Raw genomic sequence first — 57,671 nt, forward strand, 5'->3', positions numbered from 1 at the left:
CCCCTCCCCCACCCCGGGGGCTGGCCAGTTTGGGGGCGTCACCGGCCGCCGTACTGCCCTCATCCCAGCCAACGCCGGGCCACCCTGGCGCCCTCCTCCATGTCCGTCACATAGGTCAGGCGCCCCGCCTCCTTGCGCACCCCGGCCCGGCGCAGCTTGACGATCAGCCGGGCCTTCATACCCACGAAAATGAGCGCGATCCCCTTCTGACGCAGGTCGGCAATCAGGCTCTGCAGGGCTACCAGGGCAGTGCCGTCCATGCTGGGGACATCCTGCATGTCCAGCATGACCACCTTCACGCCGGGGTCCACCACTCGCAGGGAAGACATGGCCTTCTCCGCAGCGCCGAAGAACAGGGGGCCGTTGACGTCATAAAGGGCCACCGCCGCCGGCAGCGAGCGGGTATCCGGATGACGGTCCGTCTGCACCCGGTCGGAGTGGGTGAGCAGGGACATGCGGTGAATGAACAGGGCAGCCGCCAGCCCCATGCCCACGGCCACCGCCAGCACCATGTCGAACAGCACCGTCAGGCCGAAGCAGATCAGCAGGATGGCCACGTCGGGACCGGGGGCGGAGCGGACCGTGCGGACAAACAAATGTGCCTCGCCCATGTTCCAGGCCACCACGAACAGCAACGCGGCCAGGGCCGCCATGGGGACATGGCCCAGCACCCCGGCCAGGCCCACCACCGCAATCAGCACCACCAGGGCATGGACCACGGCGGCAATGGGGGATCGAGCCCCGCTGCGGATGTTGGTGGCGGTCCGGGCGATGGCGCCGGTGGCGGTGATGCCGCCGAAGAAGGGCGCCACCAGGTTGCCCAGCCCCTGACCGATCAGTTCCGAGTTGGGATCATGGCGAGTCCGGCTCAGCCCATCCGCCACCACGGCACAGAGCAGGGATTCGATCGCCCCCAGCATGGCAATGGCAAAGGCCGGCCCCAGCAGCGCCCGGATCAGGTCGAAGTTCAGCTGCAGGGGCTGCCCGTCGGGACCGGGGAGATGCCACGGCAAGGCAAAAGCGGGGGGAATGGACGGAATCCCCTGCCCCGACTCTCCCCGATATTCCCAGGTGAAACGGGAGGCAATGGTATCCACGGCCCCGCCGCCCAACCAGTGATTGAGGGCCCATGTGGCCAGGGCCGCCGCCACCAGTGCCACCAGGGGGGCGGGCACGGGGACCTTGAGACGGCCCCAGAAGATAAGGATCAGCAGGGTGAAGATGCCCACCCCCAGTTCCATCGGGTTGATGCTGGGAAAGGCGGAGACGATGTTCCCCAGGTTGGCCAGATAGTGCCCCCCCAGATGGGCCACGGTCAGCCCCAGGAAATCCGGCAACTGCAGGGTGGCGATCACCACGGCGATGCCGGCGGTAAACCCCAGCACCACGGGATAGGGCACAAACTGGATCAGGCCGCCCATTCGGGTCAACCCCAGTGCGATCAGGATCAGGCCGGCCATGACGGTGGCCACCAGCAACCCGCCCAGACCATACTGCTGCACCACCGGGATCAGGATCACCACGAAGGCCGCCGTGGGTCCGGAGACATTGAAGCGGGAACCCCCGGTCAGGGCGATGATGGCCCCCGCCACGATGGCCGTGTACAGACCATGCTGGGGCGGCACCCCCACGGCGATGGCCAGCGCCATGGCCAGAGGCACCGCGACAATGCCGATGGTCAGACCCGCCATCACATCCTTGCGCAGATCGGCCAGGCCGTAGCCTTCCTTCCAGGCTGCCCTCAGCCCCATGAACAGACCGGGCATGCGGCCGGACCAGGGGGAATTGTGCATGAATGACACTCCTCAAGGTGCTGATGCTTTGAAAGCCGAAGGGAATGGCGGGCAATTGCCTGGGGCAGACCGTGGCCTGTGCCTGCTGCAGGTAACGGGAGGCGCGGCAGATATTGCCAGAGGGAATGATGATATCACTTTTACGGGAAATACAGAGGTGCGCGCGCAGCGGCCTTGCCCTGGCGGGCAGGAAGCGGTGAACATCCCCAGGACTGACTTCAAGGATCATGGAGCAAGGCATGGCACAGACATCCCGTTTTCCCGGCAACGACCGGCCCCTGGCTCGCTGGCTGGTGGCGCTGCTGTCCCTGGCGGCCATCCTGACCGCCCTCTGGCAGCTTCACGCCGGTACCCAGGGACTTGAAATACGCCAGACACAGGTGGATGGCGTGCCCATGACCATGTACCTGCCGGTTCATGACGCCCCCGCCCCGGTGGCGGTCATCGCCCACGGCTTTGCCGGTTCGCGGCAGATGATGCAGCCCCTGGCCATCACCCTGGCCCGCAACGGGTACATCGCCCTGACCTTCGACTTCCCTGGCCACGGCGCCAATACCCGGCCCTTCGTCGCCAACCTGCTGGACGAGGACAAGCGTCGCGGCCTGCTGGGTGGGGCACTGGACGCCGCGGTGGCCACGGGCCTGGCCCTGCCCCGGTCGGACGGGCGCCTGGCGCTGCTGGGACACTCCATGGCCGGGGACATCATGCTCATGCACATGCATGAACATCCGGATCAGGTCCAGACCGCCGTACTACTCTCCCCCTATATCTCGGGCGCCTTCCCCATGGAGGCGATGAATAACCTGCTGTTCGTGTTCGGCAGCCTGGAACCGGCCAGCCTCCATGAAGCCGCTCTGGTGGCCTTTGCCCCGTTGACGGATACCCCCGAGACGGGTGTCACCTACGGCAACACGGCAGACGGCTCGGCCCGGCGCCTGGCCCTGGCCGGCGGGGTGGAGCACATCGGCGTGCTCTACGCAGAGGACATGCTGCGGGAGTCCCTGGCGTGGCTGAATGGCAGTATCAGGCCGGCGGGCGAAAGCCACGACGAAAGTTATCTGGACCGACGCGGCCCCTGGCTGGGTCTGCTGTTCCTGGGCACCATCGCCCTGGCCTGGCCCCTTTCCCGCCTGCTGCCCCGGGTGGCGGTCCTGCCGGTGGGCCTGGGGCTGCCCCGGCGGCAGTTGCTGAAGACCCTCTGGATACCCGCCCTGCTCACGCCTCTGCTGCTCTGGGCCGTCCCCGTGGGGATACTGCCTCTGCTGCTGGTGGACTACCTGGCCCTGCATTTTGCCGTCTACGGCCTGCTCTGCTGGGCCATGCTGGGATGGTCGACCCGTCGCGGTCAGGCCCCCGTGGCGGCACTGTCAGCCATCCGCTGGCAGGCCCTGGGTCCCGCCATACTCCTGGCGGCCGGCTACCTGACCCTGGCCATCGGCATTCCCATTCACCTTCACGTCACCGGCTACTTGCCCGGGCCGGAACGGGCCCTGATCCTGCCGCTGGTGTTCCTGGGCATGCTCTTGTTCTTCTCCGCCGATGAATGGATGACCCGGGGTGCCCAACCCGCCCGTGGGGCCTATGCCCTGACCAAGGTCTTCCTGTTCCTGTCCCTGATCCTGGCCGTAGCCCTGCGACTGGAGACCCTGTTCTTCCTGATCATCATCCTGCCGGCGATCCTGGTGTGCCTCACCATCTACGGTCTGCTCAGCAGCTGGATATACCGCGCCACGGGGCATCCCTGGGTGGGCGCGACGGCGGTGGCCCTGGCCCTGGCCTGGGGCATGAGCGTGACCTTCCCCCTGGTGGGGGCATAAGATGGGGCGGACCACACCTCATTGCCGTCTGGCAAGGCATAAGAGATGGTGCGGGCCACCCTCATTGCCGTCATTCCCGCGAAGGCGGGAATCCAGGGTTGTCGGTCTGTGACTGGATTCCCGCCTTCGCGGGAATGACGTTTAGAAACCCGGGAGTGGCGTTTAGAAACCCGGAAATGACGTGCAGAAACGCCGGAATGACGTGCAGAAATGTCGGAATGACGTGCAGAAATGTCGGAATGACGTGCAGAAACGCCCGAATGGCTTGTACTAAAGCGGGAATGGCCTGTTCAGAATATCCTTGAAGGGGGATTCAAGCCGTGGCCGTACTGGTGCAAGACAAAACATGAGGAAACCTGAATGACCAAAAGAATCGTCACCCTGACCCTGAACCCGGCCGTGGATGCGTCCTGCACCACCGACAAGGTCAGGCCGGTCCACAAGATCCGCACCACCAACGAGCGCATGGACCCGGGCGGTGGCGGTATCAACGTGGCCCGGGTCGTCAACGAGCTGGGCGGCCAGAGCTTTGCCGTCTATCTGGCCGGCGGACGTTCCGGCGATGTGCTCGATGAACTGGTAGCCAATGCCGGGGTCATGGCCCATCGCGTCCATACCCGGGAGACTACCCGGGTCAGCAATGTGGTTTACGAGCAAAGTTCGGGGCAGGAATTCCGCTTCACCCCGGAAGGCCCCACGGTGCAACCGGCCGAATGGAAAGCCGCCCTGGATTTCATCGAACTGCTGGATTTTGACTACGTGATCGCCAGCGGCAGCATCCCCCGGGGGGCACCGGAAGACGTCTATGCCCGCCTGTCGGTGATGACCAAGCGGCGCGGTGCCCGCATGGTCCTGGATACCTCCGGGCCCGCTCTGGCGGGCGCGCTGGAAGAAGGGGTCTACCTGGCCAAGCCAAGCCGGGGTGAGTTTGCCGCGCTGATGGGGCGGGACCTGGATGATCCCAAGGACCTGGAAGACGCGGCCCGGGAGATCGTGGCCGACGGAGGCGTCGAGATCCTGACGGTCACACTGGGCCACGATGGTGCCCTGCTGGCCACCCGGGACGGCATCACCTGGCTCAAGACCCCGGAAGTGAACGCCAAGAGCGCCGTCGGCGCCGGGGACAGTTTCGTGGCGGGCATGACCTTTGGCGTCTCCACCGGTGAAAGCATCTCCCGGTCCTTCGCCCTGGGCGTGGCGGCGGGTACCGCCACCGTACTGACCTCCGGCACCGAACTGTGTCACAAGTCCGACGTCATGCACTTCTGGGAGATGCTGGCCCAGCAGGTCTAGAGGCATGGCCCCCTGTCTGAGTGCCGGGTCAATCCAGCGCCGCCACCCCATCCACCAGGGTGTCCAGCGCCGCCGGGTCGGGCAATGCCAGATAATCCGCCAGCTGTTCGCTGTAGACACCCCACTCCGCATAAGTCATCAGGGAGGCATCCACCGCCGTGGCAAAGCGCAGGGCCAGTTTGAGAATGACGACCAGATCCGGCACATCCTCATGGAGAGAGCCCAGATGCGCGACCTGATCCACGGCATACTGTTGATCGATGGCATGGACCACCGCCTGGGGTATATGCCAGCGCTGGGTGATCAGCGCCCCCACCCTGGGATGATGAATGCCGAACAGTCGGGTCTCTTCAGGGAGTAGCGTTGACCAGCCCTTGGCCGGCGCCGCCTTGACGAGGGGAACATAGTCATCACCCGCCAGACTGCACAGGGCTGGAATACCCACCATGTGGAAGAGACCCAGGAGATGGGCCTCATCCACCAGATCCGGGCGTTTGATGACCCTGGCCGCCCGGGCGGCGGATTCCGCCACATGGACACCCCGACGCCAGAATGCCTCCATGCCGGGATACTGGGCCATGGCATTGCGCAGCGCGACGGTACGGACAATGGCATAGATGCGGTTGAAGCCCAGCAGCATCACCGCCTGCGGTATGGAACTGATCTCCCGGGCACGACGAAACAGCGGAGAATTGACGATCTGCAGCACCCCACCGGCAATACTGGCATCACCGGCGATATGCCTGGCGATCCGACCCAGATCAGGATCCTCCTTTCTGGACTCCGCCACCACCACCCGCAAAACTTCCGGCTGAGGGGGTATGACCAGCCTGTCGACGATGTCGTGTTCTTCAACCTGCATTGATCATTATCCTTTGACAGGCACAAGATACTTCCTGACCTGAAAGATACGGCATGACATTTGCGTCAATAAAACATGACCTGATGCCGATAAACCGCTGCTCATTCAGACGATCGTTCTGCATTCTCCATCTCCGGAGGGTAATCTATTGACGGCCGATTGCGTAGCCGAGGCCGGAAAACGCCACGATGTCATCACAGCTCCCGTGGCCAATAGCGGATCCGGTCGCACATCTCCCCGTCCAGCGAGCAACTCGGGAACCTGATGAACAGCACCAGGCAAGAAGACTCACATGGCCTGATCCGTGACCAAAGGATCATCACCAACTGCGCCCTGGAAGTCATCGAAGGCATTCGAATTCAGCGCGGCAAACCCCTGCAACCCAGGGACCGCATGGCCCTGAAACTGCTGACTCCACGCAATGCCGCCCTGATGATGAAAGGAAACCGCCGGCATCTGGGGTGCCGGCAGGTGAGCTTCGAGATCCTCACCGACGACGTGGGCCTGGGCGCCTACCGCCTCATCCCCGTGGGCGTTCACGTGCTCAATCCGGAACGGGGCTGGTGGAATGATGACTACGGCGTCCGCCGATTCCTGTGGAACCTGTACCTGGGTGAGGACCCCATCGAGGGCATGCAACGCATCCTGGAGCGCCTTTTCAAGGTATCCCCCCAGGGCCTGCGCTCCCTCTCCGGCAGCCTGGACATGCAGCAGGCAGAACACGATATCCAGGCCACGGTACGCCCTGACCTGAGTCTTTACATCCGTCGCCACAAGGGCAGCGTGGAGACCTCCCTGCGGCGCCTCAACCAGGCCCAGGCCCTCTACCGGGTCAAGGATCTGGGGATCGACGCCGCCGGACAGGGGCGCATGGCCCTGGTCTTTGGCAGCAACCAGCGCTACGCGGTGAGTTTTGCGGTGGAGAGGGCTTGATACCGGCGCCCCTCAAGGGGCATCATCCCCGTCAAAGCGGTCCATGACACCGGCGTGTCATGGACCGCGTGCATCATTCACTGCAACACGATCCTGTCTCGGGCTGCGGCCCGATCCGCTTTCCTCCCACATCTTTCCCAGTTTGATTCGAGGCCTATGAGCAAAGTCCTGATTATCGGCGCCGGCGGCGTTGGCGGAGTTGTCACCCACAAGTGCGCGCAGCATCCGGAGGTCTTCACGGAGATCTGTCTGGCCAGCCGCAACGAGGAAAAGTGTCGTGCCATCGCGGCCCAATTGGACCGACCCATCCAGACCGCCCAGGTGGACGCGGACGACGTGGAGGCCCTGGTGGCCCTGATCGAGTCCTTCAAACCTGACGTCCTCATCCACGTGGCCCTGCCCTACCAGGACCTGACCATCATGGAGGCCTGCCTGCGCACCGGCACCCCCTACCTGGATACCGCCAACTACGAACACCCGGATGAGGCCAAGTTCGAGTACAAGGAACAGTGGGCGTTCCAGGACCGCTATGCCAAGGCCAACCTCATGGCCACTCTGGGTTGCGGCTTCGATCCGGGCATGACCAACATCTACTGCGCCTGGGGCCAGAAGAACCTGTTCGACGAGATCCACCGCATCGACATCCTGGATGCCAACGGCGGCGACCACGGCTACCCGTTCGCCACCAACTTCAATCCGGAGATCAACATCCGCGAGATCACCGCCAACGGCCGCTACTGGGAGGAAGGCGAGTGGAAGGAAACCGCACCTCTGGCGGAGAAGCGCAGCTTCGATTTCGACGGCATCGGTCCCAAAGACATCTACCTGCTCTATCACGAGGAGCTTGAATCCCTGTGCCGCAACATCAAGGGCCTCAAGCGCATCCGCTTCTGGATGACCTTCTCCGAGAAGTACATCACCCATCTCAAGGTGCTGGAGAACGTGGGCATGACGTCCATCGAGCCCATCCGGTTCGAGGGCAAGGAAATCATCCCCCTGCAGTTCCTCAAGGCCATCCTGCCCGACCCGGCGTCCCTGGGGCCGCGCACCAAGGGCAAGACCAACATCGGCGTGATCCTGGACGGCATCAAGGACGGCAAGCGGCGCAAGGTCTACATCTACAACATCTGCGACCACGAGGCCTGCTACCGGGAAGTACAGTCCCAGGCCATCTCCTATACCACCGGCGTACCCGCCGTCACCGGCGCCATGCTCATGGTGCAGGGCATCTGGCAGGGTGCCGGCGTGTTCAACGTGGAGCAGCTGGACCCGAATCCGTTCATGGAACGCATCGGCGACATGGGCCTGCCCTGGCAGATGGTGGAACTGGATCCCGACAGCGATCCCCTGGCCTGATCGCCCATGGACAAGACGCGCTATCCCTGCTTTGACGTCAACGCCTGTCCGTCACCCGCCTTCGTGGTGGACGACGCCCTGCTGCGCAAGAACCTGGCCCTGCTCAAGCAGGTCCAGGCCGACAGCGGCTGTCGCATCCTGCTGGCCCTGAAGGGCTTTGCCATGTGGGACACCTTCCCCATGGTGCGGGAATACCTGGTAGGCACCACCGCCAGCGGTCAGGACGAGGCCCGCCTGGGGGCGGAGAAGTTCGGCGGGGAGGTGCACGTGTACTCCCCTGCCTTCACCGAGGAGGAGATGAAAGTGGTGGTGCAATATGCCGACCACATCAGCTTCAACTCCCCCGCCCAGTGGCAGCGTTTTCGCGAGCAGGTGGCCGGGGCCTCCCGGCACATCTCCTGCGGCATCCGGGTGAATCCGGAGTATTCCGAAGGCAAGGTGGCCCTGTATGACCCCTGCGCCCCCGGATCGCGCCTGGGGACCCGGGCGGTGGATCTGGCCGGCGTGGACCTGACGGGCCTGGAGGGCCTGCACTTCCACACCCTGTGCGAACAGAACAGCGATGCCCTGGAGCACACCCTGGAGGCCTTCGAGGCCCGGTTCGGGCAGTACATCCCGGGCCGGCAGTGGATCAACTTCGGCGGTGGACACCACATCACCCGGGACGACTATGACGTAGAGCGGCTGATCCGCCTGATCCGGGATTTCCGTGCCCGCCATCCGGGGGTGACGGTCTACCTGGAGCCGGGCGAAGCGATCGCCCTGCGCACCGGCTACCTGGTGTGCACGGTGCTGGACATCGTGCAGAACGGCGGTCCCATCGCCATCCTGGACACCTCCGCCACCGCCCATATGCCGGACGTGCTGGAGATGCCCTACCGGCCGGAGATCATCGATGCCGGAATGCCCGGGGAGAAGACCTTCACCTACCGCCTGGGCGGCTCCACCTGTCTGGCCGGGGACATCATCGGGGAGTATTCCTTCGACCAGCCCCTGGAGATCGGACAGCGGCTGGTGTTCACCGACATGGCCCACTACACCATGGTCAAGACCACCACCTTCAACGGCATCCGCCTGCCGTCCATCTGCCGGGTGAACGAGGAAACTCGGGAAGTGAGGACGGTGAAGACCTTCGGTTACGAGGCATACATGCAGCGTCTGAGCTGACGGCCTCACCGAGCCACAGGGACGAAAAAAGGCGGGATAATATCCCGCCTTTTTTCGTCCCGCTTTTTTAGTGCATCAGGCGGCGGGCGGCTGCTCGTAGGTGCCTTCCAGGCGATCTTCCAGCTCTTCGCCGGCGCGACGCAGGGCCTCCAGGGTTTCCTCATCGGGCTGCCAGTAGTTGCGCTCCGAGGCCTCCAGCAGGCGGTTGGCCATCTTGGCCGAGGCGGTCGGGTTGAGCGAGGCCAGACGCTCACGCATCTCCGGATCCAGCATGAAGGTCTCGGACAGCTGCTGATAGACCCAGGGCTGCACCTGACCGGTGGTGGCGGACCAGCCCATGGTGTTGGTGATATGCACCTCGATCTGGCGCACCCCCTCGTAGCCATGCTTGAGGGCGCCTTCATACCATTTGGGGTTGAGCATCCGGGTACGGGTCTCCAGGGAAACCTGCTCCGACAGGGTGCGGACGGTCCCGTCACCCCTGGTCTGATCACCGATGTATACCGGAGTATCCTGACCACCACGGGCCTGACGGACCGCCCGGCTGATGCCGCCCAGGGTATCGAAGTAGTTGTCCACCGTAGTGATGCCCAGCTCCACCGAATCCAGATTCTGATAGGTGAGCTGCACGTCCGCCAGCATGCTCTTGAGCAGGGCGTCCTGCTTCACGGGACGCCCGGACAGGCCATAGGCAAAGCCCTTGCGCTGGGTGTAGGTATCGGCCAGTTCGTCCTCGTCGTTCCAGCGGCCGTTCTCCACCAGGTTGTTGACGTTGGAACCATAGGCGCCGTCGGCATTGCCGTAGACCCGCAGGGCGGCCGTCTCCAGGTCGCAGCCATGCTCCTTCTGGTAGGCCAGGGCATGGGCACGGACGAAGTTCTGATCCAGCGGCTCATCGGCACTGGCGGCCAGGAAGGTGGCTTCGGCCAGCAGTTTGATCTGCAGCGGCAGCAGGTCACGGAAGATGCCCGACAGGGTGATCACCACATCGACGCGGGGACGACCCAGCTCCTCCAGGGGAATCAGGCTGGCGCCGGCCAGACGGCCATAGTTGTCGAACCGGGGCTTGGCCCCCACCAAGGCCAGGGCCTGGCCGATCTGGCTGCCTTCGGTCTTGAGGTTGTCGCTGCCCCACAGGACCAGGGCGATGGACTCCGGCAGCGGGTTGCCGTCTTCCACATGACGGGCCAGCAGGCGTTCCGCCTGGCGGGCGCCGTCCTTGAGGGCATAGGCGCTGGGGATGCGGAAGGGGTCAAAGCCGTGCAGGTTGCGGCCCGTAGGCAGCACCTCGGGGGTGCGCATCACGTCACCGCCCGGGGCCGGACGCAGGTAGCGTCCATCCAGGGCCTTGAGGATGCCCTCCAACTCCGTTTCCCGAGACAACAGATGATCCGCGTTGGCCAACTCCCGCAGGCGCTCCAGGGTCGTCTCATCCACCTGGGCACCGGTCTCCTTCACCGCCTTGTCGGCTGAACCGGTACGGACCAGGGCCTCAATCAGGGCACGCTCCGGCCGACTCTCGTCGGTGGCCTCGGCCATGGAGAGGAGCATGTCCACCCGCTCTTCTTCCGACAGGGCCTGCCCTACCACGTGCAGACCATGGGGGATCAGGGTGTACTCCAGCTCCAGGATCTGTTCGTTGAGCTTGTGGATCTGCGCGTCCGCATCCCCGGCATCGGAGACATCCCACAGGGGCTCGGCCTTGCACAGTTCCAGTTCGGCGGCCTGGGACTGGACCAGGGCCGCCAATTCCTCCCGCTCATGGGCCTGATCCGGCTCCAGGCCGCGCCAGCGCTCCAGGGAACTCTTCAGGTCCAGCAAACCACGATACAGGCCTGCATGGGCCACCGGCGGGGTCAGGTAGCTGATCAGGGTGGCACCGGCACGGCGCTTGGCGATGGCCCCTTCGGAAGGGTTGTTGGAGGCGTACAGATACAGGTTGGGCAGGTCGCCGATGAGGCGATCAGGCCAGCAGGTGCCGGACATGCCCACCTGCTTGCCGGGCATGAACTCCAGGGCGCCGTGGGTACCGAAATGCAGCACCGCATGGGCCTTGAAGTCCTCCCGCAGGTAGCGATAGAAGGCGGAGAAGGCGTGGGTGGGGGCAAAACCATGCTCGAACAGCAGGCGCATGGGGTCGCCCTCGTAACCGAAGGAGGGCTGCACCGCCACCAGCACGTTGCCGAACTGCCTGCCCTGAACCAGAATGGAGCTGCCGTTGCTGAGCAGCTTGCCCGGCGCGGCACCCCACTGGGATTCAATCTGCTGGAGCCAGCGTTCCCGGCGTACGTGTTCTTCGGCGGGAATCAGGGTATGGACATTGGCATCGGAGCCGTACTGCTCCCGGTTGCCGTTGATCACCGCCTCGCGCAGGGCATCGGTGCTTTCCGGCAGATCCACCTGGTACCCTTCCGCCTGCATGGCCTTGAGGGTGTTGTAGAGGGATTCAAACACCGCCAGGTAGGCGGCCGTGCCGGTGTTGCCCGCATTGGGCGGGAAGTTGAACAGGACGATGGCCACCTTGCGCTGAGCGCGCTCGGAGCGGCGCAGCGCCACCAGCTTGCGCACCCGGGCCACCAGCATGGCGGTACGCTCCTTGCAGGTGGACATGTCCTGGGGGTTCTCGATCTGGGTGAAAGTACAGGGGGTGTCGCAACCCTGACAGACCGCCCCCTCGCCGCCGGGGCGGCCACCATAGACCATGGGCACGGTACTGCCGTCCAGTTCGGGAATGGCCACCATGATGGTGCTCTCCACCGGCAGCAGACCCCGGTCGGAATTGCCCCACTGGTCCAGGGTCTGGAATTCCACCGGATGGGCGGCCACATAGGGCACATCCAGCTTGGCCAGGATCTCCTCGGCGGCGCGGGCATCGTTGTAGGCGGGACCACCCACCAGGGAGAAGCCGGTCAGGGACACCACGGCATCCACCGTGGGACGGCCGTCCTTCATGAAGAACTTCTCGATGGCGGGACGGGAGTCCAGGCCGGAGGCAAAGGCCGGCACCACCTGCATGCCTTCCTCTTCCAGGCTGCGGATGACCGGGTCATAGTGGCCGGCGTTACCTGCCAGGACATAGGAACGCAGTACCAGCACCCCGACCCGGCCCTTGGCGTTCTTGTCGGACCAGCGGACCGGCAGATCCTGCAGACGGTCGGAGATGCGCGGCTTCATGTCCGGGTGATAGATACCCGTCTCGGGATATTCCAGCGGGAGGGAGGATGGTACCTTGCCCTTGAGAGCACGCCGGGGACCGGAGGCATAGCGATCAATGAGGAAGCGAATCATGTTGCTCATGTTCTCTTCCGAACCGCCCAGCCAGTACTGCAGGGTGAGGAAATAGGCGCGGACATCCTGAGCGGTGCCCGGAATGAAGCGCAGAAGCTGGGGAATGCGCCGCAGCATCTTCATCTGCTGGGCGCCGGCGGCACCGCCGGATTCCTTGTCCTTGCTGCCGCGCAGGCGCTTGAGCAGGGTCATGGGGCCGCTGCTGGGCTTGGACATGTCGAAACTGCCCATGTGGGTCAGCTTGGTGACATCGGCGGCGGACATGGCACAGACCAGGGCATCGCAGTTATCGCGACGGGCTTCCAGAGCCGGTACGATGGGCTTGTACTGATCCTCCAGAAACAGCATGGTGGCGATGATGATGTCCGCCGTCTCGATATCCGCCCGGCAGGCATCCAGGGCCTCCTGATTACCCTGCCACTCGGACGCGGCGTGCAGGCTCAGCGTCAGGCCCGGCAGGTCTTTCTGAAGCTTGATCCGGGCCCGATCCGTGGCGCTGGCCAGATGGGTGTCCATGGTCACGATGACAACCCGGACGGGAGTATGATCAACTGTGGACTTGGGCTTTGTTGCCATGATGCTCTTGGTGCCTGTTGATAAATTGGGCCGGGTGAGGCGATGGGGCGGATTCACCCTGGAATGCGTGTCAAATTAGATCGCCCTGCCCCGGGTGTCAACCAAGCTAGACAACAACCCGGGGTATAGTTGAGCTTTATCGTGTTGTCGGTTCAAGTGGAGACCTGTCTTGAAAGGAATTACCCGTACCTTCCTCACCGGCCTGGCGGCCATTCTGCCGTTGCTGGTCACCGTCGTGCTGCTGCTGTGGCTGAGCAACACCCTGGAAAACCTGCTGGGCGCGGTACTGCAGTGGGTCCTGCCCGATATGCTTTACTTCCCGGGCCTGGGGCTTATCACCGGTATCGGCCTGATCTTCGCCCTGGGGCTGCTGATGCGGGCCTATATCGTGCAGGGGGTCTTCAGTTGGGTGGAAGGCTGGATGCAGCGCATCCCGGTGGTGAAGACCATTCACGGCACGGTGCGGGACGTGACCCGGCTGTTTTCCGGCGACATCCGGAATCGTTTTGGTGAAGCGGTACTGGTCACCCTGCCGGGAATGGACGGCAAACTGGTGGGATTCGTCACCCGGGAGGATTTCTCGGGACTGCCCGACAACCTGGGCGGCGAAGGCATTATCGCCGTCTATCTGCCCATGAGCTACCAGATCGGCGGTTATACCCTGATGCTGCCGCGGAACCGGGTGGAGCCACTGAACCTGTCCCTGGAAGACGCCATGCGCTATACCCTCACCGCCGGCGTATCCGCCCACCAGAACGACGACTGATCCCGAGAGCCGGGCTTCCTGGAAGCAGGCCTCGTGGGAGCGGACCTGCCCGCGAACAGCGCCGCCCCCCCCTGCCATGCCCTGTCATTCGCCGGCAGGCCGGCTCCTACACACTCCCAATGCCGGAGCTATCTCAAGGTGCCCTGGAACCCCTCTTGGAACACCCTCAGGGCGGCCACCCCCAGGCCCTCGGTCAGACGGGTGAACAGGTCCTGACGCCGGGTGAAGTCCACGATCCGCTCTTCACCGATCACCTCACGGGCGACATAACCGGCACTGCCCAGACCGTCGATCAGCCCCAGCTCCACACCCTCCTCCCCGGTCCAGATCAGACCGCTGAACAGACGGGGGTCATCCGCCAGGCGATCCCCTCGGCCGGTCTTCACGGCTTCCACAAACTGCGCATGGATGCGATCCAACATGGCCTGGACATGGACCTTCTCATCCGTCTGCACGGGCATGAAGGGATCCAGCAGGCCCTTGTTGCCACCCGCCGTCATGAGTCGACGCTCGATGCCGAGGCGATCGATGGCGTCTACGAAGCCGAAACTGTCCATACGCACACCGATGGAACCGATGATGCTGGCCCTGTCGGCATAGATGCGATCGGCGGAAACGGCCACGTAGTAGCCACCGGAAGCCCCCACATCGGAGATCACCGCATAGAGCGGGATATCAGGATGCTGCTCGCGCAGATGCCGGATGGCATCATTGATATAGCCCGCCTGCACGGGACTGCCGCCCGGGCTGTTGATGCGCAGGATGACCGCCACGGTATTGCGGTTCTCAAAGGCAGCCCGCAGGCCTCCCACCACCAGATCGGCACTGGCGGCGCCTCCTTCGGCGATGATCCCCTGCACATCCACCACGGCGGTGTGCCGGGCCTTGCGATCCGCATCCCGTCCGGGCAGGGCATCCATGACCGCGAGCAGGATGAAGAAGAGATAGGCAAAGCCCAGCAGTTTAAAGAAGATGCTCCAGCGACGGGCAGCGCGACGCTCCTTGACGCCCGCCAGGGCAATCTCTCGCAGGGCCTCGCGCTCCCAGTGTTCCGGGGCGGGCCGGCGCTGATCGTCATCGGGATCAATTGAAGGGTTCATCAGTCGGAGTGTCCTTGGTTGCACATGATGTTTTGGACAGCAGGCCCTGGGGATGTTCCGAGCAAGTCACCCCGATGAGGACCAGGCATGGCGCCGGCACCCCAGCCAGTCAGGCAGCTGCGCCACCCCATCCAGCAGGCCCTTGGGGGCATGGGGCTGCAACTCCCGGGCAGAGTGAACCCCGGAGGTCACACCCAGAGCGTCAGTACCGGCGTTGCGGGCCATCAGCAGATCATGGGTGCTGTCACCGATCATCAGTGTCTGTTCCGGCATGATGCCCAGCTCATCCATGATCGTCTGCAGCATCTGGGGATGAGGCTTGGACAGGGTTTCATCCGCGCAACGGGTCGTCAGAAAACGGGGGCCCAACCCCGTCTCATCCAGCACCCGATCCAGGCCTACCCGGGACTTGCCGGTGGCTACCGCGCACCAGTACCCCTGATCAAGCAGATCATCAAGCAACTCCGGCACCCCGGCAAACAGGGGCGCGGGGGTATCGTCGATGAACAGGAAACGCTCCCGGTAGGCTTGGGTAAAGGCCTGAAAGAGCGCTTCATCCGCGTCGGGATAGAGCTGCAGGATGGCCTCCCGCATGCCAAGACCGATCACGTCACGCAGACGCTGCGCCGGCAACGGCGTGGCGCCCAGGACCTCAATGGTCGACTGCATGCAGGCCACGATGCGCGCCACCGAATCCATCAGGGTGCCATCCCAGTCGAAGACCAGTAATTGATAGGGATTTTCAGTTGTCACGGGGGAAAGACCTCAATCCAGCGGGGTAAGCTGCGCCAGCACCTGACTCAATTCCGGTTCCAGCGGGGCTTCGATGGCATAGGTGCGGCCGCTGACGGGCAGCGTGAAGTTCAGGGCGCGGGCATGCAGGAACTGGCGCCTGAGCCCCGACTTCTTCATCCGACGGTTGAACTCGAAATCACCATAGTGTCGATCCCCGGCCACCGGATGCCCCTCATGGGCCGCGTGCACACGGATCTGATGGGTTCGGCCCGTGCCGATACGGACATCCATCAGCGTGGCCTCCGTAAAACGTCGGCCGGGTATGAACAGGCTGTCCGCATCACGGCCATCTTCGTCATCCACCTGCACCAGTCGGATACCGCCACGGCGGACATTGCGGGCCAGACCGGCATTCACCCGACGCTCACCACCCGACCACTGCCCCGTCAACAGGGCCAGATAGGTCTTGTCGATCCCGCCGCTGCGCAAAAGTTCATGAAAGGCCAACAGGGCCGGGCGATTGCGGGCCAGTACCAGACAGCCACTGGTCTCTCGATCCAGACGATGGGCCAGTTCCAGAAAGGGTTCGCCCCGGCCCATCTTCCGCAGGGCCTCGATGACCCCTACGGCCACGCCGCTGCCGCCATGCACCGGCAAACCGGCCGGCTTGTTGATCACCAGCAGATCATCGTCTTCCAGCAGCACCGAGCGATCGAGCAGATCCGCCAGCCCCTGGGGTAACGGTCGGTCATCCTGTCGCGGCTCACTGCGGCTGACCGGAGGAATCCGCACCATATCCCCGGTCACGACCCGATAATCGGGCTTGGCGCGTCCCTTGTTGACACGCACCTCGCCTTTGCGCAGCAGTCGGTAGACCCGGGTACGGGGCACACCCTTGAGGTGGCGCAGGAGGAAATTGTCCAGACGCTGCCCGGCATCGGACGCACTGACCTGGACGTGGACTACCGCCGAAGGGCTGGATTTGGGGGTTTCGGACATCGCGAAATAATAACAGGTCACTCAAAGGTTTGATGGAATTTTGCCGGATTGCTATCATGGCTCGTCGCGCTGGGTTGACTCGGCAGATATCGGAGCGGCCCCGCAGCCCCGCGGTCCCCGCGAATCCTCCCGAATCGCCCACCTCCCGCGACCGACAGAACACCAAACGGGGAATACCTGCCTGTATTGAGGGCATGTGTCGTTCCCCGTCATGGATATGCACGCTCTAGAACAATAGATCCCTTGAGTATTCTGAGCGGTTTTTTGGACAACTTTGCCCCCACGCCCCTGTGCCTTGCACATGCGGGCGTTGTGCTCCCATGGCTGTTCGCATGCGCCCTGATGACCGGCGGCGTGCGCCTTCTCCATGCAGCACCGCCGACGCCGTGTGAACGCCGGGGCGTGGCCGGGCCCTGCACCCGAGATACACTTCATGAAACGAATCCTAGTCAATGCCACGCAGCCGGAAGAGCTGCGTGTGGCCATGGTGGACGGCCAAAAACTCTACGATCTGGACATCGAACTCCCCTCCCGCGAGCAGAAAAAGGCCAACGTCTACAAGGGTGTCATCACCCGTGTTGAGCCCAGCCTTGAAGCTGCCTTCGTCAACTATGGTGCGGAACGCCACGGTTTCCTGCCGTTCAAGGAGATTTCGCGCAGCTACCTGAACCAGCCGGACAACCCCGAAGCCTCCCCCAGGACCGCCCTCAAGGAAGGCATGGAACTCATCGTCCAGGTGGAAAAGGAAGAACGGGGCAACAAGGGGGCCGCCCTGACCACCTTCGTCAGCCTGGCCGGACGCTACCTGGTACTCATGCCCAACAACCCCAGGGCCGGGGGCGTGTCCCGCCGCATCGAGGGCGAGGAACGCAGCGAAATCCGTGAGTCCCTGGCACAGCTGGATGTCCCCCAGGGCATGGGACTGATCGCCCGTACCGCCGGTGTCGGCCGTAGCGTCGAAGAACTGCAGTGGGACCTGGAGTACCTCAAGACCCTGTGGAATTCCATCGCCGAGGCCGCGGAAAGCCGCAAGGGCCCCTTCTTGGTCTACCAGGAAAGCAACGTGATCATCCGCACCCTGCGGGATCACATGCGCAATGACATTGCCGAGGTCATCATCGATGATCCCAAGGTGTTTTCCCAGGCCCGGGACTTCGTCCAGCAGGTGATGCCCAACAATCTGCGCAAGCTCAAGCTCTACGAAGACCATGTCCCCCTGTTCAACCGCTACCAGATCGAAAGCCAGATCGAAGCCGCCTTCCAGCGCGAGGTCACCCTGCCCTCCGGTGGCGCCATCGTCATCGACCATACCGAGGCACTGATCTCCATCGACGTCAACTCCGCCCGTGCCACCAAGGGCAGCGACATCGAGGAAACCGCGCTCAACACCAACCTGGAAGCGGCCGAGGAGATTACCCGTCAGCTGCGGCTGCGGGATCTGGGTGGTCTGATCGTCATCGACTTCATCGACATGGCCCCCAACAAGAACCAGCGCGAAGTGGAAAACCGCTTGCGTTCGGCCCTGGAGATGGACCGGGCCAGGGTCCAGGTGGGACGCATCTCCCGCTTCGGCCTGCTGGAGATGTCCCGCCAGCGCCTGCGTCCCTCCCTGGGAGAATCCAGTCAGATCGTCTGCCCTCGCTGCAATGGCCATGGCCATATCCGTAGCGTGGAATCACTTTCCCTGTCCGTGCTCCGATTGGTGGAAGAAGAGGCCATGAAGGAGAAGACCGGGTGCGTGCTGGCTCACCTGCCGGTGGATGTGGCCACCTTCCTGCTGAACGAAAAGCGGGATGTGATCTCCACCATCGAAAACCGCTACACCGTGGACATCACCCTGGTGCCCAGCCCCAGCATGCTGACGCCCCATTTCACGGTGAGGCGCATGCGCGGTGAGGAAGTGACCGAGGAACTCGAAGGCAAGAGCAGTTACCAGATCCTGACCGAAGATGAACCCGAACTGGTAAACCAGACACGCAAGAGCCGCTTGGAAAAGGCCTTGGTGCAGACCATTGCACCAGCGGCACCGGCACCGATGGACATGCAGCCTCGGGCTCAGGCGCCCATCCCTCAGGCTCGGCGCAGCGTCTCCCCGGTGTCCCTGCCCGGCCTGTTCAGCCGTATCTGGAGCAGCCTGTTCTCCAACGATGAACGCCCGGCAGCACCCCAGACCGCCCCCCGGACGCCCCAACGCAGCCAGGGCCGGCCCGGTCGCAGCGCAGAAGCCAATGAAAACCAGAGTCGCAGCGAGCGTGGAGACAGCGGCACGCCTCCTGCGCGGCGTGAACGCCCGGCCCAGGACGGCGATTCGGACACGAGCAGAGGGCGCTCCCGTCGCAACACTCGCACCCGACGGGGTCGGGATACCGGCAACGATGAGCGATCACGCAGCGCCGGCGGTCATCGCCCGGAACCCTCCAGACGTACCGAAGAGACCGACGGCAACAAACCCGCGGAATCCAGGACAGCCGAAACACCGGCAAAGTCGCCTGTCGATGAGCCCCGCCAGGAAACACCTCAGCCCCCAGCCCAGGAACACCGGGACAAGGGGGAAGGTAACGGCGGCACCCGCAGCCGGGGGCGTCGTGGGGGGCGCCGCCGGCGTCGCAGCTCCGGCTCGGGTGATGAGCATCGTAACTCGGACAACGGTCGTCAGGACGACGCTCAATCCACCGTGGAAGCATCGACGGAAACCCGCAAAGAACATCCAAGCACCGCGGAGCAGAGTACCGAGCAGGGTGAAGACAACCGTCCCCGGGATCGGCGACCACGCCAAGCGACTCAGGATGCCCCAACCGACGGCGCAACTTCCGCAGCGGTGAGCGCAAGCGCCCCACCCGCCCGGGAACCCGACCAGTCCAGCCAGGATGAAAGCGGCGCATCCAAAGCGAAAAGGGAGCAGCAACCCAGTCAGGAATCTCAGGCGGCACCGCTTCCCAGCCAGCCGCTGCCTCCGCCGGCCGCAGCCAAGCCGCCGGCCATCCCTGCGGAACCCCGGGCAGCCGGGCAGCCGATTGCCCCCGAGACCAAGGTGGAAGCAGCCCGGCCGGCGCCCAAATCCGAGCCGACCAGAGAGGCATCACAGCCGCCTCAGGACAGGGAATCACCGACACAGGAAAAGGGCTTGCAGGCAACGCCTTCGGCCAAGCCTGACCAGAGCGCCAAGTCGGCAGTGGAAGAAACCCGGGAACCCCGACGCTCGGGCTCCGTCAAGGCCCAGAGACCGGCCAGTGCTCGTCGCAGCGAAGGCCGCCGCACTACTGCCGGCACCAGCAAGGAAGAAGTCGTCAGGGCGGTGAAAGAAAACGCCGGACCGGCAGCTGCCGGTCCGGAAACATCTGCTGTCGCTGAAAAGCCCGCCATGACCGACAAACCGACACCGGCCACACCGGCAAACAGCGACCAGGAGGCTCCGACGACGGACGGCAGCAAGGGATCGGAAACGGCAGATCGCTGACGGCGACGCCGGATCCGCAACCCGGTGGCCGGGGGAGTTACCCCCGGCCCCTCAAGGGAAGATCATGGGCCTGACAGAGGTGTAGCAACAATCCTCTCGAAGCGTCTTCCACCATATCCATGACCCGTTCAAAGCCGGTAGAGCCGCCATAATAAGGGTCCGGCACCTCCAACTCGGACCACTGGGTCCCGAAGTCCATGAACAGTGACAGCCGCACGCCGGGACGTGCCTCTCCCATCAGGCGTACGTTCTCCAGATTGTCCCTGTCCATCACCAATACGTAATCAAACCGTTCCAGATCCGCTCTCTCGATACGTCGGGCCCGCTGTCCGGACAGATCTATCCCCCGGCCCTGAGCCGTGCGCCGCGCCCGCTCATCCGGCGGCTCGCCCACATGATAGGCATGGGTCCCCGCTGAATCCACGTGAATCAGATCGGCCAGACCCGCCTGCACCACATGGTGCTCGAAGACACCCTGAGCCATGGGGGAGCGACAGATATTCCCCATGCAAACGAACAGGACACTCAATTTCATGTCGAAATCTCCGTCAGCAGGCTCAAGTTGCCTGAGCCGCTGAAACCATCTATTGAACATCTATCCCCACTCACTCTCACACCGCGCGTTGCCAGTGGGCACCGACGCAGGCTATCGTTAGACCATCCATGGATACTTCCGCTCCCCAGACGATCCGTCTCCAGCCTGCCGACCTGCAGGCCAAGGTCCTTGGGAATCTCCTGCAGCGCCTCCAGGCCGGACAGATCGTCCAGGCCAGGGTCCTGACCGACAGCCTCCGGGCAGGGGACGCCGTGCAGTTGCGACTGGCGGGCGAAACGCTGGAGCTGCGCCTGCCACTGGCCGTACGCACCGGGGATAGCCTGCGGATGCAGGTCACGGCCGTCAACCCCAGGCTGGAACTGGCCCTGCTGCGGGAAGCACCGGCACCGCAACCGTCTACGCCGCAATCTCCGCTGCAGTCCACGCGACAGTCTCCATTGCCGCACACGCCGCAGGCAATCCTGTCGACCTTTCTCCGGCAATGGGCGCCCCAGCAGTCGGGACAGGCGCCCCTGCTGGCAAGCCTGCATGCACTGAACCAGCCGGGGCAAGCCGGTGCCGCGGGGCTTCCCGAGCCGCTGGCCCAGGCCTTGCAGCGCCTGTGGCAGGCCCTGCCCACCCCCTCACAGATTGGCACTCCGGAAGGCCTGCGCCAGGCGATGTTGGGTTCGGGCCTGTTCTATGAGGCACGGCTTGCCCACCCCGCACCCTCGGCGCGCACGGATCTCCCCCAGGACCTGAAGGCACGCCTGCTGTCCCTGGCCGAACAACTGCGCGCCCTCCCCCTGCAACCGCGCACCCAGCTGCCCCGCGGCGGTCCGGCGACGGCGGAGCTGCCACCGCCCTTGCCCAACACCTCACCGACGGCCCAGCCCCGCGCGCCGGCGACCGCCAGCGCCGCACTCCTGCCGGCCTCTCTGCTGCTGGACACACTGCGCCAACAGGTGGAGCGATCCCTGGCCAGACTGGTGATCCATCAGCTTTCGTCCACGGAGAAACCGGACGAGGTTTCCCAACCGCGATGGCTGCTGGAACTGGCCCTGCGCGCCGAACAGGGTATCGACATCATCCACATGCGCCTGGAGCGGGATGCCCGCCAAGGTCAGGGAGATGACGAACAGGCGCATACCTGGAAGGCCGATCTGGCCATGGATCTGCCGGAACTGGGGCCGGTGCATGTCCGGATCGTAGTCCGCGGGCAGGATGTCAGTACCCACTTTCGGGTTGACTCGGAGGAGACTCGCCAGCGCCTTGAAGATGCCCTACCCCAGCTGAAGGGTAACCTGGAATCCCGGAATCTTCAGGTCCACAGCCTGAACTGCCGAACCGGGACACCACCGGATATCCCCCCCACTGCCGCCGATGGGCCCTGGATCGACAGTCACGCCTGATGAAGAAACCCATCGAACACAAGCCGGGCAGACGCCAGGCCGTTGCACTGCATTACAGCGGCACCGGCGCCCCGCGCCTGACAGCCAAGGGTGAAGGAGAACTGGCGGAACGGATGCTGGAGATTGCCAGGGCTCATGATGTACCCGTCCACCGGGATGCTGCCCTGAGCATGACCCTCTCTCGGGTACCCCTGGGGGAGGAGATCCCGGAAAATCTCTATATAGCGGTGGCGGAAGTCCTCGCCTTCATCTACCTGCTCAGCGGCAGAACGCCCGCTGATGCCGGCAAGGGTCAGGACACGGAGTGATCCCGGTGCATGGCCAGCAGCAGTTCCGCCTCCCCGGAAGACAGTCCGCAGCCGGCCACCAGGTCATCCCGAGTAGCCCCCTGCCTGACCATGCGCATGGCTTGCCGGTAAGGCCCCTCATCCACATCACGCATGAGCACCTGCTCCTGCTGCTCCGCCAAACGGCGCAGCTGCTGATCCACCGTCTTGCGGTAAGCCTCGAACTGCTGTTCCTCGTTGTGCAACGCGCTCAGCGCGCCCCGCAGGGCCAGCACGGATGTTTCCTGAAGACTCAGGCGCTTGCGCAAGGCATCCAGCTGGCGTTTAAGCCAAAAACAGGCCGCGGCGCTTGCCAGTGCAATCAGCAAGGCCAGGGTCAGGACGATGTAAGAAATCATGCGTATTCGTCTATGTGATTGGGGTCATCATCCCGGTCGGACCTTCTCGGCGGCACGGACGGCTTATCGACATCCTCGCGTTCGGCATCCGAGTCGTCTTCCGGTGACTTGCGACGGGCCGGAGAACGGGGAAACCGTCCCCGTTCATCCCCCTCCTCGGGCACCGGGCGTCCGGGAACCAGTGGATGGGCGGGAGGAATCGGAAGATCCGCAGCCATGATTTACCTCCGAAGATCGTCCCCTTTGTTAAAGGGTAGCCACCTCAGCCCACTCATCATCGGTGAGCAGCTTGTTAAGGTCAACCACGATGGTCAGCTCACCATCACGACTGGCCACCCCCTGAATGTACTTGGAGCTTTCATCATTGCCGACGTTCGGGGCAGGCTCCACATCACGGGCCGCCAGCTCGATGACCTCGGCCACACTGTCCACCATGATACCCACCACCTGCCCCCCCACCTCGATGATGACGATCCTGGAGGCATCATCCGAGTCCTTGTCCATAAGCCCCATGCGCCGACGGGCATCAATGACCGTCACCACATTGCCCCGCAGGTTGATGATGCCCAGCACGTAGTGGGGGGCTCCGGGGACCGGCGCAATCTCCGTCACCCGCAGCACCTCCTGCACCTGCATGACGTTGATGGCATAGGTCTCCTCCGCAAGACGGAATGTGACGTATTGAGTGGCAGATGCCGCCTGGGATTCTTTTGCCATGAACTGAAACCTCTTTTCGGGCCGGATGCATCATGTCATGCCGGCGATGATCTTAATATTGGAATTCAAGACGCAGAGGATACCCTCAGCCCCAAGTCCCCTTTTCCAGACTCCGGGCCAGATAGTCCGCATCCAGTATGGCGCACAGATGTTTGATCACCGTGCCGGACAGCCAGGGTCGCTTGCCGCTGGGCGAGCGCCAGCGTACCAGCTCGGGGGACAGGGTCAGGGTTTCCTCCACCCGGTCACAGACCAACCCCCATCGCCCCTCGTCAATGAGGATCAAATTGCCGGGAGGCGGTCTGTTCGCCAGACGATCCGGCGGCAATACGTGGGGGCTGATATCCACCACTTTCACCTTGCGGCCATGATGCTCCGTCAGTCCCAGAAACAGGGAACTGTGGCCGGGCATGGGGGTGATCTCCCTGGGCATGGTCATGATGCCGGTCAGTTTCACCAGTGGAATCGCCAACGTCACACCGCCCAGCCGGAACAGCAGACACTGAAAGGGCTTTTGCGCCCATGCCGGAGGGCAATCCTGCGCAGGCGCCGGAGGTGCGGGAGGTGCCGCGATCGGCACGGGTTTGATCGGGGTGACAATGGCCCGCACGGGCGCAGGTTTCACGGGCGCAGGCGGCGGTGCAGACCCTGACGGCAGCGGGGTGACTTCAGCGATTTCCTGCAGCAAGTCATCCAGATAGGCGGTCAGGGCCTGGGGCTCATCCACCACCGTAACCCGGGGCTTGGAATCCTCCGGCCTGTCATCCCGGTGATTCATGATGCGGCCCTGCGGCGAAAGTCATGCTGTCCCAACAAGGAATCCAGCAGGCGTGCATAAGCCTCGGTCCCGCGGGCATCCGGCAGCATGATGGGCAGAGGCATGCCGGCGATGGCCGCCTCCCTGAATTTGGTATCCACCGTGATCACCCCCTGCCAGAGACAGTCACTGTAATTGTCACGCAACTCCCATAGGGCCTGGGTAGATGCGCGGGTACGGCGGTCAAACAGGGTGGGTACCACCACGTACTCCAATGCATCCTTGCGCGAGCGCTGGATCATTTTCAATGTCTGCAGCATGCGGTCAAGCCCGCGAATGGCCAGGTATTCCGTCTGCACGGGGATGAGCAGCTTGCTACAGGCAGCCAGTGCATTCACCATCAACACCCCCAGCATGGGAGGGCAGTCCAGCAGGACGTATTCAAACCGCCCCTGCAGCCCCTGAATCGCCCGTTTGATGACCAGGCCCATCCCCTCCCGGGTTCCCAACTGACGATCCAGCGTGGCCTGGGCCGTCGATGCGGGCAGGATGTACAAGTGATCGAAGCGGGTGGCGCGTACCGCCCCGCTTGCCTGGATCGGCCTGCCTTCCGCAGCCTGATGAAACAGGCTGTAGACGCCGCCGGTGGCCCCTTCCGGATCGCCGCCGAAATAGGCGGTCAGTGAACCGTGGGGATCCAGGTCCACCAGCAGGGTCTCATGCCCCCTGGCCGCCAGCAGCCCGCCCAGGGACACCGTGGTGGTGGTCTTACCCACGCCCCCCTTCTGATTGGCGACAGCCCATATCACGGTCATGGCTGATCCTCCATATTCCGTCGTCCCTGGTTTAACAGTATCTGGATATCCTCGCGCAGCATCTCCGGCGGCGCACCTTCACCGGTACCGGGACGACGGCCGGCCAACACCACGATGTTGACGCGACGATTCTGCAGGCGCCCCTCCGGCGTCACATTGTCGGCCTTGGGGCGATATTCACCGAACCCGATGGCCGCCATCTGCTCCGGATCCACCCCGTTGCGGGCAAAGAGGTTGACGACGGTGGCGGCCCGCCCGGAGGAAAGCTCCCAGTTGGAAGGATAGACCGGCGTACTGATGGGTATATTGTCGGTATGGCCTTCCACATGGATCCGTGCGGGGAACTGGGCCAGGATCGCGGCCAGCCTCTCCAGCACGGGCACCGCTTGCGCTGCCAGCTCGGCACTGCCGCTGGAAAACAGGATACTGGTGTTGATCTGCACCTCGATCCACAACCGATCCCGCCCCACCTCAATCAGCCCCGCCTCGATCAATGGGGCCATGGCCACCTCGATCTGGTCCGCCATGGCATTGATACCCTCGATGGCCACCGACAGCCCCTCCAGATCCATGTCCACCAGGATCTCCTCCAGGCTGCGCGTCATCCGTTCCATTTCCATGGGAGAGGTAATGGGCGGAGGCTCCACCGCGGAGGGGCGAGGCGACCTGGTCAGATCACCGACCTGAATGGGCTCGATGGTTCTGGGGGTTGCCCTGAAGGCCTCCACCAGGGATTCCGAAAGAATCCGGTACTTGCCTTCATTGAGTGATGAGATCGCGTACATCACCACGAAAAAGGCCAGCAGCAGGGTCATGAGATCCGCATAGGGGATCGCCCAGGCCTCGTGGTTGACATGCTCCTCGTGTTTTTTCCGACGTCTTGACATGACAGGCTTCCAGCAACCCCCTCAAACCTGCGGCCATGGCGCCAAGGCCCGCCGGGTCAGTGCAGGTACCCCTGCAGTTTGGTCTCGATATTGCGCGGGTTCTCACCCTCGGCAATGGAAATGATCCCTTCGATGATCATCTCCCGATAGGCACTCTGATTCTGAATGATGGCCTTCAGCTTGTTGGACACGGGCAGGAAAAAAAGGTTGGCCGAGGCAATCCCGTAGATGGTGGCCACAAAAGCCGCCGCGATACCGGCCCCCAGGCGACTGGGGTCGGCCAGATTCTGCATCACCGCCATCAGACCCATCACCGCGCCGATGATGCCCATGGTCGGCGCGTAGACCCCCATGCTTTCGTAGACCTTGGCGGCCTGGGTGTGAAAATCTTCACGGGTATGACTATCCACCTCCAGGATCGTGCGGATTGTCTCAGGCTCCGTGCCGTCCACCAGCAACTGCAGACCCTTGCGGGCGAAGGCGTCCTCCTCGGTTTCCGCCAGAGACTCAAGCCCCAGCAGACCTTCCTTTCTGGCCACCTGACTCCAGCTGATGATCCGTTCGATGACGGCCTCGGGGTCGAGCCTGGGCGGCACAAAAGCCCAGGGCAGAATCTTCATGGCCTGCATGAACACCAGCGGACGCGCCTGAATCAGGGCCGCCGCAATCGTGCCGATCACCACGATCACGAACGCGGCCAAGTTCCACAGGGCCGCCAGTCCACTGCCCTTGGCAACGGTGCCGCCGAAAATGGCCACCAAGGCCAGCAGCACACCGATGAGCGTGAGAATATCCATGCTTCAGCACCCCTCGGCCAGCAATCTGCCGATCTGGGACAGGGGCAGGACACGATCCGCAAGCCCCGCATCCACCACGGCGGCCGGCATGCCGTACACTACGCAGCTCTCTTCGTCCTGGGCCCAGATCTTTGCGCCGCATCGCTTCAGGAGCCGTGCCCCCTCCCGGCCATCGGCGCCCATGCCGGTCATGATGATGGCCAAGGCATCGCCGCGGAAGGCCGCAGCGGCGGAATTGAAGGTGACATCCACGCTGGGGCGGTAATGTTGCTCGGGGGAACTGTCAGTGATCCTGACCCGGTGCTGCCCCCCACGGGCCTCCACCAGCATCTGTTTGCCACCGGGGGCCAGCAACGCCAGCCCCGGTGCCAGCACATCGCCATCGCCTGCTTCCTTGATCCGGATCCGACACAGCTGATCCAGGCGCTGGGCGAAGGCGGGGGTGAAGGTGCCCGGCATGTGCTGTACCAGCAGCAACGGCAGCGGAAAATGGGCGGGCAACTCGGCCAGCACTTTCTGCAGCGCCAGCGGCCCTCCCGTCGAGGTCCCGATGAGCACCACCCGAAAATCCCGCAATTGAATCGGGGTACGATCCGGGACACTTCGCGCCGATCGGGGTGTCGGCAAGCCGGCAGGCGACGTGACCGCCACGGGGCGACCTGACGGCGGTGCTGCAGCCCCCCCACGGGAACCCAATCCGGACGACACGGTAGCAGCGGGCGGCGGTGAGAAGCGTCGCCTTCCCACCGCCTTGACACGACGCCGGAGCACTTCCTTGGCTTGCTCCTGATCACGGGCGATGTCTTCGAATTTTTTGGGCAGGAAATCCACCGCGCCGGCCTCAAGGGCATCCAGGGTGGCCTTGGCGCCTTCCGTGGTGATGGAAGAAAACATCAGGATCGGCACAGGATTGCGGGCCATGATGCGCCTCACCGCAGTGATACCGTCCATCACCGGCATCTCGATATCCATGGTGATCACGTCAGGACTGAGACTGGCGGCCTGGTCCACTGCCTCCTGGCCGTTACTCGCGGTCCCCACCACCTCAATGGACGGATCGGCATTCAGGATTTCCACGATGCGACGCCGGAAGAATCCGGAATCGTCCACCACCAGAACGCGAACCGCCATCAAATCTCTCCGTCTTTTCCAGGTCATGGGCCCCGCATCCGGATCGTTCGGGATGATGCGGGGACAGGTCAGATCAGTGCCTTCTGGCGTAATTCTTCAGAAGTCCAGGCACATCAAGGATCAGCGCTATACCCCCATCACCGGTGATGGTTGCACCTGCCAGTCCGGGGACTCCGTGCAGCATATTGCCCAGGGGCTTGATAACCACTTCTTCCTGCCCGATCAGGCTGTCCACCACAAAGCCCACCCGTTGATTGCCGCTGAACACCACTACCACATGTCCCATCCCCCGATATTCATCGGTACTGCCGGAAACAAGCCACCGCCGCAGATAGTAAAGCGGCAGGGAGCGGTTACGAACCATGATAACCTCCTGATCATCCACACGGTTCGTTCGCGACAGGTCCAGGTCGAAGATTTCACTGACATTGGCCAGCGGCAACGCGAAACGCTGTCGGCCCAGCACCACCATCAAGGTCGGCAGAATGGCCAGGGTCAAGGGCAGGCGAATACTCAGGATGCTGCCCTTGCCCAGTTCGGAAGTGACATCCACCCGTCCATTGAGCTGGGCAATCCGGGTCTTCACCACATCCATACCGACGCCGCGACCGGATACGTCGGAAATCTCCGTCTTGGTGGAAAAGCCCGCCCTGAAAATGAGATTGAAGGCGTCGTTATCCGAAAGACGCGAAGCCGCATCCTCATCCATCAAGCCTTTTTCCACTGCCTTTTTGCGCAGCACATCCGGATCCATGCCCTTGCCGTCATCGGAGATGGTCAGCAGGATATGGTCGCCCTCCTGGGCGGCTGACAGGACCACATGGCCGACACGCGGTTTGCCGGCGGCCAAGCGCTCCTCCGGTGACTCGATACCGTGATCCACGGCATTTCGCACCAGGTGCACCAGGGGATCGGCCAGGGCCTCCACCAGGTTTTTGTCAAGGTCGGTATCTTCCCCCCACAGCTCCAGATTGACCTCCTTTTTGAGACTTCGGGCCAGATCCCGGACCACCCGGGGAAAGCGCCCGAACACCTTCTTGATCGGCTGCATCCGGGTCTTCATCACGGCCGCCTGAAGATCCGCCGTGACCACGTCCAGATTGGTCACGGCCTTGGATACCTGTTCATCCCGCATGCGTGAGCGCAAGGTCGCCAGGCGGTTGCGCACCAGCACCAGCTCCCCCACCAGATTCATGATGTCATCCAGACGTTTGGTATCCACACGAACCGATGTATCGGCCAAGGGAGTGGACTTGGCCGCCTTCTCCACGCCGCCGGCTACCGGTGCCGCCGACGATGTTGCTGCCGGCACATTCGGCTGGGCGGTTTTAGGTCCCTCCCCCTTGCCGTGAAGGCTGTCCAGCAGGCTTTCGAATTCATCATCGGAGATGGTATCGCCTGCCCCAGGGGGGGATGCCTGGGCGGAAGCCGCGGACTCCGGCTTTCTACCCTGCAGTTCGTCCAGCAGCTGGTCAAATTCTTCATCGCTGATGGCGTCGCCATCAGCCTGAGCCTTTCCCGCGGAGACAGGCGGTGGAACCGCAGACGTCATGCTCTCCGGTTTCGGGCCGCCGTTTTGCTTTTGATCCTGAAGGGCATCCAGCAAAGCCTCGAACTCGTCATCCGTGATATCCCCCCGAAGCTCCCCCTGAGCCGGCACGGACCGCGGCGACACGGGTGTCGGCACCGGAGGCGGCGGCGGTGCCTCCCCCTGGGGCAGGGTCAGGGGTTCCAGGGCCGCCATCAGGTGATCCGGCGCAGGGGCCGGCATCTCGCCGGAGCGCACCTCATCAAACATCCGGTTCAACACGTCTACCACCTGAAGGATGGTATCCATCAGGTTGCTGTCCACATGACGCTGCCCCTGGCGCAGCAGGTTGAACACGTCTTCGGCCCGGTGGCAGATCTTGACCAGGTTTTCCAGATTCAGGAACCCGGCCCCACCCTTGATGGTGTGGAAACTGCGAAAGACCGAATTGAGCAGATCTTTATCGTCGGGGGTCTGTTCCAGCTGAACCAACTGCTCACTGAGGCCCTCCAGCAATTCGCCGGCCTCAACCAGAAAGTCCTGAAGGATTTCGTCGTCGGTATCCAGACTCATGTCCGTCTCTCACGCCCAGTGCAATCGCACCCTGATATTCCGGTTTGGCGGCCGGACCGGCGAAATCTGAAACAGGCCGACGTCCCGGTGACAGGACAAGTTTTAAAATCCAAGGCTGGACAACAAGTCATCCACATCATCCTGGCTTTTTACCACGTCGCCCTGATCCGACGTCCCCTTGACCGCAGGGCCGGCCGGCTCGGTCCCCGCGCCCCTGTCCTTGCCTTCCGGCGTGGACAGACGCTTACCGGAGATACGCACCAGCCCCACCAGGCTGTCTTCCAGATCCTGCACCAAGGTCATGACGCGGCGGATGACCTGCCCCGTCAGATCCTGGAAGTCCTGAGCCATGAGCACTTCCGAAAGCTGACTGCGCAGCGTTTCGGCATCCCGTTCCGTATCCTCCAGAAACTCGGCCAGGGCTTGGCTCACTGAGCGGAACTCGTCCACGGACATTTCCCGCTGGCGAAAACGAGCCCAGTCAGCCCGCAATGCCTGCGCCCGGTTTGCCAACATTTCCGAGACCGGTAATGCCGCCTCAACGGCGTTCAGGGTGCGATGGGCGGCCTGGTCAGTCATGGCGACCACGTAGTTGAGACGTTCCTTGGCATCCGGAATATCCTGATGGGTCAGTTCGGAGAGACGGGAATCCAGGCGGAAACTGTTCAAGGCCTCGTGCAGGTCCCGGGTCAGCTTGCCCAGTTCCTGGAACAGCAGACTCTCGTGCATGCGCCCCATCTCTTCGATGAGTCGCCCAGCCCCTTCTTCATTGCCGGATTCCATGAGCTTGACCAATTCCCGGGCGCGTTCCAGTTGCTGCTGCTTGAACAGGGCCTCTTTGCTGTCTTCCTGGTTCTCCATGACGTTGTTCACCCTTTTTCCTGCAGTCTCTCGAAGATCTTGTTGATCTTCTCCTTCAGGGTTTCCGCGGTGAAAGGCTTGACGATGTAGCCGCTGACACCGGCCTGAGCCGCTTCAACAATCTGCTCGCGCTTGGCCTCGGCCGTCACCATCAGGACGGGCATGTCCTTGAGCCGGGGATCGGCACGCACAGCCCTCAGCAGATCGATGCCGGGCATGCCGGGCATGTTCCAGTCGGTGACCAGGAAGTCATAGTTACCGTTCTGCAGCATGGGCAGTGCGGTACTGCCGTCATCAGCCTCAGCGGTATTGTTGTATCCAAGATCCCGCAGCAAGTTCTTGATAATGCGGCGCATCGTGGAAAAATCATCCACGATGAGGATCTTCATGTTCTTATCCACAATAACCTCCCGATTAAACACACACCGAAGACACGCCCTTGAGCGGGGTGTTCCGGCATTCTGAAATCAATTCTGCCGGCAAGAGGGCATCAGACCCGCTCACCGTCCGCCACCCACTCGACCATGCGGGCCCTGAGACGAACCAGCGCCTGACCGTGGATCTGGCAAACCCGGGACTCGCTGACGCCGAGCACTTCACCGATCTCGCGCAGGTTCAGCTCGTCATCATAATACAGAGAGAGGATCAAACGCTCTCGCTCAGGCAAAGTGTTGATATGCTCGGCCAGGGCTTTCTGAAAATCCGCCCGGGTGACGGACTCCAATGGAGTCGGCCCCAGGCCCGGGAGGAAGTTGTCCACATCCCCATCCCCCTCGCACAGGTCATCAAAACCCAGCACGCGGCTACCGGCGGCATCCCGGAGCATGTCGTGGTAGGTTTCCAGATCCACCCCCAGGGTAGCGGCAATCTCTGGGCCGGTCGCCTCGCGCCCCGCCCGGTTTTCAATCTCCCGGATCACCTCGCTGATACGCCGGGCATTACGGTGCACGGACCGCGGCGTCCAGTCGCTCCGGCGGACCTCATCCAGCATGGCACCACGAATCCGGATGCCGGCATAGGTCTCAAAACTGGCCCCCTGGGAAGGGTCATAGTGACGGGCAGCCTCCAGCAGACCAATGACCCCGGACTGGATCAGGTCTTCCACCTGCACATTGGCAGGCAGGCGGGCGAGCAGATGGTAAGCGATTCGCTTAACCAAAGAGACATGCTCATCCACCAGTCGAGTATGGTCTGACTCTTTGCTGGCGTACATGGCTATGGCACTGATGTGACTGGCTCCAGGTCGTTTCGACCGCTGTTGATCAACCTTTCCACAAAAAACTCGATACCGCCACGGGTATTGCGGGGCATGGGCCACTGGTCGATGCGACCGGCAACCGCGCGAAAGGCACGGGCGGCGGGGCTGGAAGGATAGGCCTCCAGTACACTCTGCCGACGCTGAACCGCCTTGCGCAGCAGGTCATCATGGGGGATGGCGCCGACGTAATCGAGGATCACGTCCTCCAGAAAACGGTCACAGACCGACACCAGCTTGCGAAACAGGACCCTGCCCTCATCCTCATTGTCGTTGCGGACCATGTTGGCAAGGATGCGAAAACGCGTCAGGCCATGATCCCGGTAAAGCACCTTGATCAGGGCGTAGGCATCCGTGATGGAAGCCGGCTCATCGCACACCACCACCAGCACCTCCTGGGCGGCCCGGCAAAAACTGGTGACGCTGTCATGGAGGCCGGCGGCAGTATCCACCACCAGCACATCCAGGGGATGAGACAACTCGCTGAAGGCACGAATGATACCGATATGCTGCGCCGGTTCCAGATCCGCCATGCGGGCGATACCCGAAGCAGCCGGCACGATCAGCATGCCCGCCGGACCTTCAAGCAGCACCTCGTCCAAGGTGTATTCGCCGTTGAGCACATGGTAGAGGTTGGCCTTGGGCTGCAATCCCAGCAAGACATCCACGTTGGCCAGCCCCAGATCGGCATCGAGCAGCATGACGCGCTTACCGCTCTGGGCCATGGCGGCGGACAGGTTCACCGACACATTGGTCTTGCCCACACCACCCTTGCCGCTGGACACTGCCAGGACACGCACCGGAGCGACCGCATCGACCGGTGAGGAAAGTCGGGCCGCCTGAGAATTACTGACTGGAGGCATGGACGTACCTGGCGTTGGGCTGGTTGATGGGCTCACGGAACATGGGAGAAACCACCTGGGCCTGACGGGTATCCCCACGCTCGCCACCGGCATCCGCCATCCTGGCGGCGGTGGCCACCAGCCGGGCGCCACGGGCCGGACGCAGATCATCGGGTATGCGCTGACCTTCGCTGACGAACGTCAGCGGCAGGCCGGCACTGATCAGGGTCGACAGGGCCTCACCCAGTGAAGCGGCTTCATCCACCTTGGTCAGTACGCACCCCTCCGGCTGCAATCGGGCAAAGGACTTCACGGTCTCCATCATCACGGCTTTCTGCACATTGGCCGCCATCACCAGCAGGGTCCTGGCAGAAGGCACCGACGTCAGGGACTCCAACTCGCCAAGCAGTTTCATGTCCCGTTGATTGGTGCCTGCCGTATCAATGATGACCAGGCGCTTGGATTTCAACCCCTCTAGCATATCTCCCAGCTGACGTGCTGTCTGCGCCAGATAGACGGGAACCTCAAGGATCTGACCAAAGGTCTGCAACTGTCGATGAGCGCCGATGCGATAGGCATCCGTGGTGATCAGCGCCACGGAATCATGGCCGTGCCTGAGGCTCTGCAAGGCGGCCAGCTTGGCCACCGTCGTGGTCTTGCCCACGCCGCTCGGTCCCACCAGGGTCATGATGCCAGCCTGATCCAGAATGCCATCGGGGGTCACCGCCAAACGCCCGGAAAGATGAGTCAAGGCCTCTTGCCAAGCCTCCGCAGGGTCATCGGGATGGCTGATTGCCATGGCGATCTCCTTGGCCAACTCCGGCTCCAGTCCCATGCGCTGCAGTCTGGCCACCACGCCGGCCCGTCCCGGATCTCGGCGCATGAACTCCTGCCCCGCCAGGCTGGCGAGCTGGTCCTGCAGCATGGCCCGCAGCCCTTGAATCTCCTTCTGCATGGCCAGGAGGGTCGGTTCCTGGGACCACTCAATATTGGCGACCTTCTTGGCCCTCGCCGGTTTCGAGGGGGCAGGCTCCGAGGCCGGGGGCGAGGTCGGCGGCGGCTCTACCACCGGCGTCATCAGGGCATGCAACCCCTCCTCCGCCCACACATCATCACGGCGGGCGCGCAGCGACGGAAACTCCCCTGACGAAACACGGACCCCGGCATCGGCCTTGAGGGACACTGCCGCTTCAGGCTCGGGCATCCCGGGGTCGGCCGCGGATTCCATTCCGGTGTCCGGTGCCCTGGAACGAAGCCGTACGTCAGGGGATATCGGCCGGCCGGCGGTGGATGTCGAGGCCCTGGAAACCGGCTCGCCCGCCTGGGTGGCCATCTCCAGTACCGCTTCCTCGTCGTAATCCATGGCAGCGATCAGTTCGATGCCACCCTCCACGCTGCGGCTGGAAAGGATCACCGCATCCGGTCCCTGATTTTCTCGCACCAAGCGAATGGCCTGGCGCATATCCGGTGCAAAATAGCGTTTTATCTTCATGACGGTAACCCGTTATCCCCGTTGCACTGGCTGGTCAAAGCGCTGCACACGTGCCTGAAAACACCTTATGCCTGTTCGAACTGCGTCACCCCACCTCCCTACCTACGGTGGCAACCACCCGGATCTGCTTGCTATCCGGAATCTCCGTGTAGGCCAAGACATGGAGCCCACGCACGGCTGAACGCAGCCAGCGGGACATCCAGGGGCGGATATCCGGCGACACCACCAGCACGGAAGGTTCGCCCGACATCTCCTGACGCTGGGAGGCCTCGGCAATGGAACGCTGCAGGCGTTCGGCCAGTCCCGGTTCGATTCCAAGTCCGGCACCACTGCCTCCCTGCGAGGACTTTTGCAATATCTGTTCCAACGCGGGATCAATGGCCAGCAAAGGCAGCTCTGAAGCGGTTCCCACGATATTCTGGACAATGGCGCGTGACAGGGAGATCCGTACCGCAGCCGTCAGTGCGTCAGGATCCTGACTCTTGGCACCGTGCTCCGCCAAGGTTTCGGCGATGGAGCGCATGTCCCGCACCGGGATCTGCTCCGCCAGCAGGTTCTGCATCACCTTGAGCACCACCCCCAGCGCCAGGGTCTTGGGCACCAGATTTTCCACCAGCTTGGGCGAATGCTTGGCCAGGGTATCCAGCAGATGCTGAACCTCCTCGTGGCCCAGCAGTTCATGGGCGTGGTCGCGCAGAATCTGGGACAGATGGGTGGCAATCACGGTCCCTGCATCCACCACGGTATAGCCCAGTCCCTGGGCCTCTTCCCGCTGCGCCGGATCAATCCAGAGTGCGTCCAGACCGAAGGTCGGATCCTTGGTAGGGGTGCCCTTCACCTGCCCGAAGACCTGGCCGGGGTTGATGGCCAGTTCCCGGTCCGGAAATACCTCACCCTCCCCCGTGGTCACGCCCATCAGGGTGAGCCGATAGTGATTCGGCCCCAGGTCAAGATTGTCACGGATGTGCACCGGCTGGATCAGGAAGCCCAACTCCTGGGACAGCTTGCGACGCACGCCCTTGATCCGGGCCATCAGCTGCCCCCCCTGGGAACGGTCCACCAGCGGAATCAGACGATACCCCACCTCCAGGCCCACCAGATCCACCGGCGGCACGTCATCCCAGGTGAGTTCCTTCATCTCCGGACTGGTGGGGGGCGGCGCCTCATCCTCCAGTGCCCTGGTGATTGCCGCGTCATCGGCGGCGCGCTGCTGGCTGATCAGATAGGCCGTGGCCCCCATCAGGGCGCCCAGGCTCAGAAATACCACGTTGGGCATGCCGGGGACCAATCCCAGAGAGCCCACGATCCCTCCCGCCACATAGAGGGCGCGAGGCGAACCGAACAGCTGCTTGACGACCTGCTGCCCCATGTCCTGAGCCGTCGACACCCGGGTGACGATAATAGCCGTGGCGGAAGACAGCACCAGGGAGGGGATCTGGGCCACCAGACCATCGCCGATGGTCAGCAGCACGTAGTTGGTGGCCGCATCCCCCACGCTCATGCCGTGCTGCAGCGTGCCGATCACCAGACCGCCGATGATGTTGATGAACAGGATCAGGATGCCGGCGATGGCATCCCCCCGCACAAACTTGCTGGCACCATCCATGGAACCGTAGAAATCGGCCTCCTGGGCCACTTCTTCCCGGCGCTTGCGGGCGTCGTCCTGGGAGATCAGCCCGGAGTTGAGATCGGCATCGATGGCCATCTGCTTGCCGGGCATGGCATCCAGGGTGAAGCGGGCACTGACTTCGGAAACCCGGCCGGCGCCCTTGGTCACCACGACGAAATTGATGATCACGAGGATGGCAAACACCACCAGACCCACGGCATAGTTACCGCCCACCACGAAATCGCCGAAGGCCTGGATCACGTTGCCCGCGGCATCCGTGCCGGTATGCCCTTCCAGCAGGATGACCCGGGTGGAGGCCACGTTCAGGGCCAGGCGCAGCAGGGTGGCCACCAGCAGCACCGTGGGGAACACCGCGAACTCCAGTGGGCGCGGGGTATACACCGCCACCAGGATCACCACCAGGGACAGGGCAATATTGAAGGTGAACAGCAGGTCCAGGGCCAGCGGCGGCAACGGGATGACCATCATGGCCAGCAACGCCATCAGCAGCAACGGCGCCCCCAGACCCATGCGGTTCACATTCTTCAGACTGTCTGCAAAGCTCGCCATTTATGCATTCTCCGCAGGCGGCACATCACGTTTGAGAAATTCATCGGGCACCGGCAGATCGGTGGGTGGTGTCGGCACCACCCCGCCTTCGCGCAGCGCGTTACGGAGCTGATAGACATAGGCCAGCACCTGGGCCACGGCCACATAAAGTCCGGCCGGAATCTCCTGTTCCAGGCGGGTGCTATGGAACAGAGCCCGGGCCAAAGGCGGCGCCGACAGAATGGTGACGCCGGATTGCCTGGCCACCTCCCGGATCTCTCCCGCCACCAGATCCGCCCCCTTGGCCACCACCCGGGGCGCCCCACCCTTTTGCTGGTCATACTTCAAGGCCACCGCAAAGTGGGTGGGGTTGGTCACCACCACATCAGCCTTGGGTACCTCGGCCATCATGCGACGCCGGGAGACCTCGTACTGGAGCTGGCGGACCCTGCTCTTGACCTCCGGCTTGCCTTCGGTCTCCTTGAATTCGTCCTTGATTTCCTGCTTGGTCATGCGCAGCTGGCGCTGGTGATTCCAGAGCTGAAAGGGCACGTCGATCATGACCACCAGGATCAAGGACACGCTCAGGGCGACGAAAGTCCAGGCAATCATGTAACCGGCACTGACCACCCCCGGCACCATCTCCTGCCCCCCCAGCCCCAGCAGACGGTCGGAAAACTGCCAGAGGATGCCCATCGCCACCACCGAGATCAGGGAAAACTTGGCCAGGGTCTTGGCCAGTTCCATCAGCCCCTGCGGTCCGAAGATGCGCTTGAGCCCCTTGATGGGGCTGAGCTTGTCCGGCTTGGGCTCAAGTCCCTTGAGACGGAAACGTCCCCCACCCATGACCACCGGCCCGGTGACGGCCGCAATCACCAGAACCAGGAACAGGGGGGCCAGGATCATCAGCCCCTCGCCGATCCGGGCATGCAGCGCCGTCAGCATGAAGGACGGATCAAAGATACGGTCCCGGTCGATGATCAGGCTGTTGCGCATCAATGCCTGAATATGGTTGAGGAACACCCCGCCGAACAGCAGCAGCGTGGTGGAGCCGGTGAGCAGCACCAAGGTGGTATTGAGTTCCTTGGAACTGGCGACCTGCCCCTTGTCCTGGGCATCCCGCAGACGTTTGGGGGTCGGTTGTTCTGTTTTCTCCTGTGAGGATTCATTCTCGGCCATGGCCTAACCTCCCAAGATACGCTGGATGAGTCCGAATCCGGCCATGGCCAGATCACGGATACGGGGCTCCAGGGTGGGCAGATTGAGCATGATGAGCACAAAACCCAGCATGATCATCATGGGAAAGCCCACCGCGAAGATATTGAGCTGGGGCGAGGCCCGAGTGATCACGCCCATGGACAGGTTCACCATCAGCATGGCCGCCACGATGGGCATCCCCACCAGCAGGGCCCCCACGTACATGGCGGAACCGAAGCTTGCCACCCCCCAGAAATCCACCCGGGTCAGCCCTTCGACGCCGATGGGCATGAGGTAAAAGCTCTGCAACAGCATGTCCAGCAGCGCGATGTGGCCGTTCATGGCCAGAAAGATCAGCGTCCCCATGATCACGAAGAACTGGGACACCACCGGCACCTGGACCCCCATCGCAGGGTCCACCATGGAGGCGTATCCCAGCCCCATGGACAGGGCGATGGATTCGCCGGCCATGGTCAGGGCGCTGAACACCATTTGCAGGATGAAACCCATGGTCACACCGATCAGTACCTGCTGAACGGTGACCACCAGCCCCTCCATGCTCAAAGGCTGCACGGCAGGGGGCTCCGGCAGCATGGGCGCAATCAGCAGGGCAAGGACCATGGCAAACACCAGGCGCACCCGCAACGGCACCGTCCCCGCACCGAAGATCGGCGCCGCCAACAGCATCGCGCTGATGCGCACGAACGGCCACACGAAGGCAGTGACCAGGGCGATGAGTTCGGTGTCGGTAAAGCTGAACATGGGGCGGTGACTCCTAGCCGATCAACCCGGGGATGCTCTCGTAGAGCCGCAGGCAGTAGTCCACCAGCAGATCCAGCATCCAGTTCCCGGCGATCACCAGGGCCGCAAACATGCCAAGCAGCTTGGGAATGAAGGACAGGGTCATTTCCTGAATGGAAGTGGCCGCCTGGATCATGCCGATGAATAGACCAATGGCCAGGGCGGTCAGCAGGACCGGCGCAGCAATCAGCACGATGACCCACACGGCCTGCTGCCCCACTTCCACTACGGTATCCGGCGTCATCGGCGTGCTCCCCGCGGTTCAGACAATGAAACTGGTGGCCAGGGTACTCATGATCATCGCCCAACCATCCACCAGCACGAACAGCATGATTTTGAAAGGCAAGGAAATGATCAGGGGTGACAACATCATCATACCCATGGACATGAGCACGCTGGCCACCACCAGATCGATGATCAGAAAAGGGATCAGGATCAGAAAACCGATCTGGAAGGCCGTCTTCAGCTCACTGGTGATGAACGAGGGCACCAGAACGGAAAAGGGCACATCCTCGGGACTCTCGAAGCTGTCGTGCCCGGCAATACGGGCAAACATGGCGATGTCCGTCTCCCGGGTCTGCTCCAGCATGAAATCCCGCAGCGGCACCCAGGCTCGCCGAACCATGTCCTCCTGGCTGATCTCCTCAGCCATGAAAGGCTGGATCGCCTCCTCGTTCACCGCTTGAAAAACCGGTGCCATGATGAAAAAGGTCAGAAACAGAGCCAGACCGATCAGGATCTGGTTAGAAGGCGTCTGAGTGGTGCCGATCCCCTGGCGCAGAATCCCCAGCACGATGATGATCCGGGTAAAGGAAGTCAGCATGATGAGCGCTGCAGGCAGCAGGCTCATCACGGTCATGAGGATCAGGATCTGCAGTGTGACCGAGTAGGTCTGGGTGCCACCGGGGTCCGTATCCACCGACAGCAGCGGGATACCTGCCTGGGCCAGCGCCTGTCCCGCCGGCAACAGCAGCAACAGCGCCAAGGACAACAGCGCGAGCGGTCTCATGACGCCCCCCCCTGCCGGCCCATGGCATGACGCAGGCGTTCCGCAAACGCACCGGCATTCTTCTCCGACACAACACGCTCCCCGGGTCGGATCGGCTCATCAAGGACGTGCAGGGTCTGCACCCGGCCCGGCGCGACACCCAGCAGCAACTGGGTCTTGCCCACCTGAACCAACACCATGCGTTCCCGGGCACCCAGGGACACGGCCCCCAGCACCCGCAGTTCTCCGGACACCCCGCTGTGCATGCCACCCATGCGCCGCATCATGAAACCCAGCACCAGGATGGCAACGATCACCAGGATCAGGCCGACAACCATCTGCCCCAGATAGGCCGCACCATCCCCGGTGATGCCCAATCCAGACGTGCCGCTGCCGGATTCCCCTGCCGACACCACCAGCGGCATGAGCAGAAGCAGCATCGTACCCATCAAAGGCTTGAGCACGGACATGGTACGCCTCACTTGAGCTTGCGAACCCGTTCGGCCGGGCTGATCACGTCGGTGAGGCGAATGCCGAACTTCTCGTTCACCACCACCACTTCGCCATGGGCCACCAGGGTACCGTTGACCATCACGTCCAGAGGTTCCCCGGCCAGACGGTCCAGTTCCACCACGGAACCCTGGTTGAGCTGAAGTAGATTGCGGATGGGAATTCTGGTACGCCCGATCTCCATGGAGATGGTCACCGGCACATCCAGGATCACCCCCAGGTTGACCTCGGCCCCCCCTTCAGCCCCTCGCCCGGCAACGGCTTCGGCCGCCAGATCATCGAACTCCATTTTGGGCGTGGGATCCTTCCAGGCACTGCCCTTCGTGCCTCCCGTTCCGGCATCACCGGTCACGGTTTCGCCATCGTCGGCCGTCCCGCTCCCGATCTTGTCACCACCGCCGCTTCCCGGCGCCTGCTGCTCCGCCTCGGCCTGTTCGGCCAGAGCAGCAGCCCAGATATCCTCTTCTTCGGCTTCGGGCTTGTTGTCCAGATCTTTGTCACTCATGGAGGCAGTCCTCACTTGGGTCATTCACTGAGCCGGATCGGCCCGGTAATCTTGATGGCGTTGAAACCGTCAGAAGTACCAAACTTGCCCCGGAATACGGGGATACCCTCGGCCCTGACGGTGACCTCTTGGGGGATTTCCACCGGAATGATGTCACCGGGCTTGAGATTGATCATTTCGGCAACGGTGAGCTCGGTTTCCGTCAACTTGGCGCTGAGTTCCACCTGGACCAGCTTGAGCTCCTCGCGCAGCGCCTTGACCCACCGATCATCCACATCCGCCCGGTCGCTCTGCAGCCCCGTATCCAGCTGTTCACGAATGGGCTCGATCATGGAATACGGCATGGTCACATGCAGTTCCCCGCCGCCGCCGTCCAGTTCCACATGGAAGGTACAGACCACCACCACCTCGGTGGGGCTGACGATATTGGCAAACTGAGGGTTGACCTCGGAACGGTTGTATTCGAAATCCAGCTCCATCACCGGCGCCCAGGCCTTTTTGAGATCCGTGAAGGACTGGTTCAGCAACATGCGTATCACCCGCAATTCCGTCGGGGTGAACTCTCGCCCCTCGATCTTGGCGTGGTAACGGCCATCCCCACCGAAGAAGTTGTCCACCAGGATGAACACCAGCTTGGGATCAAGCACGAACAAGGCGGTACCGCGCAACGGCCGCACCCGGACCATATTGAGGCTGGTGGGTACATACAGGGAGTGCACGTATTCTCCGAACTTCATCATCTTGACCCCGCCCACGGAGATTTCCGCCGAGCGTCGCAGGAGTTCGAACAGGCCGATCCGCATGTACCGGGCAAAACGCTCGTTGATCATCTCCAGGGTGGGCATGCGCCCCCGGACAATGCGATCCTGGGTGGTTAGGTCATACCCCCTGGCCACACCGTCATGAGCCAGGAGCTGGTCCCCAGTCTCCACCGCACCGCTGTCCACCCCGTGCAACAGGGCATCAATTTCGTCCTGGGAAAGAAGATCACTGGTGGCCATCACGTTGCCTCACTGCATCACAAGACTGTTGAAGTACACCGCTTCCACCTGGGTGAGTTCCCCTCGCGTCTCCAGCACATTGATCACCTCGGCAAGCACCTCGGCACGTGCCAGTTCCTTGCCTTCCTGGGTAATCAGGTCTTCATAGGTCTTGTTGCCGATGAGCATCATCAGGTTGTTGCGGATAACCGGCATGTGGCGAGTCACGCCATCCAGCACGGCCTGATCCCGCGCCATGAGGACGATACCCACCTGAACAAAGCGAATCCGTCCCGAGCCCTGGAAATTGACCACCAGCGGGGGATCCAGGGGCAGATAGATCGCCGGCCGCTCCGGCTCAGGACGTTCCTCACCCGGTTCACCGCTCCCCAGCAGGTACCAGGCAATCCCGCCACCCGCACCGGCAGCCACCAACGTGGTCAGCAGGACGATGAGTATCAGTTTCCAAAGACCGCCCTTGCCCTTGGCGGGCTTGGCAGCTGCTGCAGCGGTTTTTTCAGGTTTTTTGGCCATGCCTGCTTGGGCCTCCGTTTTTTATGGAATAAAGCAACACCTATGCCAAGCGAGAACAGAATAAAAAAATCAATAAAATCAAACTGCTGAATTCGAAAGAAATCAGAGAGTGACGGATTATTGACGATCATTCACATTCGCAGGGCGGCGGGCCGATGCAGCCCGACACAAAGGCAAGGCGTAAGGAGAGGGGATTATACGGTGGGCAGACACTGGACGCCGCCCCGGATTCGGGCAACGTCAAAGGGCAGAAGGGCCTCCGACCGGGACCGGCCGGAGAGGGTGATCAGGCATAGGCATCCAGCAGGATGGCACCATCCCGCTCATCGGGATCCATCGAGACGACCTCGGCGGCAGTCTGATCGGACCCATCGCGGTCTTCGGGGCGCGTTCCGACCGACTCCTGGGCGGGTCCTCCCTGACCGCCGGTATCCCGGCCGGAAACATCCACGTCTCCCAACAGGACCCCGCTCTCGGAAAACATCTCCCGCAGCCGTGGCATGGCCGCGTCCAGTGCCTCGCGCGCCTGAGGGTGATGGGCCAGGAACTGAATATTGGCACGATCCCCTTCCATGGAGATGCGCACCTCCAGCGGCCCCAGGTGGGGCGGATTCAATCTCAGTTCTGCCCCCTGCATGTTCTGGTTCACCATCCACAGGACACGGCTACCCACCGCCTGCCCCCAGTTGGGCCGCGTCATCGGCACGTCCAGGTCCAGAGCGCGCAGCGGGGAGTTCGGCACCAGGGACTGGGCCTGAACCTGGCCGGCAGGTACCGTCTCTGCGGCCATGGGCGTCAGTGGGGCGGCGGAATCGCGACCGACCCCTGCGGCATCGGCCCCCAGTCGAACGACCAAGGCATGCAATGCCTGGGGCATGACTGGATTCCCCTCCGCCTGTGCCGACCCCGTACCCTGCCCGTGCAGCACCTGATTCAACGCCGCCGTCAGCGCCGTGAGCCCCCCCCCGTCCAGGCGGCGTTCCGCACCGGGATTAAGCGATTCACCGGCAACCCCCGGCAATCCACGGCCTGTCTCGGCCAGTTGCTGCCATGTGATCAGCAGGGAGGCCAGCGCAGCATCGGCACCCTCCTGCTGTAGGTCTTCCAGAGTGAGGTCGGCTTGATCCATGAGCTGGGCCAGCCACTGGGGCATCAGTGCCATCGCCTCAGGATCCTGCTCCAGCAGGGCCTCCAGGGGCATGGTTCGCGCCGGATCCGGGTAACCGTCCGCCAGTAGTTGCAGCTGCCCCATCAAACTCGATTGAAAATCGCCACCCTGCCCAGGCAGAGAACCGGCAGGACTGCTCGAATCGCCCCCCAGGGCGGGCAATGTGCCCAGTGCAGAAAAGGGCATGAATGACATGTTCATGGCCAAACCCTCGGCTATGTCAGATGTGTCCTGAAAGACATACAAAAAACGCGCCGGAAATCACTCAAATCTCCGGTGCCGGCGCCCATTACGATCATCCTGTTCAGCCTGTTCACGGCGATCCGCAGCCCTGCGCTCTTCCTGCTGGAACTGTTCGACCACACGATTGAGGGCCTTGGTCTTGCCGCTGGCTTCCACCCAACGACCGCGGCTCATTTCCAGTTCATGCCTGGCCGCCGCCACCATTCGTGCCTGCTGCTCGATCGCCTCATTGAGACGGTGCAGGAACAGACGGTAATCCCTCACCGACACGCCGGTCATGCCCGCCCCGCTCTGGGATTCGAAACGCTGGGCATATTCATCGCGGTAGCTGCTCAGTTCCTCCAGGCGTGCCATGCGGTCTTCCAGGGCCTGCTGTGATTGACCCAGGCGCTGAGCAGCCAGTTGCTGGCGGTTATCCGCCACTTGCACCACCGGTTCCATGCGTTTGGATCGATTCATGATCTACCTCTTTGGTTACAGCCCATCAACGAACCAGCTGTCTGCCCCGGTCATCCCCACTGGATGGCGCCGGGGGCTCCATCAGTCCATCCAGTGCCTTCAGGCTGTCCTTGAAGCCCACCGATTGGTGCATGTCCTGCTGCAGGTACTGCTCCAGCCTGGGGTGCATGGCAACGGCCTCGTCCACCCGGGGATCGGAACCGCGCTGATAGGCACCCACGCTGATGAGATCCCGATTCTGCTGATAATGGGAATACAACTGTTTGAAGCGACGTGCCGCCTGGATGTGGCCGGGGTCCACAATCTCGTTCATGACCCGGGATACGGACGCCTCGATATCGATGGCCGGGTAACGCCCCGTGTCGGCAATCCGTCGCGAGAGGACCACATGGCCGTCAAGGATCGCTCGGGCGGCATCGGCTATGGGATCATTGGTGTCATCCCCTTCGGCCAGTACCGTATAGAACGCGGTGATGGAACCGCTGCCCTGATCCCCGTTTCCGGCCCGTTCCACCAGCTGGGGCAACTTGGCGAACACCGACGGCGTGTACCCCTTGGTCGCCGGGGGCTCACCGATGGCCAGGGAAATCTCCCGCTGGGCCTGGGCAAACCGGGTGAGGGAGTCCATCAGCAACAGTACATTATGGCCTTGGTCGCGGAAGTACTCGGCGATGCTGGTGGCCAGCATGGCGCCATGCAGACGCATCAGGGGAGGATGATCAGCCGGTACCGCCACCACCACGGCCCGGGCCATGCCCTCCGGCCCCAGAATGTTCTGGACGAATTCGTTCACTTCCCTGCCCCGCTCACCGATCAGGCCCACCACCGTGATATCCGCCGTGGTATAGCGGGTCATCATGCCCAGCAGCACACTCTTGCCCACACCACTGCCCGCGAACAGGCCCATGCGCTGGCCGCGACCCACGGTCAGAAGACCGTTGATGGCCCGGACCCCCACATCCAGGGGTTCGTGGATGGGACGCCGGGCCAAGGGGTTGATGCTGCGACCGTTGAGGGAGACATGATCATCGCATTGGGGTGCGGGACGACCATCCAGGGGCCGTCCGGAACCATCCAGGACCCGTCCCAGCAGGGCATCACCCACCAGAGTATCGCGGGCATGGCGGGTAGGAATCACCCGGGCGCCCGGCGTCAGGCCGCTGACATCCCCCACCGGCATGAGAAAAGTGCGCTCTGCGGAAAAACCCACCACTTCCGCCTCCACCTCGTGGCCGCCCGCACTGATGACCCGGCAACGCCCCCCAATGGAGATCTGACAACCTTCCGCCTCCAGCGTGAGCCCTACCATCCGGACCAGACGGCCCTCAGCGACAACCGTTTGCGACTTGGCGGCCCGAGTCCGATAACGGGCCAGTTTTTCCACCAATCGACCGGCACGGACTTCGGGACGGAGGGCTTCAGGCAAGTGACCGGCGTCAGACATCGTCTTGCACCCCCTCCTGATCGGTGCTGCGGGCGCCCCCCCAGACGGTCGCAATCACCGCGTTCAGACGGGATTCCAGGGTGGCATCCACCCGCGAGGTTTCGGTAATCACACGCACCCCGCCACGACTCAGGGTCGGGTCCTCGACAATGGACCAGGGACGCTCCAGACCATCCAGCCGCAGGGTTTCCCTGACCAGCTTGCTGTCTTCAGGATGCAGGTGCAGGTGCAACTTGCGTTCGGCATTGGGCAGGGTCTCCAGGGCCTCCCGCAGCACCGCCACGATCGCCCCGGGATCGGTCCTCAACTCACGCCGGACCAGTTGGCGGGCAACGGCCATGGCCAATTGCACCAGCTCATCCTCCACAACGGCGTCCAGCGCCGCGTAGGGTGTCTCAAGCCCCTGGATCAGCCGGTCCAGCAGCGCCAGGCGCGCTCTTACACCGGCCTCGGCGGATTTCAGGCCCTCGGCATGGCCCTGGGCAAAACCATCCTTGCGACCCTGCTCCAGTCCCAGGCTGCGCCCTTCCTCGCGCCCCGCCCGCAGACCTTCCTCATGGGCCTGACGCTCAATGTCCATGATGCGGTCAGCGGTGGGAAGGCTGGGGGCCGAGTCTGCCGGCGCGTCATCCTCCACCGATTCCAACGGCTCGTCATCCGCCTCCCGGGACAGCGTCGGCGCGTGGACATCGGGCACCTCCCAGCGTCGTGCCCCCGCCCCCTTTTCCGATGTGATAATGCGTTCAACCATTGACCTTCTCCGTGCCATACCGATTCCCGGTTACCCGGAGACTGACTCCAGCCGTCCGGCTAGACCATCTGTTCGGAACCCTTGTTGCCCAGCACGATTTCGCCAGACTCGGCCATGCGACGGGCGATACTCAGAATTTCCTTCTGAGCGACCTCCACCTCGCTCAGGCGCACCGGACCCTTGGCCTCCAGATCGTCCTGCAGCATCTCGGCGGCCCGCTTGGACATATTCCTGAGGATCTTGTCCTTGACCGCGTCGTCGGCACCCTTGAGGGCCAGAACCAGCGAATCGGTGGAAACCTCCCGCAACAGGGACTGGATGCCGCGATCGTCCACATCCACCAGGTTGGAGAACACGAACATGAGATCCTGGATCTTCTGCCCCAGGCCCTCGTCCAGATCCCGGACCTTGTCCATGATCATGCCTTCCTTCGCGGAGTCCATGAAATTGAGGATACTCGCGGCGCTCTTCACACCCCCCACCGACGAGGACTTGACGTTCATGTTGCCGGCAAACTGGCGCTCCAGGATGTCGTCCAGTTCCATCAATGCGGCCGGCTGCACACCATCCAGGGTGGCAATGCGCATGAGGATGTCCGGCTGGGTACGATCCGGTAGAAAGGACAGCACGGCGGCGGCATGGTCCGGATCCAGATAAGACAGGACGATGGCGATGATCTGAGGATGCTCCAGGCGGATGACCTCGGCCACGGCTCGGGGATCCATCCACTTCAGGGATTCCAGTCCCTTGGAATTGCGTCCCAGCAGGATCCGGTCGATCACCCCGTCGGCCTTATCCTTGCCCAGAGCCGATGTGAGCACGCTGCGGATGTACTCGTCCGACCCCATGCCCAGGGCGGTCTGCTCCTCCACCACGGCGATGAAGTCGTCCAGCACCTCGCCCACCTCCTTTTTGGAGACATTGGTCAGCGAGGCCATGGCGGTCCCGATCCGCTGCACCTCCTTGGGTCCCATGTGCTTGAGGACCTGGGCGGCCGATTCCTCGCCCAGACTCATCAGGAAAACCGCGGCCCGGTCGGGGCCCGACATATTGCTTTTAGGATCCATCTTCAGCCACCCAGTTCTTCACCACTTGAGCCACCAGTTTGGGATCTTCCTTGATCAGTTCACGCACCCGCTGCAGATTTTCTTCATAGCTTGCCGGCTTCTTGCCCGGCAGGGCCTGAGGTCCTCCGGCCGCACCGCCTTCGTGGGTCAGGCTGAGCTGATCTTCTCCCAGCCCTTCGGCTTCAAGGCGCTTGCGCTCATCGGCCTCTTCTTCCGTTTCCGGCGCGCCCTTGGCGGCCAGCCCCTTGAGCATGGGACGGACCACCAGAAGGATCAGCAGGAGGGCTACCAGGGCCACCAGGGCCATCCTGGCCAGATCCTGAGCCCAGGGCTCCTGCCAGATCACCGGCGCGGGGAAGGGATCGGGTTCGGCCACGGCACGGAACGGGGCGTTCATGACATTGACACTGTCGCCGCGACGGGCATCAAAGCCCACCGCCTCGCGCACCAGGTTTTCAATACGCTGCAATTCTTCCTGAGGGATGGGTTCACGCACCACCTCCCCATCCTCATTCAACTGTTCACGGAAATCCAGTACCACCGCCACCGACAGGCGACGCACGGTACCGGGCGCCTCGCGAACGTGGCTGATGGTCCTGTCCACCTCGTAATTGCGAGTCATGCGACGACTGCTGGAGCCAGGCATGGCGGCGGCATCAGGCCCCAGCACACCTTCACCTTCGGCATCCAGCACGCCCCCCGCAGGCGGCTGATTGGTCAACGCACCGGGGATACCCATCATGCCCAGACTGCCGCGGGATTCCTCTTCCGCAAGTTGCTCGCTGCGCAGGGCCGTGAGTTCGGGATCATAGTTCTCCACCGTGCGCTCAATGCGGGAAAAATCCAGATCCGCGGAGACCTGGGCACGCACCCCGTCGGGTCCTGCAATGGGCGACACGATGTCCATGATGCGCCGCACATAGCTCTCTTCCATGCGGCGGGTGAATTCCAGGTTGCGGGTGGAGAGGTTCATGCCCTCATCCTCATCCCTGGGGGTCAGCAACTGTCCGCGCTGATCCACCACGGTCACCCGTTCCGGCTCCAGATCGGGAATGCTGGAAGACACCAGATGGACAATACCCGCTACCTGGCGTTCCGTCAGCGTACGGCCCGGATGGAGATTGATCAGCACCGAGGCGCTGGGCTTGGTACGGTCACGCACGAACACGGTCTCACGGGGCATGGCCAGATGCACCCGTGCCGTTTCCACACTGGACAGGGTCGACACGGAGCGTGCCAGTTCGCCTTCCAGGGCACGCTGATAGCGAGCCGTCTCCACCATGCGACTGGTGCCGATCCCCTGATCCTGCTCCATGAGTTCAAAACCGAACCCCCCCGTTTGCGGCAGACCTTCCGTCGCCATCTGCAGGCGGGCTTCGTGCACCCGTGCCGAAGGCACCGTCAGGGCACCGGAAACCGGATCGACCCGATAGTTGATCCCCTGCCGCCCCAGCGCCTCCATCACCTGGGCCGACTCCCGCTCTCCCAGCCCGGGAAAGAGCACGGCATAAGATGGCCGGCTGACCCACAGGAACAGGCTTGCCACCAGGGCGACCACCGCAGCCACCCCGACCAGTAAGCCGACCTGGCTCTGGCGGGGCAGACTGGTGAAACCCTGCATCTGCTGATTGAACGTTGTGGTCATTGAAGTGGCCATGATGGTTCCCTGAAAGGACCTACACCTGCATGTTCATGATGTCCTGATAGGCGGACACCAAGCGGTTGCGCACCTGCGTGACGGCCTCAAAGGAGATGCTGGCCTTCTGCGTGGCGATCATCACCTGGGCCAGATCCACGTCCGGATCCCCCATCTCGAAGCGGGTGGACAGCTGGTTGCCCTTTTGCTGGGTACTGTTCACCTTGTCCATGGAGTGTTTCAGTGCCGCGGCAAAATTGGGCTGGGCCGGCGGCGGCACCGCGACCTTCGGCCCCTCCAGACCGGCACTGGCCGCCAGTACACGCATTTGTTGAAGCACCTGATTAATCTGCATGTCACTCATCTTGCTACCCTCCCGGCCCGGACTGACGGGCCAAGCGTCAATTCATGTCAATAGGGGATGGTCACGCCCGCATCACGCAGTCTGGCCAGCTTGTAGCGCAGGGTGCGCGGGCTGATGCCCAGACGGGCGGCGGCGTCCTTGCGGCTACCCTCTTCCACCCTGAGGGCATCCAGAATCAGCTGTTCTTCCCGGGAGCGGAGCCTGTCTCCCAGACGCTGGGTTTCAGCGCCTGCCGGCACCGGTGCGGAAGGATGGGAATTGCGAAGCTCGGCGGAGGCCATGGCTTCAAACTGAATGGACATCGAATCCAGCTCATCGCCGTCACGCAGAATCATGGCGCGCTGGATGACGTTGTCCAATTCACGTACGTTGCCCGGCCAGGTGTGATCCACCAGCCGCGAAGCCGCCGCAGTGGTGAGCCGGGCATGGTCGATGCCGCGGCCATGGATATAGATCAGTCGCCGGGCCAGCGGCAGGATGTCGCCCGGACGCTCGCGCAGTGGGGGAATGACCAGAGGAAAGACATTGAGTCGGTAGAACAGGTCTTCCCGGAACTTGCCGTCCGCCACCGCCTGCATGAGATTCCGGTTGGAAGTCGCCAGCACCCGGACATCCATCTGCATGGGGCGACGCCCACCCAGTCGTTCCACCTCCCGCTCCTGCAGTACACGCAGCAGCTTTGCCTGCAAGGAAAGATCCATCTCCGAGATCTCGTCCAGCAGCAGGGTGCCGCCCTCGGCCAGCTCGAACTTGCCGGGACGGGATTCATAAGCGCCGGTAAAGGCGCCTCGCTCATGTCCGAAGAGCATGGCTTCCAGCATGTTTTCAGGGATGGCCGCGCAGTTGACCGCAACGAAAGGACCGTCGGCGCGTGGAGAGTGGGTATGAATGAACCTGGCATAGACTTCCTTGCCCACCCCCGACTCGCCGTTCAGCATCACGGTCGCTTCCGAGGCCGCAACACGACGCGCAAGCTCCAACAGTTCCCGACTCCGCGGGTCCTCCGCGACCAGCTCGAAGGCCCCGCCGGAAGGGTCGATTGTCAGAAGTGTTGCTTGGGTCATCTCACCTGCTCCGAAATGTTGTCCGGTTGTCGACCCTCCCGGCGGTGACGTAACACCGACGATGGAGTGGCCTGCAACCTGACAAAAGCAGGTAACGTGCCAGAAAATTAAATCATTTAAAAACAGACACTTAAATCAAAGAAAATCAATAACGTCAGGATTCCGTCGCTTCATCATCCCTCTGGACGCCGTATTTCCGCATCTTTTCCACCAGCGTGGTCCGACGCATCCCCAGCAGTTTGGCGGCATGGGCCACCACCCCGCCGGAACGATCAAGCGCCTGTCTGATCAGACGGGTCTCCAGATCGTTGATGTACTCCTTGAGATCAAGACCGGAATCGGGCAAGCCGGCCTCAGCGGTCATAGGATCCATCCCGTCTGCGGCGCTCATCGCCTGCAGGTCCTGCTCAGTCAGCCCCGCCCTGAACTTGCCGGGCAGATCATCCGCAGACACACTTTCCCCCGGATACATGATGGACAGGCGCTCCACCAGGTTGGCCAGTTCACGGACGTTGCCGGGCCACTCATAGCGGGACAGCACCCGCAGGGCGGCGGGAGAAAACCGCACCCCGGAACGTCCTTCGGCCTCCATGCGGCTGACCAGTTCGTCGATCAGCAACGGCAGGTCACGCATGCGTTCCCGCAGCGACGGGACTTCGATCGGAAACACATTGAGTCGGTAGTAGAGATCTTCCCGGAAGGTACCTTCGCGGATCGCCACTTCCAGATCCCGATGAGTGGCGGCAATGATGCGTGCATCGGTGGTCAGGGTCTTCGTACTGCCCACCCGCTCGAAGGTACGTTCCTGCAGCACCCGAAGGATCTTCACCTGCATGGGGAGCGGCATGTCACCGATTTCATCCAGAAACAGCGTGCCGCCCTGGGCCAACTCAAAGCGGCCGGGACGGGCGCTAATGGCGCCGGTAAAGGCCCCCTTTTCATGGCCGAACAACTCACTTTCCAGCAACTCCCCGGGAATGGCGCCGCAGTTCACCGCCACGAAGGGCTTGCCGCGACGGGTCGAACACTGGTGGACATTGCGGGCCACCACTTCCTTGCCGGTCCCGGTCTCCCCCAGGATCAGCACATTGGCATCGCTCATCGCCACCTGCTGGATGAGTTCCCGAATACGCTGCATGGTCCGGTGATACCCGACCAGCGAACGATAGAGCGCCAGGTGCGGTACCTTGTCCGGCGTCATGCCGTTGACCACCAGGTGTCGGGCCGTCTGCAGACTGCCCGACAAGGTCGGATAGCGCAGGGGAAAGTCCAGACGCCCCACTACCCGGGAACGCATCTCGTCCGGCAGGGCTGCAAATTCCTCGGCGGCACCGGCAAGAATCACAGGGGGAGAGGCCTCAAGACCGGACCAGCGTTCCAGCAGAGTCGCCGCGTGCGGCACAGCACAGCCGCTGAAGAGGATTGCCAGCCAGTCGGTCTGAACCGGCTCCAGCCATTGTCCGTTGTATTCCTGCGGCGACATCACCTGCGGGCGACAGCCCAGGAAGTCCAGCACGGTTTCCATGCGCAGGGCGCGCTGCGCATCCTGCGCCACCACCAGGATCTCATCGGGGAGCGCCTGCAGGAGACCGCCCTCATTGTCGGTTGTTGGTAATGCGTCTTGAAGTGTCATGGATATCCGCCGTGGACCAGTCCATCAGTCCGAAACAATAACCGCTCTATAAGCAGGGTTAAATAATCTGAGCCGCCGTCATGATCCGTTCAGCCCGCCTCCGAATCACGCCTGGAACGGGTCAGGGCGATGCTGCGTCGATGGCGCCGGAAAACCATTTTCTGAATACCGTCTTCCAGTGCCGAACTCATGCCCTGAAACAGCACGCTCAGTTCATGTCCCGATGCAGCGGATTCACAGGATGCCACCCGGGCAAACAGCGTCAGCGGCTTGGGAAACTGCGGGCACAGATAAAAACTCAGACACAGGATCTGCCCCGGCTGCTGGGCTTCAGGCTGAGCCCAGCCCAGACCCTCGGCGGAAATACGCACCGGAACCGGAGGAGGAATCCGCGCATGGGCATGCAACAACAGGCTGACCATTTCCACCAGCAGATTGACCTTCGACTCGATCCTGAGCAGTTCCTGGCTCACCTCGCCGGCGTCGTCGGTCCGCCGCGGCTGCACATCATCCATGCCGGCGCAGACTCGAAGCAGACTTTCATTGGCCTCATTGATCCGGGCCAGTTCTTCAGCTGGAGGAATCCCGGCCACCGGTTCCACCGCCAGGGGGAGTCGATCCCTGATCACCAGCACATCCTTGAAGGGATCGTCTGTCGTCATGGTCTCATTTCAGCATAACCGCAAAGTGACAGGCAAAACCCGGACCCCGGATCAGCCTCATCAGGTTCCACAGAAGGTCTGATACACCCGCTCCGTCGGGGCCGGGGGCCGGGCATAGGCCTGGTCGGCCTCCGCCAATACCCAGGGATTGCGCACCACCCCGAGCAGCCGCCTAAACGGCTCGAAATCCTCAGCCTCCAGGGCCGCCGCAATCACCTGCTCCACCCGATGATTGCGGGGGATACAGGCCGGGTTGACCCGCCGCATGCGCACGGCCCGCTCCCCGGGGGGCAACGGGTCCTGCCGCAAGCGGGACCGCCACTGCTGCGCCCAGGCAACCAAGGCCTCGGGCTGTGCAAACAGCCGGCGGACCGGCTCATCATGGGTCTCGTCTTCGGCCGCATCACACAGGTGGCGGAAACACAGCGTGAAATCCACCTGCCCCTGCTGCATGGCCTGCAGCAACCCTTGGATCAGGGCGATGTCACTCTTATCGGCCATGCTCAGTCCCAGCTTGAGGCCCATTACGTCAATCCAGTGACGCGCAAACCGGCTGGAGAAGGAATTTACCAGATCCGTGGCCTGTTCCAACGCCTGTTTTTCGTCAGAGCCGATCAGCGGCAGCAATGTCTCGGCCAACCGGGCCAGATTCCACTGGGCCATGGCCGGCTGATTGGCGTAGGCATAACGCCCCTGGGTATCGATGGCACTGAAGACCTGATCCGGATGATAACCATCCATGAAGGCGCAGGGGCCGAAATCGATGGTCTCTCCGGAAACGGCCATGTTATCCGTATTCATCACCCCGTGGATGAAACCCACCCCCATCCACTGGGCCACCAGCCGTGCCTGGGCCTCCACGACGGCCTCCAGCAGGGCCAGACAGGGCTGATCCGCCTCACGGGTCCAGGGGTAATGCCGATCCGCAACATGATCCGCCAGCTGCTGCAGCGCCGCCCGGTCGCCGCGCACGGCGAAATACTGGAAGGTCCCCACCCGCACATGGCTGGCCGCCACCCGGGTCAGGACGGCGCCCGGCAGGGCCGTTTCCCGCAACACCGGTTCGCCGGTGGAGACGGCGGCCAGGGCACGGGTGGTAGGGATGCCCAGGGCATGCATGGCCTCGCCGACCAGATACTCCCGCAGCACCGGCCCGAGGGCGGCGCGGCCATCCCCCCGCCGGGAAAACGGGGTACGGCCCGATCCCTTGAGCTGGATGTCCCGGCGCCGTCCCCGCACATCCACCACCTCCCCCAGCAGGACGGCCCGTCCATCCCCCAGTCGGGGCACGAAATGCCCGAACTGATGGCCGGCATAGGCCATGGCCAGGGGTTCCGAGCCGGGCAGTATGCGATTACCCGCAAACACCTGGCCCCATTCTTCCGGCGTCAGGGCCAGAGGATCAATGCCCAGTTCCCGACACAGGTCGTGGTTGAGTTCGATCAGGGAGGGATCAGGCACCGGATCCGGGTCAAGCCGGACATGGAAGGCGTCCGGCAGACGGGCATAGGTGTTGGAAAACGGGATTGGATCAGGTGCCGGGACGGTCACGGAGTTCAAGCTCCTTCAATCAGCGGGCCGGTTCAAGGGGAGAGGCGCGTCCTGCCGGCATCCTCGCCGCCACAGCATCCGACCACGGCACAGCGCCGGGGTTCGCTCCGTCGCGACCTCATGATATTGACCATACTCAATTCCGCGCCCGCGAGATGCGCTGAACATCGACCTGGCCCCCCAACAGTCCGGAACCTATCTACGGCCTCGCCGCCGCCCTGGGTCTGGTCCACCCGCACCACCGGGCACGAAGCCCTTCCCTGGATAACCTGACTGACCGGGACACCAAAGGAGGTTCAGAACAACCCATCCCCATATCCTCACATGTCCTCACATGGCGTCATTCACCATCTCTTTACGCGACATCACTCCCCTTCACACCGCGCCATTCCCTTTTACACCGCGTCATTCCCGCGAAAGCGGGAATCCAGTCATGCGCTGAAAACCCTGGACTCCCGCTTTCGCGGGAGTGACGGCAAAAATTATGAACTGACGGCAGAAATTGCGAACTGACGGATGGACCCGCCTGCTGTCGGTCCTGATACATCAGTAAAGGGGTAGTCATCCCATGTGCCATTGATGCCACCGTCTATTTGACGGCCAGTCTCCACCCGCCCCCGCAAGAAGGGGGAGTCCTTGGTATCCCTGGAATTGGGCATTGAAACATGCCCTGCGGCCCTAAACACAAAAAAAGAGCCACCCCTACGTGAACAGGAGCGGCTTTGGATGGTGCCCGAGGCCGGAGTCGAACCGGCACGCCTTCCGGCGAGGGATTTTCTTACCACTTCGACTTTCGCCGCCAGCACAGGCTCGCTGTTCGTGGTCTGGAGCACGCCTTCACCATAGCCTTGCGGCCGTAGGTGCCCGCCGTCTGCTCTCTACACCTTCCCAGGCGCCGGGCCTGGGCTTGGCTCGGCGTTGGCTCGGATACCGGGGCATCCAGGGCGTTCGCCGAATTTGACGGGTTCCACCCCTGGGGTTTCCCCCGGAGGGCTCAAATTGTTCAAGTCCCTTGTGTCTACCAATTTCACCACTCGGGCGTGGCATGTGATGGGCTGGCAGTATACCCGAAACCGGCACTGGAAGAATCCGTCCGAAACGCTAAGATGCGGGACTGACCTTACTCATCGGCGCCGCCCGTGTTTCCCACCCTCACATCCGTTTCCACTCTGCTCCTGGGCATGGGCATCCTGCTCTGCGGCTCCGGCATGCTGGGTACCCTGCTGGGCCTGAGCGCCGCTCAGGAAGGCCTGCCGAGTTGGCTGATCGGCCTGGTCATGTCCGGCTTTTTCATGGGCTTCATCATCGGCTCGTTCCTGTGTCCCGGCCTGATCCGCCGGGTGGGGCACATCCGTGCCTTTGCCGCCCTGGCCGCCGTATCGGCCATTGCCGCCCTGCTCCACGGTCTGATCTTCGATCCCTGGGTGTGGTGGGTATTGCGCATCGTCAACGGCATCTCGGTGGTGGGGCTGTACATGGTCATCGAAAGCTGGCTCAACGAACGGGCACGACAGGACCGGGGCCAGGTCTTTGCCTTCTACATGACGGTCTGCCTGGTGATGCTGGGCGTGGGACAGTTCCTGGTACTGATCTACGGACCGGGACATCTGGCCAGCTATGCCCTGGTGGCCATCCTGTTCGCCCTGGGACTGATCCCCATCGCCCTGACGCCGGCCCTGCAGCCCACGCCCATCAAGGCCCAGGCCCTGCCGCTGAAGACCCTCTACGGCAGGACCCCGGTGGGCGTGATCGGGGCGCTGGTGGCAGGGATCGCCTCGGGGGGGTTCTGGGGGTTCGGGGCCATCTACGCCCAGCAATCGGGTATCGAGCCCCTGGGGGTGGCCGCCTTCGTCAGCGCCGTGATCCTGGGCGGCGCCCTGCTGCAGTGGCCCATCGGCTTTTTCTCCGACCATCGGGACCGGCGCTGGATAATGGTCTTTGCCTGCGTCGGTGCGGCTCTGGCGGCCCTGGCCATCTTCATGGCCGTGAATCAGTCACTACCGGCGTTGCTGGTAGCGGCCCTGTTCTACGGCGGGTTTGCCTTCAGCCTCTACGCCCTGGCGGTGGCCCATACCCATGACCGACTGGATGTCACCCAGGTGCTGGAAGGCACCCAGGGACTGCTCCTGCTCAACGGCATCGGCGCCACCCTGGGGCCGCTACTGGCGGGGATTGCGGTCAGCGTCGCCTCCATCAGTGTACTGCCCCTGCTGTTCGGCACCATCATCGTGCTGCTGGCCCTGTTCGCACTCTGGCGGATCCTTCGAGAACCGCCGGTGGCCCCTGAAGAGAAAGCCGGCTTCGTGCCGGTCACCCGCACCTCGGCGGTGGCCGCCGAGTTGGATCCGCGCACCGAATTGCAGTCGGAGTTGGACCTGGCACACAAACCGTAGGGGTCCGTTCGTGGGCCTGCCCGCGAATAACGATACTCAATCGGCGACCACAGACCGGCGGCGGGTGCGCAGGCCGATCAGGGCGGCGTGCCGAATACTCTGGAACAGGGCCTGGCGGCCGGTGCCGGTACAGGGAATCCAGGGCCGGGGCGGGTCATTGAGGGCCTCCCGCAGGACTCGGCCCAACGTGGTGCGCATCATGGTCATCAGGACCACGGCATCGGCCCCGGCCGCCTGGCGCTTGAGATGGTTGACGTCACGCCCCCAGTTGGAAGACCAGCCGGTATGACGAAACTCCACCCGGACCCCAGGCCACTGCGCCGCAATCTCCCGGCTCAGCTCATCGCTGTAGCGGGCCTGGATCTCGTTGCCGCCCACGAACAGCACGGTCAGCTCGGCCCCGCCCTCCAACTGCTCCAGCAGATCGCTGTCCTCGTCGTGATCGGCCTCGATGCCGGGCAGGACCAGATCTTCATACTGGGCCGGCGCCGCGCCGCACTCGCGGAACAGCGCCAGGGTCTGGGCGGCTTCAAGGGGCCGGGCATCGCGCAGGGCAAAGAACAGGGCACGCAGCTGGGAAAATGCCTCGGGGTCCCGCCCCAGTCGGCGGTACAGGCGAAACCGGGCGCGCAGGATATCCGTCTCCGACCAGGCCGGATCCAGCCGGGCCGGGGCCTCCAGAAGGTCCAGCATGGGTTCGCAGAATCGGGAGTCCTCATGGGCCAGGTGCTCCATCCCGTCCAGACCCTCCTGAGCCGCCTCCAGCCGACCCGCCGACAGGGCTGCCGACATCAGCAGCGACCATCGATCCCACTGCACCTGCAACGCCTGATCAGTGCCGGCCCGGCACAGGACCTGCAGATCGTCCAGCAACCGGGGTGAGCGGGCAAACCATTCCGGTCGATCGATCAGCGGTAGAACGGCCTCCCCGTGCCGGCACCACAGGGATTCTGCAATCTCTCCCGCCAGGGCCGGATCCACCAGATCCGCGCATTCCAGCAGACGCTGTATTCCCCACGCCGGCCAGAAGGGCTGATCCTGCTGCGCCATCAACGCCCGCCAGCTCTCCATGGCCGCCTGGGCCGAGGCGGCATCCAGGCGGGCCATCATGAGCACGGCCTGCATGAAGCGGCA

General features: G+C 63.1%; 52 protein-coding genes (1 of these 52 running past the window's edge). 10 read left to right on the forward strand and 42 right to left on the reverse strand.

Translation table 11 applies throughout. The annotated features are described in order from the left end of the window. Window positions 1–59 precede the first annotated feature (59 nt). Window positions 60–1,793 (reverse strand): C4-dicarboxylic acid transporter DauA, encoded by a 1,734-nt coding sequence (gene dauA / locus LQ956_RS12515; protein WP_238630151.1) that lies wholly within the window; start codon window positions 1,791–1,793, stop codon window positions 60–62. Window positions 1,794–2,032: 239 nt separating this feature from the next. Here dauA and LQ956_RS12520 point away from each other — a divergent pair, with 239 nt between their 5' ends. Beyond that, window positions 2,033–3,610 (forward strand): alpha/beta hydrolase family protein, encoded by a 1,578-nt coding sequence (locus tag LQ956_RS12520; protein ID WP_238630150.1) that lies wholly within the window; start codon window positions 2,033–2,035, stop codon window positions 3,608–3,610. 360 nt (window positions 3,611–3,970) lie between these two features. Continuing rightward, complete coding sequence (locus tag LQ956_RS12525) at window positions 3,971–4,903, forward strand: 1-phosphofructokinase family hexose kinase (RefSeq protein WP_238620811.1); 933 nt, start codon at window positions 3,971–3,973, stop codon at window positions 4,901–4,903. A 28-nt stretch (window positions 4,904–4,931) separates the two neighbouring features. Here LQ956_RS12525 and LQ956_RS12530 read toward each other — a convergent pair whose 3' ends face one another. Continuing rightward, a complete protein-coding gene (locus tag LQ956_RS12530) occupies window positions 4,932–5,765 on the reverse strand; it encodes an HDOD domain-containing protein (RefSeq protein WP_238620813.1) in 834 nt (277 codons plus the stop codon). Window positions 5,766–6,029: 264 nt separating this feature from the next. On the opposite strand from LQ956_RS12530, the gene LQ956_RS12535 reads away from it, so the two are divergent. The 3 genes from LQ956_RS12535 to nspC all read left to right on the forward strand — a co-directional run bounded on the left by LQ956_RS12535 (window position 6,030) and on the right by nspC (window position 9,221). Next, complete coding sequence (locus LQ956_RS12535) at window positions 6,030–6,698, forward strand: hypothetical protein (RefSeq protein ID WP_238620814.1); 669 nt, start codon at window positions 6,030–6,032, stop codon at window positions 6,696–6,698. 156 nt (window positions 6,699–6,854) lie between these two features. After that, window positions 6,855–8,054 carry a saccharopine dehydrogenase family protein gene (locus tag LQ956_RS12540; RefSeq protein WP_238620815.1) on the forward strand — a complete coding sequence of 400 codons (1,200 nt, stop codon included), beginning with the start codon at window positions 6,855–6,857 and terminating at the stop codon, window positions 8,052–8,054. Window positions 8,055–8,060: 6 nt separating this feature from the next. Then, window positions 8,061–9,221, forward strand: coding sequence for a carboxynorspermidine decarboxylase (gene nspC, locus LQ956_RS12545; RefSeq protein ID WP_238620817.1), 1,161 nt, complete (start codon window positions 8,061–8,063; stop codon window positions 9,219–9,221). A 75-nt stretch (window positions 9,222–9,296) separates the two neighbouring features. On the opposite strand, the gene LQ956_RS12550 is transcribed toward nspC, so the two are convergent. Continuing rightward, the gene (locus tag LQ956_RS12550; RefSeq protein ID WP_255722501.1) at window positions 9,297–13,085 is read right to left on the reverse strand and encodes a magnesium chelatase subunit H; all 3,789 of its coding nucleotides are present in this window, start codon (window positions 13,083–13,085) and stop codon (window positions 9,297–9,299) included. 169 nt (window positions 13,086–13,254) lie between these two features. Here LQ956_RS12550 and LQ956_RS12555 point away from each other — a divergent pair, with 169 nt between their 5' ends. Beyond that, window positions 13,255–13,851, forward strand: coding sequence for a DUF502 domain-containing protein (locus LQ956_RS12555; RefSeq protein WP_238620818.1), 597 nt, complete (start codon window positions 13,255–13,257; stop codon window positions 13,849–13,851). Between the two features lie 128 nt (window positions 13,852–13,979). Here LQ956_RS12555 and LQ956_RS12560 read toward each other — a convergent pair whose 3' ends face one another. The 3 genes from LQ956_RS12560 to LQ956_RS12570 all read right to left on the reverse strand — a co-directional run bounded on the left by LQ956_RS12560 (window position 13,980) and on the right by LQ956_RS12570 (window position 16,685). Further along, entirely contained in the window at window positions 13,980–14,951 is a 972-nt protein-coding gene (locus tag LQ956_RS12560) for a S49 family peptidase (RefSeq protein ID WP_238630149.1), read from the reverse strand. Between the two features lie 66 nt (window positions 14,952–15,017). Beyond that, on the reverse strand, window positions 15,018–15,704 hold the full coding sequence (locus tag LQ956_RS12565) for an HAD family hydrolase (RefSeq protein WP_238630148.1): 687 nt from the start codon (window positions 15,702–15,704) through the stop codon (window positions 15,018–15,020). Between the two features lie 12 nt (window positions 15,705–15,716). Then, complete coding sequence (locus LQ956_RS12570) at window positions 15,717–16,685, reverse strand: RluA family pseudouridine synthase (RefSeq protein ID WP_238620824.1); 969 nt, start codon at window positions 16,683–16,685, stop codon at window positions 15,717–15,719. A 433-nt stretch (window positions 16,686–17,118) separates the two neighbouring features. Between LQ956_RS12570 and LQ956_RS12575 the strand changes: the two genes are divergently transcribed. Continuing rightward, window positions 17,119–20,142: an Rne/Rng family ribonuclease gene (locus LQ956_RS12575; RefSeq protein WP_238630147.1), complete on the forward strand. Its 3,024-nt coding sequence runs from the start codon at window positions 17,119–17,121 to the stop codon at window positions 20,140–20,142. Window positions 20,143–20,179: 37 nt separating this feature from the next. Here the strand turns inward: LQ956_RS12575 and LQ956_RS12580 are convergent, their stop codons facing one another. Continuing rightward, window positions 20,180–20,677, reverse strand: coding sequence for a low molecular weight protein-tyrosine-phosphatase (locus tag LQ956_RS12580; protein ID WP_238620827.1), 498 nt, complete (start codon window positions 20,675–20,677; stop codon window positions 20,180–20,182). A 128-nt stretch (window positions 20,678–20,805) separates the two neighbouring features. Between LQ956_RS12580 and fliK the strand changes: the two genes are divergently transcribed. Together fliK and LQ956_RS12590 are read left to right on the forward strand one after the other, a co-directional pair. Further along, a complete protein-coding gene (fliK, locus tag LQ956_RS12585; RefSeq protein ID WP_238630146.1) occupies window positions 20,806–22,089 on the forward strand; it encodes a flagellar hook-length control protein FliK in 1,284 nt (427 codons plus the stop codon). Then, window positions 22,089–22,397, forward strand: a complete 309-nt coding sequence (locus LQ956_RS12590; RefSeq protein WP_238620830.1) for an EscU/YscU/HrcU family type III secretion system export apparatus switch protein — start codon at window positions 22,089–22,091, stop codon at window positions 22,395–22,397. The genes fliK and LQ956_RS12590 overlap by 1 nt, the downstream gene beginning before the upstream one ends. Here LQ956_RS12590 and LQ956_RS12595 read toward each other — a convergent pair. From LQ956_RS12595 to LQ956_RS12760, 34 genes are all read right to left on the reverse strand, one after another. Then, on the reverse strand, window positions 22,382–22,774 hold the full coding sequence (locus LQ956_RS12595) for a DUF2802 domain-containing protein (protein ID WP_238630145.1): 393 nt from the start codon (window positions 22,772–22,774) through the stop codon (window positions 22,382–22,384). The genes LQ956_RS12590 and LQ956_RS12595 overlap by 16 nt on opposite strands. Beyond that, a complete protein-coding gene (locus tag LQ956_RS12600; protein ID WP_238620834.1) occupies window positions 22,771–22,992 on the reverse strand; it encodes a hypothetical protein in 222 nt (73 codons plus the stop codon). Before LQ956_RS12600 ends, LQ956_RS12595 begins: the two co-directional genes overlap by 4 nt. A gap of 28 nt (window positions 22,993–23,020) precedes the next feature. After that, complete coding sequence (locus LQ956_RS12605) at window positions 23,021–23,491, reverse strand: chemotaxis protein CheW (protein ID WP_238620836.1); 471 nt, start codon at window positions 23,489–23,491, stop codon at window positions 23,021–23,023. Between the two features lie 85 nt (window positions 23,492–23,576). Continuing rightward, window positions 23,577–24,269, reverse strand: a complete 693-nt coding sequence (locus LQ956_RS12610) for a chemotaxis protein CheW (RefSeq protein ID WP_238620837.1) — start codon at window positions 24,267–24,269, stop codon at window positions 23,577–23,579. Beyond that, entirely contained in the window at window positions 24,266–25,063 is a 798-nt protein-coding gene (locus LQ956_RS12615) for a ParA family protein (protein ID WP_238620839.1), read from the reverse strand. The genes LQ956_RS12610 and LQ956_RS12615 overlap by 4 nt, the downstream gene beginning before the upstream one ends. Next, window positions 25,060–25,950 (reverse strand): flagellar motor protein MotD, encoded by an 891-nt coding sequence (gene motD / locus LQ956_RS12620; RefSeq protein ID WP_238630144.1) that lies wholly within the window; start codon window positions 25,948–25,950, stop codon window positions 25,060–25,062. The genes LQ956_RS12615 and motD overlap by 4 nt, the downstream gene beginning before the upstream one ends. A gap of 56 nt (window positions 25,951–26,006) precedes the next feature. Next, complete coding sequence (locus tag LQ956_RS12625; RefSeq protein ID WP_238630143.1) at window positions 26,007–26,747, reverse strand: flagellar motor protein; 741 nt, start codon at window positions 26,745–26,747, stop codon at window positions 26,007–26,009. A 3-nt stretch (window positions 26,748–26,750) separates the two neighbouring features. After that, the gene (locus tag LQ956_RS12630) at window positions 26,751–27,878 is read right to left on the reverse strand and encodes a protein-glutamate methylesterase/protein-glutamine glutaminase (protein ID WP_238620846.1); all 1,128 of its coding nucleotides are present in this window, start codon (window positions 27,876–27,878) and stop codon (window positions 26,751–26,753) included. A gap of 73 nt (window positions 27,879–27,951) precedes the next feature. Then, window positions 27,952–29,979, reverse strand: a complete 2,028-nt coding sequence (locus LQ956_RS12635; RefSeq protein ID WP_238630142.1) for a chemotaxis protein CheA — start codon at window positions 29,977–29,979, stop codon at window positions 27,952–27,954. Window positions 29,980–30,081: 102 nt separating this feature from the next. Then, window positions 30,082–30,840 (reverse strand): protein phosphatase CheZ, encoded by a 759-nt coding sequence (locus LQ956_RS12640; RefSeq protein WP_238620929.1) that lies wholly within the window; start codon window positions 30,838–30,840, stop codon window positions 30,082–30,084. Window positions 30,841–30,848: 8 nt separating this feature from the next. Beyond that, the gene (cheY, locus tag LQ956_RS12645) at window positions 30,849–31,229 is read right to left on the reverse strand and encodes a chemotaxis response regulator CheY (RefSeq protein ID WP_238630141.1); all 381 of its coding nucleotides are present in this window, start codon (window positions 31,227–31,229) and stop codon (window positions 30,849–30,851) included. 101 nt (window positions 31,230–31,330) lie between these two features. After that, window positions 31,331–32,053, reverse strand: a complete 723-nt coding sequence (locus tag LQ956_RS12650) for an RNA polymerase sigma factor FliA (protein ID WP_238620850.1) — start codon at window positions 32,051–32,053, stop codon at window positions 31,331–31,333. Between the two features lie 2 nt (window positions 32,054–32,055). Continuing rightward, window positions 32,056–32,895: a MinD/ParA family protein gene (locus tag LQ956_RS12655; protein WP_430733424.1), complete on the reverse strand. Its 840-nt coding sequence runs from the start codon at window positions 32,893–32,895 to the stop codon at window positions 32,056–32,058. Between the two features lie 46 nt (window positions 32,896–32,941). Further along, window positions 32,942–34,429, reverse strand: coding sequence for a flagellar biosynthesis GTPase FlhF (flhF, locus tag LQ956_RS12660; RefSeq protein ID WP_238620854.1), 1,488 nt, complete (start codon window positions 34,427–34,429; stop codon window positions 32,942–32,944). A gap of 85 nt (window positions 34,430–34,514) precedes the next feature. Continuing rightward, window positions 34,515–36,608, reverse strand: coding sequence for a flagellar biosynthesis protein FlhA (flhA, locus tag LQ956_RS12665; RefSeq protein WP_238620855.1), 2,094 nt, complete (start codon window positions 36,606–36,608; stop codon window positions 34,515–34,517). Further along, on the reverse strand, window positions 36,609–37,766 hold the full coding sequence (gene flhB, locus LQ956_RS12670) for a flagellar biosynthesis protein FlhB (RefSeq protein WP_238630140.1): 1,158 nt from the start codon (window positions 37,764–37,766) through the stop codon (window positions 36,609–36,611). It abuts the gene before it with no gap. A 3-nt stretch (window positions 37,767–37,769) separates the two neighbouring features. Then, window positions 37,770–38,546, reverse strand: a complete 777-nt coding sequence (gene fliR / locus LQ956_RS12675; protein ID WP_238620859.1) for a flagellar biosynthetic protein FliR — start codon at window positions 38,544–38,546, stop codon at window positions 37,770–37,772. 13 nt (window positions 38,547–38,559) lie between these two features. Then, window positions 38,560–38,829 (reverse strand): flagellar biosynthesis protein FliQ, encoded by a 270-nt coding sequence (gene fliQ / locus LQ956_RS12680; RefSeq protein ID WP_238630139.1) that lies wholly within the window; start codon window positions 38,827–38,829, stop codon window positions 38,560–38,562. 18 nt (window positions 38,830–38,847) lie between these two features. Continuing rightward, window positions 38,848–39,594: a flagellar type III secretion system pore protein FliP gene (gene fliP, locus LQ956_RS12685; RefSeq protein WP_238620865.1), complete on the reverse strand. Its 747-nt coding sequence runs from the start codon at window positions 39,592–39,594 to the stop codon at window positions 38,848–38,850. Then, window positions 39,591–40,043: a flagellar biosynthetic protein FliO gene (gene fliO, locus LQ956_RS12690; RefSeq protein WP_238620867.1), complete on the reverse strand. Its 453-nt coding sequence runs from the start codon at window positions 40,041–40,043 to the stop codon at window positions 39,591–39,593. The genes fliP and fliO overlap by 4 nt, the downstream gene beginning before the upstream one ends. An 8-nt stretch (window positions 40,044–40,051) precedes the next feature. After that, the gene (gene fliN / locus LQ956_RS12695; RefSeq protein WP_238620868.1) at window positions 40,052–40,588 is read right to left on the reverse strand and encodes a flagellar motor switch protein FliN; all 537 of its coding nucleotides are present in this window, start codon (window positions 40,586–40,588) and stop codon (window positions 40,052–40,054) included. Window positions 40,589–40,608: 20 nt separating this feature from the next. Beyond that, window positions 40,609–41,589, reverse strand: a complete 981-nt coding sequence (fliM, locus tag LQ956_RS12700) for a flagellar motor switch protein FliM (RefSeq protein WP_238620870.1) — start codon at window positions 41,587–41,589, stop codon at window positions 40,609–40,611. Between the two features lie 9 nt (window positions 41,590–41,598). Then, window positions 41,599–42,102 carry a flagellar basal body-associated FliL family protein gene (locus LQ956_RS12705; RefSeq protein ID WP_238620872.1) on the reverse strand — a complete coding sequence of 168 codons (504 nt, stop codon included), beginning with the start codon at window positions 42,100–42,102 and terminating at the stop codon, window positions 41,599–41,601. Between the two features lie 286 nt (window positions 42,103–42,388). Further along, window positions 42,389–43,471, reverse strand: a complete 1,083-nt coding sequence (locus LQ956_RS12710; RefSeq protein WP_238630138.1) for a flagellar hook-length control protein FliK — start codon at window positions 43,469–43,471, stop codon at window positions 42,389–42,391. A 60-nt stretch (window positions 43,472–43,531) separates the two neighbouring features. After that, window positions 43,532–43,972, reverse strand: coding sequence for a flagellar export protein FliJ (fliJ, locus tag LQ956_RS12715; protein ID WP_238620878.1), 441 nt, complete (start codon window positions 43,970–43,972; stop codon window positions 43,532–43,534). Between the two features lie 25 nt (window positions 43,973–43,997). Next, window positions 43,998–45,416 (reverse strand): flagellar protein export ATPase FliI, encoded by a 1,419-nt coding sequence (gene fliI / locus LQ956_RS12720; RefSeq protein WP_238620879.1) that lies wholly within the window; start codon window positions 45,414–45,416, stop codon window positions 43,998–44,000. Next, complete coding sequence (locus LQ956_RS12725; protein WP_238620881.1) at window positions 45,409–46,167, reverse strand: flagellar assembly protein FliH; 759 nt, start codon at window positions 46,165–46,167, stop codon at window positions 45,409–45,411. The genes fliI and LQ956_RS12725 overlap by 8 nt, the downstream gene beginning before the upstream one ends. A gap of 59 nt (window positions 46,168–46,226) precedes the next feature. Next, the gene (gene fliG, locus LQ956_RS12730) at window positions 46,227–47,240 is read right to left on the reverse strand and encodes a flagellar motor switch protein FliG (RefSeq protein ID WP_430733423.1); all 1,014 of its coding nucleotides are present in this window, start codon (window positions 47,238–47,240) and stop codon (window positions 46,227–46,229) included. Beyond that, window positions 47,224–48,891 carry a flagellar basal-body MS-ring/collar protein FliF gene (gene fliF, locus LQ956_RS12735; protein WP_238620888.1) on the reverse strand — a complete coding sequence of 556 codons (1,668 nt, stop codon included), beginning with the start codon at window positions 48,889–48,891 and terminating at the stop codon, window positions 47,224–47,226. The genes fliG and fliF overlap by 17 nt, the downstream gene beginning before the upstream one ends. A 19-nt stretch (window positions 48,892–48,910) precedes the next feature. Continuing rightward, window positions 48,911–49,234: a flagellar hook-basal body complex protein FliE gene (fliE, locus tag LQ956_RS12740; RefSeq protein WP_238630137.1), complete on the reverse strand. Its 324-nt coding sequence runs from the start codon at window positions 49,232–49,234 to the stop codon at window positions 48,911–48,913. 47 nt (window positions 49,235–49,281) lie between these two features. Next, window positions 49,282–50,298: a sigma-54 interaction domain-containing protein gene (locus tag LQ956_RS12745; protein WP_274521523.1), complete on the reverse strand. Its 1,017-nt coding sequence runs from the start codon at window positions 50,296–50,298 to the stop codon at window positions 49,282–49,284. A 154-nt stretch (window positions 50,299–50,452) separates the two neighbouring features. Continuing rightward, complete coding sequence (locus tag LQ956_RS12750; protein ID WP_255722506.1) at window positions 50,453–51,931, reverse strand: sigma-54 dependent transcriptional regulator; 1,479 nt, start codon at window positions 51,929–51,931, stop codon at window positions 50,453–50,455. 89 nt (window positions 51,932–52,020) lie between these two features. Next, window positions 52,021–52,593, reverse strand: a complete 573-nt coding sequence (locus tag LQ956_RS12755; protein ID WP_238620892.1) for a PilZ domain-containing protein — start codon at window positions 52,591–52,593, stop codon at window positions 52,021–52,023. 60 nt (window positions 52,594–52,653) lie between these two features. Then, window positions 52,654–54,144, reverse strand: a complete 1,491-nt coding sequence (locus tag LQ956_RS12760) for a protein adenylyltransferase SelO (protein WP_238630136.1) — start codon at window positions 54,142–54,144, stop codon at window positions 52,654–52,656. 1,139 nt (window positions 54,145–55,283) lie between these two features. Here LQ956_RS12760 and LQ956_RS12765 point away from each other — a divergent pair. Further along, the gene (locus LQ956_RS12765) at window positions 55,284–56,537 is read left to right on the forward strand and encodes an MFS transporter (protein ID WP_238630135.1); all 1,254 of its coding nucleotides are present in this window, start codon (window positions 55,284–55,286) and stop codon (window positions 56,535–56,537) included. A gap of 36 nt (window positions 56,538–56,573) precedes the next feature. On the opposite strand, the gene LQ956_RS12770 is transcribed toward LQ956_RS12765, so the two are convergent. Next, window positions 56,574–57,671: the 3' end of an ATP-binding protein gene (locus LQ956_RS12770; protein WP_238630134.1), read on the reverse strand. It continues 1,662 nt past the right edge of the window; the window shows 1,098 of its 2,760 coding nt (coding positions 1,663–2,760); its start codon lies beyond the right edge, outside the window — the gene reads right to left on this strand; its stop codon occupies window positions 56,574–56,576.

The organism is Ectothiorhodospira lacustris (assembly GCF_022227845.1).
GTDB lineage: Bacteria > Pseudomonadota > Gammaproteobacteria > Ectothiorhodospirales > Ectothiorhodospiraceae > Ectothiorhodospira > Ectothiorhodospira lacustris.

Coding starts and splice junctions, on each gene's coding strand:
- LQ956_RS12745 (WP_274521523.1), bottom strand. CDS start 50,298: ATGACCCAAGCAACACTTCTGACAATCGACCCTTCCGGCGGGGCCTTC.
- LQ956_RS12600 (WP_238620834.1), bottom strand. CDS start 22,992: ATGGCTGCGGATCTTCCGATTCCTCCCGCCCATCCACTGGTTCCCGGA.
- flhF (WP_238620854.1), bottom strand. CDS start 34,429: ATGAAGATAAAACGCTATTTTGCACCGGATATGCGCCAGGCCATTCGC.
- flhA (WP_238620855.1), bottom strand. CDS start 36,608: ATGGCGAGCTTTGCAGACAGTCTGAAGAATGTGAACCGCATGGGTCTG.
- fliJ (WP_238620878.1), bottom strand. CDS start 43,972: ATGAATCGATCCAAACGCATGGAACCGGTGGTGCAAGTGGCGGATAAC.
- LQ956_RS12630 (WP_238620846.1), bottom strand. CDS start 27,878: ATGGCGGTTCGCGTTCTGGTGGTGGACGATTCCGGATTCTTCCGGCGT.
- LQ956_RS12625 (WP_238630143.1), bottom strand. CDS start 26,747: ATGGATATTCTCACGCTCATCGGTGTGCTGCTGGCCTTGGTGGCCATT.
- LQ956_RS12755 (WP_238620892.1), bottom strand. CDS start 52,593: ATGACGACAGACGATCCCTTCAAGGATGTGCTGGTGATCAGGGATCGA.
- LQ956_RS12560 (WP_238630149.1), bottom strand. CDS start 14,951: ATGAACCCTTCAATTGATCCCGATGACGATCAGCGCCGGCCCGCCCCG.
- LQ956_RS12520 (WP_238630150.1), top strand. CDS start 2,033: ATGGCACAGACATCCCGTTTTCCCGGCAACGACCGGCCCCTGGCTCGC.
- dauA (WP_238630151.1), bottom strand. CDS start 1,793: ATGCACAATTCCCCCTGGTCCGGCCGCATGCCCGGTCTGTTCATGGGG.
- LQ956_RS12605 (WP_238620836.1), bottom strand. CDS start 23,491: ATGGCAAAAGAATCCCAGGCGGCATCTGCCACTCAATACGTCACATTC.
- fliQ (WP_238630139.1), bottom strand. CDS start 38,829: ATGACGCCGGATACCGTAGTGGAAGTGGGGCAGCAGGCCGTGTGGGTC.
- fliK (WP_238630146.1), top strand. CDS start 20,806: ATGGATACTTCCGCTCCCCAGACGATCCGTCTCCAGCCTGCCGACCTG.
- fliM (WP_238620870.1), bottom strand. CDS start 41,589: ATGGCCACCAGTGATCTTCTTTCCCAGGACGAAATTGATGCCCTGTTG.
- LQ956_RS12575 (WP_238630147.1), top strand. CDS start 17,119: ATGAAACGAATCCTAGTCAATGCCACGCAGCCGGAAGAGCTGCGTGTG.
- fliE (WP_238630137.1), bottom strand. CDS start 49,234: ATGAGTGACATGCAGATTAATCAGGTGCTTCAACAAATGCGTGTACTG.
- fliN (WP_238620868.1), bottom strand. CDS start 40,588: ATGAGTGACAAAGATCTGGACAACAAGCCCGAAGCCGAAGAAGAGGAT.
- LQ956_RS12540 (WP_238620815.1), top strand. CDS start 6,855: ATGAGCAAAGTCCTGATTATCGGCGCCGGCGGCGTTGGCGGAGTTGTC.
- LQ956_RS12525 (WP_238620811.1), top strand. CDS start 3,971: ATGACCAAAAGAATCGTCACCCTGACCCTGAACCCGGCCGTGGATGCG.
- LQ956_RS12590 (WP_238620830.1), top strand. CDS start 22,089: ATGAAGAAACCCATCGAACACAAGCCGGGCAGACGCCAGGCCGTTGCA.
- LQ956_RS12750 (WP_255722506.1), bottom strand. CDS start 51,931: ATGACACTTCAAGACGCATTACCAACAACCGACAATGAGGGCGGTCTC.
- fliF (WP_238620888.1), bottom strand. CDS start 48,891: ATGGCCACTTCAATGACCACAACGTTCAATCAGCAGATGCAGGGTTTC.
- LQ956_RS12570 (WP_238620824.1), bottom strand. CDS start 16,685: ATGTCCGAAACCCCCAAATCCAGCCCTTCGGCGGTAGTCCACGTCCAG.
- LQ956_RS12705 (WP_238620872.1), bottom strand. CDS start 42,102: ATGGCCAAAAAACCTGAAAAAACCGCTGCAGCAGCTGCCAAGCCCGCC.
- fliP (WP_238620865.1), bottom strand. CDS start 39,594: ATGAGACCGCTCGCGCTGTTGTCCTTGGCGCTGTTGCTGCTGTTGCCG.
- motD (WP_238630144.1), bottom strand. CDS start 25,950: ATGTCAAGACGTCGGAAAAAACACGAGGAGCATGTCAACCACGAGGCC.
- LQ956_RS12595 (WP_238630145.1), bottom strand. CDS start 22,774: ATGATTTCTTACATCGTCCTGACCCTGGCCTTGCTGATTGCACTGGCA.
- LQ956_RS12615 (WP_238620839.1), bottom strand. CDS start 25,063: ATGACCGTGATATGGGCTGTCGCCAATCAGAAGGGGGGCGTGGGTAAG.
- LQ956_RS12650 (WP_238620850.1), bottom strand. CDS start 32,053: ATGTACGCCAGCAAAGAGTCAGACCATACTCGACTGGTGGATGAGCAT.
- LQ956_RS12550 (WP_255722501.1), bottom strand. CDS start 13,085: ATGGCAACAAAGCCCAAGTCCACAGTTGATCATACTCCCGTCCGGGTT.
- LQ956_RS12640 (WP_238620929.1), bottom strand. CDS start 30,840: ATGGAGAACCAGGAAGACAGCAAAGAGGCCCTGTTCAAGCAGCAGCAA.
- LQ956_RS12725 (WP_238620881.1), bottom strand. CDS start 46,167: ATGGTTGAACGCATTATCACATCGGAAAAGGGGGCGGGGGCACGACGC.
- LQ956_RS12580 (WP_238620827.1), bottom strand. CDS start 20,677: ATGAAATTGAGTGTCCTGTTCGTTTGCATGGGGAATATCTGTCGCTCC.
- fliI (WP_238620879.1), bottom strand. CDS start 45,416: ATGTCTGACGCCGGTCACTTGCCTGAAGCCCTCCGTCCCGAAGTCCGT.
- LQ956_RS12530 (WP_238620813.1), bottom strand. CDS start 5,765: ATGCAGGTTGAAGAACACGACATCGTCGACAGGCTGGTCATACCCCCT.
- LQ956_RS12710 (WP_238630138.1), bottom strand. CDS start 43,471: ATGAACATGTCATTCATGCCCTTTTCTGCACTGGGCACATTGCCCGCC.
- LQ956_RS12635 (WP_238630142.1), bottom strand. CDS start 29,979: ATGAGTCTGGATACCGACGACGAAATCCTTCAGGACTTTCTGGTTGAG.
- nspC (WP_238620817.1), top strand. CDS start 8,061: ATGGACAAGACGCGCTATCCCTGCTTTGACGTCAACGCCTGTCCGTCA.
- fliR (WP_238620859.1), bottom strand. CDS start 38,546: ATGTTCAGCTTTACCGACACCGAACTCATCGCCCTGGTCACTGCCTTC.
- LQ956_RS12535 (WP_238620814.1), top strand. CDS start 6,030: ATGAACAGCACCAGGCAAGAAGACTCACATGGCCTGATCCGTGACCAA.
- LQ956_RS12610 (WP_238620837.1), bottom strand. CDS start 24,269: ATGAATCACCGGGATGACAGGCCGGAGGATTCCAAGCCCCGGGTTACG.
- fliO (WP_238620867.1), bottom strand. CDS start 40,043: ATGTCCGTGCTCAAGCCTTTGATGGGTACGATGCTGCTTCTGCTCATG.
- cheY (WP_238630141.1), bottom strand. CDS start 31,229: ATGAAGATCCTCATCGTGGATGATTTTTCCACGATGCGCCGCATTATC.
- flhB (WP_238630140.1), bottom strand. CDS start 37,766: ATGGCCGAGAATGAATCCTCACAGGAGAAAACAGAACAACCGACCCCC.